54 protein-coding genes (2 of these 54 only partly in view) are annotated in these 55,001 nt (G+C 70.8%); 32 read left to right on the plus strand and 22 right to left on the minus strand.

Features of this window, described 5'->3' with window-relative positions:
- From KV106_RS22735 to KV106_RS22745, 3 genes are all read left to right on the plus strand, one after another.
- On the plus strand, positions 1–239 hold the 3' portion of the coding sequence (locus tag KV106_RS22735; protein WP_261212520.1) for a helix-turn-helix domain-containing protein. It extends 1,786 nt beyond the left edge of the window; only the last 239 of its 2,025 coding nucleotides appear in the window; the start codon falls outside the window, past its left edge; the stop codon is at positions 237–239.
- Between the two features lie 100 nt (positions 240–339).
- On the plus strand, positions 340–1,077 hold the full coding sequence (locus KV106_RS22740) for a type IV toxin-antitoxin system AbiEi family antitoxin (RefSeq protein ID WP_261212521.1): 738 nt from the start codon (positions 340–342) through the stop codon (positions 1,075–1,077).
- A complete protein-coding gene (locus KV106_RS22745) occupies positions 1,074–1,985 on the plus strand; it encodes a nucleotidyl transferase AbiEii/AbiGii toxin family protein (RefSeq protein WP_261212522.1) in 912 nt (303 codons plus the stop codon). Before KV106_RS22740 ends, KV106_RS22745 begins: the two co-directional genes overlap by 4 nt.
- Positions 1,986–2,011: 26 nt before the next feature.
- Here the strand turns inward: KV106_RS22745 and KV106_RS22750 are convergent, their stop codons facing one another.
- From KV106_RS22750 to KV106_RS22760, 3 genes are read right to left on the minus strand one after another with little or no spacing between them, the layout of a single operon-like run.
- On the minus strand, positions 2,012–3,340 hold the full coding sequence (locus tag KV106_RS22750) for a sulfatase family protein (RefSeq protein ID WP_057594869.1): 1,329 nt from the start codon (positions 3,338–3,340) through the stop codon (positions 2,012–2,014).
- Positions 3,341–3,371: 31 nt separating this feature from the next.
- On the minus strand, positions 3,372–4,358 hold the full coding sequence (locus KV106_RS22755; protein ID WP_057594868.1) for a Bug family tripartite tricarboxylate transporter substrate binding protein: 987 nt from the start codon (positions 4,356–4,358) through the stop codon (positions 3,372–3,374).
- Positions 4,359–4,395: 37 nt separating this feature from the next.
- Entirely contained in the window at positions 4,396–5,403 is a 1,008-nt protein-coding gene (locus KV106_RS22760) for a Bug family tripartite tricarboxylate transporter substrate binding protein (protein ID WP_261212524.1), read from the minus strand.
- Between the two features lie 143 nt (positions 5,404–5,546).
- Between KV106_RS22760 and KV106_RS22765 the strand changes: the two genes are divergently transcribed.
- From KV106_RS22765 to KV106_RS22780, 4 genes are all read left to right on the plus strand, one after another.
- The gene (locus KV106_RS22765; protein ID WP_409976549.1) at positions 5,547–6,098 is read left to right on the plus strand and encodes a MarR family winged helix-turn-helix transcriptional regulator; all 552 of its coding nucleotides are present in this window, start codon (positions 5,547–5,549) and stop codon (positions 6,096–6,098) included.
- 45 nt (positions 6,099–6,143) lie between these two features.
- Positions 6,144–6,872: a hypothetical protein gene (locus KV106_RS22770; protein ID WP_261212525.1), complete on the plus strand. Its 729-nt coding sequence runs from the start codon at positions 6,144–6,146 to the stop codon at positions 6,870–6,872.
- A gap of 76 nt (positions 6,873–6,948) precedes the next feature.
- A complete protein-coding gene (locus KV106_RS22775) occupies positions 6,949–7,611 on the plus strand; it encodes a suppressor of fused domain protein (RefSeq protein ID WP_261212527.1) in 663 nt (220 codons plus the stop codon).
- A gap of 7 nt (positions 7,612–7,618) precedes the next feature.
- A complete protein-coding gene (locus tag KV106_RS22780) occupies positions 7,619–8,821 on the plus strand; it encodes a DUF418 domain-containing protein (protein WP_261212529.1) in 1,203 nt (400 codons plus the stop codon).
- Here the strand turns inward: KV106_RS22780 and KV106_RS22785 are convergent.
- The 5 genes from KV106_RS22785 to KV106_RS22805 all read right to left on the minus strand — a co-directional run bounded on the left by KV106_RS22785 (position 8,818) and on the right by KV106_RS22805 (position 14,602).
- Positions 8,818–9,690 carry a class I SAM-dependent methyltransferase gene (locus KV106_RS22785; RefSeq protein ID WP_261212531.1) on the minus strand — a complete coding sequence of 291 codons (873 nt, stop codon included), beginning with the start codon at positions 9,688–9,690 and terminating at the stop codon, positions 8,818–8,820. The genes KV106_RS22780 and KV106_RS22785 overlap by 4 nt on opposite strands.
- Positions 9,691–9,769: 79 nt before the next feature.
- A complete protein-coding gene (locus tag KV106_RS22790; RefSeq protein WP_261212533.1) occupies positions 9,770–10,162 on the minus strand; it encodes a YbaN family protein in 393 nt (130 codons plus the stop codon).
- A gap of 29 nt (positions 10,163–10,191) precedes the next feature.
- Positions 10,192–11,274 carry a mechanosensitive ion channel family protein gene (locus KV106_RS22795; RefSeq protein WP_409976550.1) on the minus strand — a complete coding sequence of 361 codons (1,083 nt, stop codon included), beginning with the start codon at positions 11,272–11,274 and terminating at the stop codon, positions 10,192–10,194.
- 5 nt (positions 11,275–11,279) lie between these two features.
- The gene (locus KV106_RS22800) at positions 11,280–13,556 is read right to left on the minus strand and encodes an FUSC family protein (RefSeq protein ID WP_261212534.1); all 2,277 of its coding nucleotides are present in this window, start codon (positions 13,554–13,556) and stop codon (positions 11,280–11,282) included.
- Positions 13,556–14,602: an inositol monophosphatase family protein gene (locus KV106_RS22805; protein WP_261212536.1), complete on the minus strand. Its 1,047-nt coding sequence runs from the start codon at positions 14,600–14,602 to the stop codon at positions 13,556–13,558. The genes KV106_RS22800 and KV106_RS22805 overlap by 1 nt, the downstream gene beginning before the upstream one ends.
- Before the next feature lie 194 nt (positions 14,603–14,796).
- On the opposite strand from KV106_RS22805, the gene KV106_RS22810 reads away from it, so the two are divergent.
- The 3 genes from KV106_RS22810 to KV106_RS22820 all read left to right on the plus strand — a co-directional run bounded on the left by KV106_RS22810 (position 14,797) and on the right by KV106_RS22820 (position 17,141).
- Positions 14,797–15,528: an RNA methyltransferase gene (locus KV106_RS22810; protein WP_057594859.1), complete on the plus strand. Its 732-nt coding sequence runs from the start codon at positions 14,797–14,799 to the stop codon at positions 15,526–15,528.
- 82 nt (positions 15,529–15,610) lie between these two features.
- Positions 15,611–16,381 carry a serine O-acetyltransferase gene (gene cysE / locus KV106_RS22815; protein ID WP_057594858.1) on the plus strand — a complete coding sequence of 257 codons (771 nt, stop codon included), beginning with the start codon at positions 15,611–15,613 and terminating at the stop codon, positions 16,379–16,381.
- Position 16,382: 1 nt separating this feature from the next.
- Positions 16,383–17,141, plus strand: coding sequence for a DUF4303 domain-containing protein (locus KV106_RS22820; protein ID WP_261212539.1), 759 nt, complete (start codon positions 16,383–16,385; stop codon positions 17,139–17,141).
- Positions 17,142–17,157: 16 nt separating this feature from the next.
- On the opposite strand, the gene cadR is transcribed toward KV106_RS22820, so the two are convergent.
- Complete coding sequence (gene cadR, locus KV106_RS22825; protein ID WP_057594856.1) at positions 17,158–17,622, minus strand: Cd(II)/Pb(II)-responsive transcriptional regulator; 465 nt, start codon at positions 17,620–17,622, stop codon at positions 17,158–17,160.
- Positions 17,623–17,740: 118 nt separating this feature from the next.
- Between cadR and KV106_RS22830 the strand changes: the two genes are divergently transcribed.
- Positions 17,741–20,077 carry a heavy metal translocating P-type ATPase gene (locus KV106_RS22830; RefSeq protein ID WP_261212540.1) on the plus strand — a complete coding sequence of 779 codons (2,337 nt, stop codon included), beginning with the start codon at positions 17,741–17,743 and terminating at the stop codon, positions 20,075–20,077.
- A 1-nt stretch (position 20,078) separates the two neighbouring features.
- Here the strand turns inward: KV106_RS22830 and KV106_RS22835 are convergent, their stop codons facing one another.
- Positions 20,079–20,642: a carboxymuconolactone decarboxylase family protein gene (locus KV106_RS22835; RefSeq protein ID WP_261212542.1), complete on the minus strand. Its 564-nt coding sequence runs from the start codon at positions 20,640–20,642 to the stop codon at positions 20,079–20,081.
- A gap of 110 nt (positions 20,643–20,752) precedes the next feature.
- Between KV106_RS22835 and KV106_RS22840 the strand changes: the two genes are divergently transcribed.
- Genes KV106_RS22840 through KV106_RS22850 form a run of 3 tightly spaced genes read left to right on the plus strand, consistent with a single transcriptional unit; the run spans position 20,753 to position 24,224 of the window.
- Positions 20,753–21,070 carry a winged helix-turn-helix transcriptional regulator gene (locus KV106_RS22840; protein ID WP_057594853.1) on the plus strand — a complete coding sequence of 106 codons (318 nt, stop codon included), beginning with the start codon at positions 20,753–20,755 and terminating at the stop codon, positions 21,068–21,070.
- 46 nt (positions 21,071–21,116) lie between these two features.
- On the plus strand, positions 21,117–22,964 hold the full coding sequence (locus KV106_RS22845; RefSeq protein WP_261212544.1) for an ATP-binding response regulator: 1,848 nt from the start codon (positions 21,117–21,119) through the stop codon (positions 22,962–22,964).
- Between the two features lie 45 nt (positions 22,965–23,009).
- A complete protein-coding gene (locus tag KV106_RS22850; protein WP_261212654.1) occupies positions 23,010–24,224 on the plus strand; it encodes a cation:proton antiporter in 1,215 nt (404 codons plus the stop codon).
- Here KV106_RS22850 and KV106_RS22855 read toward each other — a convergent pair.
- From KV106_RS22855 to KV106_RS22870, 4 genes are all read right to left on the minus strand, one after another.
- A complete protein-coding gene (locus KV106_RS22855) occupies positions 24,221–25,162 on the minus strand; it encodes a lipase secretion chaperone (protein ID WP_261212545.1) in 942 nt (313 codons plus the stop codon). The genes KV106_RS22850 and KV106_RS22855 overlap by 4 nt on opposite strands.
- Positions 25,159–26,115, minus strand: coding sequence for an esterase/lipase family protein (locus KV106_RS22860; RefSeq protein WP_261212547.1), 957 nt, complete (start codon positions 26,113–26,115; stop codon positions 25,159–25,161). Before KV106_RS22860 ends, KV106_RS22855 begins: the two co-directional genes overlap by 4 nt.
- Positions 26,116–26,333: 218 nt before the next feature.
- The gene (locus tag KV106_RS22865; protein ID WP_261212549.1) at positions 26,334–27,674 is read right to left on the minus strand and encodes a heavy metal sensor histidine kinase; all 1,341 of its coding nucleotides are present in this window, start codon (positions 27,672–27,674) and stop codon (positions 26,334–26,336) included.
- A gap of 32 nt (positions 27,675–27,706) precedes the next feature.
- Complete coding sequence (locus KV106_RS22870) at positions 27,707–28,384, minus strand: heavy metal response regulator transcription factor (protein ID WP_057594849.1); 678 nt, start codon at positions 28,382–28,384, stop codon at positions 27,707–27,709.
- Between the two features lie 162 nt (positions 28,385–28,546).
- On the opposite strand from KV106_RS22870, the gene czcI reads away from it, so the two are divergent.
- The 6 genes from czcI to KV106_RS22900 all read left to right on the plus strand — a co-directional run bounded on the left by czcI (position 28,547) and on the right by KV106_RS22900 (position 36,469).
- On the plus strand, positions 28,547–28,924 hold the full coding sequence (gene czcI / locus KV106_RS22875) for a cation efflux protein, CzcI family (RefSeq protein WP_057594848.1): 378 nt from the start codon (positions 28,547–28,549) through the stop codon (positions 28,922–28,924).
- 104 nt (positions 28,925–29,028) lie between these two features.
- Entirely contained in the window at positions 29,029–30,423 is a 1,395-nt protein-coding gene (locus tag KV106_RS22880; RefSeq protein ID WP_261212551.1) for a TolC family protein, read from the plus strand.
- An 8-nt stretch (positions 30,424–30,431) separates the two neighbouring features.
- Complete coding sequence (locus tag KV106_RS22885; protein WP_261212552.1) at positions 30,432–31,877, plus strand: efflux RND transporter periplasmic adaptor subunit; 1,446 nt, start codon at positions 30,432–30,434, stop codon at positions 31,875–31,877.
- A 9-nt stretch (positions 31,878–31,886) separates the two neighbouring features.
- Complete coding sequence (locus tag KV106_RS22890; RefSeq protein ID WP_261212555.1) at positions 31,887–35,147, plus strand: CusA/CzcA family heavy metal efflux RND transporter; 3,261 nt, start codon at positions 31,887–31,889, stop codon at positions 35,145–35,147.
- Positions 35,137–36,039 (plus strand): cation diffusion facilitator family transporter, encoded by a 903-nt coding sequence (locus KV106_RS22895; RefSeq protein WP_057592124.1) that lies wholly within the window; start codon positions 35,137–35,139, stop codon positions 36,037–36,039. Before KV106_RS22890 ends, KV106_RS22895 begins: the two co-directional genes overlap by 11 nt.
- Positions 36,040–36,097: 58 nt before the next feature.
- The gene (locus KV106_RS22900) at positions 36,098–36,469 is read left to right on the plus strand and encodes a hypothetical protein (RefSeq protein ID WP_172705412.1); all 372 of its coding nucleotides are present in this window, start codon (positions 36,098–36,100) and stop codon (positions 36,467–36,469) included.
- Between the two features lie 4 nt (positions 36,470–36,473).
- On the opposite strand, the gene mog is transcribed toward KV106_RS22900, so the two are convergent.
- Together mog and yjgA are read right to left on the minus strand one after the other, a co-directional pair.
- On the minus strand, positions 36,474–37,064 hold the full coding sequence (mog, locus tag KV106_RS22905; protein WP_261212556.1) for a molybdopterin adenylyltransferase: 591 nt from the start codon (positions 37,062–37,064) through the stop codon (positions 36,474–36,476).
- Positions 37,061–37,717, minus strand: coding sequence for a ribosome biogenesis factor YjgA (yjgA, locus tag KV106_RS22910; RefSeq protein WP_057592127.1), 657 nt, complete (start codon positions 37,715–37,717; stop codon positions 37,061–37,063). Before yjgA ends, mog begins: the two co-directional genes overlap by 4 nt.
- Before the next feature lie 105 nt (positions 37,718–37,822).
- Here yjgA and pmbA point away from each other — a divergent pair, with 105 nt between their 5' ends.
- The 11 genes from pmbA (at position 37,823) to KV106_RS22965 (ending at position 49,931) form a co-directional block, all read left to right on the plus strand.
- Entirely contained in the window at positions 37,823–39,193 is a 1,371-nt protein-coding gene (pmbA, locus tag KV106_RS22915; RefSeq protein WP_261212557.1) for a metalloprotease PmbA, read from the plus strand.
- 70 nt (positions 39,194–39,263) lie between these two features.
- Positions 39,264–40,235: a helix-turn-helix domain-containing protein gene (locus KV106_RS22920; RefSeq protein WP_057592129.1), complete on the plus strand. Its 972-nt coding sequence runs from the start codon at positions 39,264–39,266 to the stop codon at positions 40,233–40,235.
- A gap of 166 nt (positions 40,236–40,401) precedes the next feature.
- Positions 40,402–41,694, plus strand: coding sequence for an ABC transporter substrate-binding protein (locus KV106_RS22925; protein ID WP_261212558.1), 1,293 nt, complete (start codon positions 40,402–40,404; stop codon positions 41,692–41,694).
- A gap of 34 nt (positions 41,695–41,728) precedes the next feature.
- Positions 41,729–42,598, plus strand: coding sequence for a carbohydrate ABC transporter permease (locus tag KV106_RS22930; RefSeq protein WP_261212560.1), 870 nt, complete (start codon positions 41,729–41,731; stop codon positions 42,596–42,598).
- Positions 42,595–43,494, plus strand: coding sequence for a carbohydrate ABC transporter permease (locus KV106_RS22935; protein WP_261212561.1), 900 nt, complete (start codon positions 42,595–42,597; stop codon positions 43,492–43,494). Before KV106_RS22930 ends, KV106_RS22935 begins: the two co-directional genes overlap by 4 nt.
- Before the next feature lie 35 nt (positions 43,495–43,529).
- Positions 43,530–44,633 carry an ABC transporter ATP-binding protein gene (locus KV106_RS22940; RefSeq protein ID WP_261212562.1) on the plus strand — a complete coding sequence of 368 codons (1,104 nt, stop codon included), beginning with the start codon at positions 43,530–43,532 and terminating at the stop codon, positions 44,631–44,633.
- 31 nt (positions 44,634–44,664) lie between these two features.
- The gene (locus KV106_RS22945) at positions 44,665–45,711 is read left to right on the plus strand and encodes an NAD(P)-dependent alcohol dehydrogenase (RefSeq protein ID WP_261212564.1); all 1,047 of its coding nucleotides are present in this window, start codon (positions 44,665–44,667) and stop codon (positions 45,709–45,711) included.
- Between the two features lie 106 nt (positions 45,712–45,817).
- Positions 45,818–46,666: an SDR family oxidoreductase gene (locus KV106_RS22950; protein ID WP_261212565.1), complete on the plus strand. Its 849-nt coding sequence runs from the start codon at positions 45,818–45,820 to the stop codon at positions 46,664–46,666.
- A gap of 8 nt (positions 46,667–46,674) precedes the next feature.
- Positions 46,675–48,003: a flavin-containing monooxygenase gene (locus KV106_RS22955; RefSeq protein WP_261212567.1), complete on the plus strand. Its 1,329-nt coding sequence runs from the start codon at positions 46,675–46,677 to the stop codon at positions 48,001–48,003.
- A gap of 27 nt (positions 48,004–48,030) precedes the next feature.
- Positions 48,031–48,933: a bile acid:sodium symporter family protein gene (locus KV106_RS22960; RefSeq protein WP_261212568.1), complete on the plus strand. Its 903-nt coding sequence runs from the start codon at positions 48,031–48,033 to the stop codon at positions 48,931–48,933.
- The gene (locus tag KV106_RS22965; protein ID WP_261212569.1) at positions 48,930–49,931 is read left to right on the plus strand and encodes an NAD-dependent epimerase/dehydratase family protein; all 1,002 of its coding nucleotides are present in this window, start codon (positions 48,930–48,932) and stop codon (positions 49,929–49,931) included. Before KV106_RS22960 ends, KV106_RS22965 begins: the two co-directional genes overlap by 4 nt.
- Here the strand turns inward: KV106_RS22965 and KV106_RS22970 are convergent.
- Positions 49,928–50,824 carry a LysR family transcriptional regulator gene (locus KV106_RS22970; RefSeq protein ID WP_057592136.1) on the minus strand — a complete coding sequence of 299 codons (897 nt, stop codon included), beginning with the start codon at positions 50,822–50,824 and terminating at the stop codon, positions 49,928–49,930. The genes KV106_RS22965 and KV106_RS22970 overlap by 4 nt on opposite strands.
- A gap of 102 nt (positions 50,825–50,926) precedes the next feature.
- Here KV106_RS22970 and KV106_RS22975 point away from each other — a divergent pair, with 102 nt between their 5' ends.
- Positions 50,927–51,700, plus strand: a complete 774-nt coding sequence (locus tag KV106_RS22975; RefSeq protein WP_261212570.1) for a sulfite exporter TauE/SafE family protein — start codon at positions 50,927–50,929, stop codon at positions 51,698–51,700.
- A 13-nt stretch (positions 51,701–51,713) separates the two neighbouring features.
- Here the strand turns inward: KV106_RS22975 and KV106_RS22980 are convergent, their stop codons facing one another.
- The 5 genes from KV106_RS22980 to KV106_RS23000 form a co-directional block, all read right to left on the minus strand.
- Entirely contained in the window at positions 51,714–52,199 is a 486-nt protein-coding gene (locus tag KV106_RS22980; protein WP_057592138.1) for an NUDIX domain-containing protein, read from the minus strand.
- A gap of 5 nt (positions 52,200–52,204) precedes the next feature.
- On the minus strand, positions 52,205–52,654 hold the full coding sequence (locus KV106_RS22985; RefSeq protein ID WP_057592139.1) for a GatB/YqeY domain-containing protein: 450 nt from the start codon (positions 52,652–52,654) through the stop codon (positions 52,205–52,207).
- Between the two features lie 128 nt (positions 52,655–52,782).
- Positions 52,783–52,995, minus strand: a complete 213-nt coding sequence (gene rpsU / locus KV106_RS22990) for a 30S ribosomal protein S21 (RefSeq protein ID WP_007833691.1) — start codon at positions 52,993–52,995, stop codon at positions 52,783–52,785.
- Positions 52,996–53,107: 112 nt separating this feature from the next.
- Complete coding sequence (locus tag KV106_RS22995) at positions 53,108–54,340, minus strand: BaiN/RdsA family NAD(P)/FAD-dependent oxidoreductase (RefSeq protein ID WP_261212577.1); 1,233 nt, start codon at positions 54,338–54,340, stop codon at positions 53,108–53,110.
- Positions 54,337–55,001, minus strand: partial view of a YaeF family permuted papain-like enzyme gene (locus KV106_RS23000; RefSeq protein WP_057592141.1) — the 3' portion only. Its footprint extends 124 nt past the window's final position; 665 of the gene's 789 nt are visible here — the last part of the coding sequence; its start codon lies beyond the right edge, outside the window; it ends in the stop codon at positions 54,337–54,339. Before KV106_RS23000 ends, KV106_RS22995 begins: the two co-directional genes overlap by 4 nt.

Raw genomic sequence — 55,001 nt, forward strand, 5'->3', positions numbered from 1 at the left:
GGAAGCGCGGCGCGGAGCTCACGTCGACCCTGCTGGCCTACTTCGACTGCAACCAGAACGCCAAGACCACCGCGGCGCGCATGGGCATCCATGTGAACACCGTGCGGCAGCGGCTCGCGAGCGTCGAGGAACTGCTGGGGCATTGGGGCAGCGCGAGCCGGGCGCTGGAGATCCATGTGGCGCTGAGGTTGTGGAGCCTGGGGATGTCCAGGACGACCGTGGGGTCCGAGGCGACGTGAGCGGATGATTTCGATTTTTCCGTGAAATCGTAGTCAAACTACGATAAATGGGATAATTCGAAGTCTTGCCGGTGCTTCGAATTGTCTGAATAATCGTAGTGTGACTACGATAAATCGGTCAAAACTAAATGCTCTCTTGAGCCAGCTGCCAGGCGGAACCCCCGTCACGACGGAGGACCTGGCGCGCGAGGGTATCTCCGGCGACCTCGCCGTCCACTATGTGCGCGCGGGATGGCTGGTACGGCTGGCGCGCGGCGTGTACTGCCGTCCCGACACGCCCTTGCAGCGCGACCCGAGCCTGCTGCTGCTCCAGCGCCAGATTCCCGGCCTGCATGTGGGCGGCAAATCGGCGCTCGACTGGCACGGGGTGCGCCACCATGTTTCGCAGGCGCCGATGCTGCATCTCTACGGCCTCGAGTCGGCCAGCCTGCCGGACTGGTTCACCCGGGTCTTCGCCGCTGACTACCACCGCAAGCACCTCTTCAGCAGCGATGTCACCGGCATGCGGCACGCGGGCCCTTTCGAGGGCCGTGCCGAGGCGCCGAACGTGTCGGCGCCCGAGCGCGCGTTTCTCGAATTGCTGAGCGAGGTGGGCGTGCGCCAGCCGCTGGCGGAGGCGCGCGAGCTGGCGGAGGGCGCCTACGGCCTGCGCCCCTCGGTGCTCGCGGAACTGCTGCGCCAGTGCACCAGCGTGAAGACGGTGCGCCTGTGCCTTCAGCTCGGACGCGAGCTGTCGCTGCCGTGGGTGAAGAAGCTCGACCCAGCCAAGCTGCCGACCGGTGGCGACCGGCCCTGGGTCGGCCAGACCCGCGAGGGCCTGCTGGTCCTGAAGTCGTGAACGAGATCTACCTGCGGACCGCACGCCTGCTGACGCAGGTCGCGCCCCTGGTCTTCGAGGACGACACCTTCGCGCTCAAGGGCGGCACGGCCATCAATCTCTTCGTGCGCGACATGCCGCGGCTGTCGGTCGACCTGGACCTCGTCCTGCCCGACCACACGCTGTCGCGCGAAGCGGCGCTCGACACGATCAAGACGCGTCTCGGCAAGGCCGCCGCCACGCTCGGGCGCAGAGGTTTCCAGACCCGTCTCGCGGGCGCGCCCGATGCGGGCGAGAGCAAGCTCCTGGTGAAGCGCGACGGCATCGAGGTCAAGGTCGAGGTCAACTACGTGATGCGCGGAACCGTGCGACCAGTCGCCCTCACGGGGCTGGGTGTCAAGGCGCAGGAAGTGCTGCAGGCCGAGCTGGAAATCCCGGTGGTATCGCTCGAAGACGTCTATGGCGGCAAGCTGGTCGCCGCCATGGACCGCCAGCATCCGCGTGATCTCTTCGACGTGATGCAACTGCTGGCGCACGGCGGTATCACCGATGGCATCCGTCGTGCTTTCGTGGTCTATCTGGCGAGCCACAACAGGCCGATCGACGAGGTCCTGTTTCCGCCGTTGCGCGACGTGCGCCAGGCGTTCGAAAGCAACTTCGTGGGCATGACCACCGAGCCCGTGGAACTGGATGCGCTGCTGGCCGCGCGCGACCGGATGATCGCCACGCTCCAGCAGGGCCTCGATGCGGACGAGCGGGCCTTCCTCCTGAGCCTGGCCAATGCCGCCCCCGACTGGGAGCGGCTCGATGTGCCGCATCTTTCCGGGATGCCGGCCATCCAGTGGAAGCTGCAGAACCTCGTGAAGCTGAAGGCCTCGAACCCGGCCAAGTTCGAGGCGCAGTCGAAGGCGCTGGCCGAGAAGCTCTAGTCCCGCCAGGCTCAGCGCGCCGCAACTCAGCGCTGCGGCATGTCTTTCACCGAATACCCCAGGCTCACCGTCGCATCCTCCGGAATCGGCGGCATGGTCGCGTTCCAGGCGAGCCAGTCCTCGCGCATCGCCGCGAGCCGTTCGGGCTCCTGCTTCGCGCGGTTGGCGCGCTCGCGCTCGTCCGCGGGGATGTTGAACAGGTACTCGTTGCCGTCGACCTTCAGGTACTTCCAGTCGCCGTCGCGCAGCGCCTGCTGGCCGCGGTGGTTCATGCGCCAGTGCAGCGGGCGGCGGAAGCCGTGCTTCGCGTCTTTCAGCACGGGCATCAGCGAGACGCCATCGAGCGGATAGGCCGGGTCGGCCTGCACGCCGGCCGCGTCGAGCATGGTGGCCGACCAGTCCATGGTCAGGCAGTGCTGGGCGCTCTCGCCGCCGGGCGCGATGACGGCGGGCCAGTGGGCGATCCAAGGCACGCGGATGCCGCCTTCGGTCAGGTCCATCTTGCCGCCGACCAGCGGCCAGTTGTCGGAGAAGCGTTCGCCGCCGTTGTCGCTGGTGAAGACCACCAGCGTGTTGTCGGCCATGCCGTGCTTCTCGAGCGCGGCCATGATCCAGCCGATGCCCTCGTCCATGTGATGGATCATGCGGCGGTAGACGTGGATGTTGCCGCCCGCGAGGTCGAACAGGTTGTCCTTCACCAGCGGCGCCTTGTCTGCATCGTCGCGTGTTTCCCACGGCCAGTGCGGCGCGGTGTAGTGCAGGCTCAGGAAGAAGGGCTTGGCCTCTTGCGCAGGCTGCTGCGCCATGCGCTCGACGAAGTCGACGGCGCGCTTCGAGAGGATGTCGGTGAGGTAGCCCTCTTCCTGCTTGTCTTCCTCGCCGTACCAGAGGTCGTGGCGGCCGCTGGAGTCGCAGTGGGTGAAGTAGTCGACGCCGCCCGACATCGGGCCGAAGAACTCCTCGTAGCCCGAGCGCAGCGGGCCGAAGCTCGGCGGGTAGCCGAGGTGCCACTTGCCGATCAGCGCGGTGCGGTAGCCGCTGGCCTTGAGCAGCGAGGGCAGGGTGGGATGGTCGACCGGCAGGCCCAGCGTGCTGCTGCCGCGGCTCTTGCTGTTGATCGGCTCCTCGGCCGCGCCGCGCAGCCGGTACTGGTAGCGCGCCGTGATCATCGCGAAGCGCGTGGGCGAGCACACGGGCGAGTTCGCGTAGCCCTGCGTGAGCTTGAGGCCGTTGGCGGCGAGGCCGTCGAGCACCGGCGAGACGGGGCCGAAGACGGCGTCGCGGCCGCCGTAGCAGCCGAGGTCGGCATAGCCGAGGTCGTCGGCGACGATGAAGATGATGTTGGGTCTTGTCATGGTGTCGAGGGCCCGATGGGCCGGGAAAGGGTCAGGGCTGGTAGCCCGATTTCTGCACCACCGGGCCCCATTGCAGCCGGTAGGCCTTGAGCATCGCGGCGGTCTGCGCCTGGGTGCTGACCACCGGCGTCATCTTCGAGTCGGTGAATTTGCGCACCGTGTCGGGGTCCTGCATCACCTCGCGGATCGCGGTGGCGAGGCGCTCGACCTTCTCGCGCGGCATGGTGACGGGCGCGAAGAAGGTGTTCCAGCCGCTGGCCGCGAGGTCGAGGCCGGCTTCCTTGAAGGTGGGCACCGAGGGCGCGAAGGGCGAGCGCTTGGCGCCCGAGATCGCGAGGATGCGCAGCTTGCCGCCGTCGTGCTGCGGGATCACCACGTCCTCGGTGTCGACCGCGATCGGCACCTGGCCGCCGATCAGGTCGTTGAGCAGCGGCGCCGAGCCGCGGTAGCCGATGACCTGGGTCTGGACCTTGGCCTTCTCGCCGACCATGAGGCCGAAGAAGTGCGGCAGGCTGCCGGTGGCCGGCACGCCCACGTTGGCCTGCTGCGGGTTGGCGCGCATCCACGCCAGCAGGTGGTTGAGTTCGCGCACCGGCAGCGTGGGCGACACGGCGAGCGCGAAGTCGTAGTCGTTGACGTGCGACACCGGCACGAAGTCGCGTTCGGCGTCGTAGCCGTTGTCCTTGAAGACGAGCGGCGCCACCACCATCACGGCGGGGTTCGCGAGCATCAGCACGTTCTGGTTCGCGGGCGTGACCTTGACCTGCTGCGCCGCGAGACGGCCGCCCGCGCCGGGCTTGTTGTCGACGATGACCGGCACGCCGAGCTTGGACGCGAGCTTGTCGCCGACGATGCGCGCGACGCGGTCGGTGGCGCCGCCGGGCGCATAGCCGACGACGATGCGCAGCGGGCCGTCGAGCGGCTGTGCCGCGGCGCCGGTGGCGGCGAGCGCCGTCGCGAGGCCGGCGATGGCCATCAGGCCGGCGAGGCGGCGGGTGATCTTGTGTTTCGGGTGCATGGGTTCTTCCTCCTTTGCGTTTGATGGATGTAGGGGGTCAGTCGTTGGCCTGGAAATTCACGGCTTTCATGATGCCGGCCCAGCGTGCCGTGTCCTCGCGCATGGTCTTCACGAGCGCGTCGCCCGTGTCGGCCACCGGGTACATGCCGTTCTGCAGCAGCATCTGGCGCACCTCGCGCTTGTTGACGGCGCGCGCGAACTCGGCGCGCAGTTTCTCGACCACGGGCTGCGGCGTCTTCAGCGGCGCGTAGTAGGCGAACCAGGCGGTGGCGACCACGTCCTTGTAGCCGGCCTCGACGAAGCTCGGCAGGTTGGGCATCAGCGGCGAGCGCTTCTCGCCGCTGGTGGCCAGCACCTTGACGCGGCCCGAGGGCAGCATCTGCTGCGCGCCGCCCACGGTGTCGAAATAGACCGGCACGGTGCCGCCCATCACGTCCTGCCGCGCGGGCGTGGAGCCGCGGTAGGGCACGTGCACCATCTTCAGACCGGCCGCGCGGTTGAGCATCTCGCCGAGGAAGTGCGAGGGCGTGCCGGCGCCGTACGAGGCGAAGCTGACCTTGTCGCCCTGCGCCCTGGCCCAGGCGATGAACTCGGGCAGCGTGTTCGCGGGCACGTCCTTGTTGAGCACCAGCGCGAGCTCGAAGCGTGCCGCGTTGAGGATCGGCACGAAGTCCCTGATCGGGTCGTAGGAGAGGTTGCGGTAGGCGCTCGGGAACATGGTCATCATGCCGGCCGTGCCCAGCAGCAGCGTGTGGCCGTCGGGCGGCGCGGTCTTGACCGTGTCCACCGCGATGCGGCCGGCCGCGCCCGAGCGGTTGTCGACGATCAGCGGGCCGAGGCTGTCACGCACCTCGTGCGCGATGGCGCGCGTGAGCACGTCCTGCGTGCCGCCCGCGGGCACGCCGATCAGCACCTTGATCGGCTGGCCCGGCGCGAAGCCCTGGGCGCGCGACAGCGCGGGCGCGAGCGCGAGGCCGCCGAGCGCGGCGACCAGCCGGCGGCGGCCGGGAGCGGGCAGGTGGGAAGCGTGCGTGGGGGAAGGCATGGGGCGAAGTCTCCGAATGGCGCCGTTCTGGCGGGTCGTGTGCCCGCGGCTGCGGACGATTCTGGAGACGCTACAGTCGATTGATCAAATCAACCATTCCCCGGATTTACCCGCGCGAGATGCCCATGCCCGCCGAAGTGCCCGTGAAAGCGACCGCCCGCAAGCCGGCCAAGGCCACCGCGAGGACGGCCGTGGACGCCGGCGCGGCGCCGCGCCGCCCGCTCGACGACCTGCTGCTCTACCGCCTCTCGCGCCTGCTCGCGGTGGCCGGCAGCATGGTGATCCGCCTGTGCGAGGGCCGCTTCGGCATCACGCGCCGCGAATGGCGGCTGATCGCCACGCTCGCGAGCCGCGGCGAAGTGGGCTCCTCGCAACTGGCCGAGCATGCGCAGCTCGACCGCGCGCGCACCTCGAAGGCCGTGGGTTCGCTGGTGGCCAAGAAGCTGGTCTCGCGCGTGGCGCGCGCGGGCGATCGGCGGCAGGTGCGGCTGCGGCTCACCGACAGCGGGCAGGCGCTCTACGACGAGCTCTTTCCGCTCGTGACGGCGATCAACGGCGAGCTGATGGGCGCGCTCGATGCCGGCGAGGCCGAGCGCTTCGACGCGGCGCTGCACCGGATGCAGGAGCGGGCCGAGCGCATGGTGGCGCAGGCGGTGTTGCCGAAGGCGGACCGGGGCAGGCACGCGGTGCGTTGAGACCGGGTGACCGGGCACGGCGATCCAACGAGAGAAGAGGACATCATGTTCGAGAAGATCAAGGCGCTGTTCGGCGCGCGACCGGCGGCAGTAACCACGCAGGCGCCAACCCCAACTCCAACGCCGGCAGCGGCGGCGCCCCACGCCCCCGCCCCGCCCGACGAGTCGGTGCGGCTGCTGTCCGCCGACGATCCGGCGAATCCGTTCGTCTTCGAGGGCTACGACTGCGCGGCCTTCGCGCGGTCGATGATCTCCACCACCAAGGACCCGGGCATCGCGGCCCAGTTCTCGGCCGGCCGGACGGACCCGGGTTCGGCCCACATCGGCCAGCTTCCCGCGCAGGCCGTGGCGCTGGAATGCAGCCTGGCCTACGACTCGAAGGAGTCCCCGACCGAAGGCGTGCTGTTCAAGGCCTCGGCGATGGAGGAGAAGTGGGACATCTATCTCTACGGCGGCCGCCTCTATTTCGCGCGCAGCTGGACGGCCGCGCTGGCTTTCGTGGCCGAGTTCGAGATGGGCGAGGGACGGCTGAGGATCCCGCGCGTGTGGGCATCGGCCGGCAACGAGGCGCTCGCGGTTCGGCAAGTGGACTACCTGATCAAGAGCCACCTGCAACGGCGCGTCGTGCCGCATCCGCTGCCGGCCGGCTTCGAGCGCGATCCCCACACGGTGGGGCTCTATTCGTTCAGCCAGTACGGGCGCGTCTGCTGGTTCGGCACCTTCGCCGACACGCTGGTCGACCGGCCCCTGAAGGCCACCGGCGCGACAGCCTGAGCCACTTTCCGTCTTGGACGCGGGGCAGAATGGCCCGAGACCGAGACCCGGTCGGCAAACCACGAGGAGCAGCCCGATGAGTTCGATGGAAGAAGTCTGGAAATACCGCGAGGAAGTCCTCTATCCGCAGCTCTTCGGCGAGAAGCGCAAGGGCATCTTCGTGCTGGGCCCCGACGATTTCTCGGCGCTGGGCGCGCAGGACATCGATCCGCGCTGGCTGCACCTGGGCGTGTTCGAGTTCGAGCCCACGCCGCTGCGCAACTCCTGGCTCTACGCGACCTCGGGCGGCTCGACGCCCTGGGAGGGCGAGCCCGCCGACTACGACCCCGAGGACTACTCGTGGATCGGCTCCGAGCTCGTGCTCGAGGTGCCGTCGCAGGCCGGCGAGACCTGGCCGGTCAAGCTGCTCCAGAAGCTGCTGGCCTACAACGTGTTGCTCGCGCACGGCCGCTTCGGCGAGGACAAGCCGCCGCTGGACTACGGCGACCGCATCCCGCTGGGCGGGCCGATCGGGCAGAAGGCCGCCTCGGCGCTGCGCCATGTGGTGCTGGCGCAGCCGAAGCACTATCCGGCGACGGCGCAGCTCGACTCGGGCAAGTTCGATTTCCTGCATGTGGTGGGCATCTCCGACACCGAGCGCGACTGGGCCAAGGCGCGCAGTTCCGAGGACCTGCTGCGCCTGCTCGAGGTGCACGGCCATTGCCCGGTGACCGATCCCCGACGCGCGCCGGTGGTTTGAGCGCCGCATGGGAGGAGCCAGCGAGGCCGAAGCGCCGCAGCGCCAGACCACGGTCGATGCGCTGCGCGGCTTCGCGCTGCTGGGCATCCTGGTGGTCAACATCGCGACCTTCGCCTCGACCTACTACGGCACGGGGCTGCCCGATCCGCTCGCGAATCCGCTGCCCGAGCGGCTCGCGGTGTTCGTGCGCACCTTCGTCTTCGAGACCAAGTTCTACCTGCTGTTCTCGTTCCTGTTCGGCTACAGCTTCCTGCTGCAGAAGGAGGCCGCGCAGCGCGCCGGCCGCGCCTTCGCGCCGCGCATGGCGCGAAGGCTGCTGGGGCTGTGGCTGCTGGGCGTGGCGCATGCGGTGCTGCTCTATCAGGGCGACATCCTCACGACCTATGGCGTGATCGGCCTGGTGCTGCTGTTGCTGCACCGGCGCGGCGACCGCTTCCTGCTGGGCGCCGGCATCGCGCTGGTGCTGGGCACCGCGCTGCTGTGGGCCGCCTTCAGCGCGCTGCTGTCGTTCGCGCTGGGCGGCGGATCGATGGACCTGCGCAGTGCCTACGCGGAAGCCGCCTCGGCGCTGGCGGCCTACCGCGGCACGCCGATGACGGTGATCGTGCAGCACCTGCGCGAGCTGTCGCAGATCTGGTGGCTCACGGCGCTGGTGCAGGCACCGACGGCGCTCGCGATGTTCTTCGCGGGCTTCGTCGCGGGGCGGCATGCGCTGCTGGCCGATACCGGCGCGCGGCTGCCGTTGTTCCGGCGCCTGCTGGCCTGGGGGCTGGCGGTGGGACTGCCGGGCGCGGCCTTCTATGCCCAGTCGGCGCTGCGCGTCGATGGCGCGGTGCGCGATTTCCTCGGGCTCTCGGTCACGCTGCTCACGGCACCGTTCCTGAGCGCCGCCTATGCCTGCGCGCTGGTGTTGCTGTTCCGCACGCCGCGCGGCCGCGTGCTCGAAAGCTGGCTCGCGCCCGCGGGGCGCATGGCGCTGTCGAACTACCTGCTGCAGTCGGCGGTCTGCGCCTGGCTGTTCCTGGCCTATGGGCTGCGCTGGATCGGCGCGACGCCGCCGCTCGCGGCGATGGGGATCGCCTTCGCGATCTTCGGCTGCCAGCTGCCGCTGAGCCGATGGTGGATGGGGCGCTTCGCCTACGGGCCGGTCGAGTGGCTGCTGCGGGCGTTCACGAATCTCGCGCTGCCGTCGATGCGCAAGGGCGCCTAGGACCCCTGGACGCTTGCGACCAGCAGGTCTTCCGCGCCATCGGGCGGACGCAGGCCATCGCTTCGATCCGCGAAATAGCGCCCGCTCAGGTCGGCGGCCGAGACATGCGTCGCTTCGGCAAAGCCCGCGTCGCGTGCGAGCGCCACGGCTTCTTGCGGCGCGAAGAAGCTCACGAAGGGCGTGCCGCTGGCGCGCGCGCCCTTGACCGCCATCTCGAGCCCGGGACGCACGGCGGGGTCGGCCATCTCGAGCGGCAGCAGGAAGCTCATCGCGAAGCGCGTGCCCGGCGCGAACGACGCGACCTCGCGCAAGGTGGCCTGGTTGGCCTCGCGGCTCAGGTACATGCTGACGCCGGTCGAGACCACGATGGCGGGCCGCTTGGCATCGAAGCCGGCGGCCGCGAGCCCGTCGCGCCACGAGGCGCCTGCCTCGAAGTCGACCGGCACGAAGCGCAGCCCCTCGGGCAGCCCGAAGCCCAGTTCCCGCAGGCGCCGGTGCTTCCAGGCCTGTGGGCCGGGCCGGTCGATCTCGTAGATGCGCAGGTGCGACGCGAGCTCGGGGCGGCGTTGCGCGAAGCTGTCGAGGCCGGCGCCGAGGATCACGTACTGGTCGGTGCCGAGGGCTGCGTGTTCCGCGACCAGGTCCTCGATGAAGCGGGCGCGCGCCACGATCGACGCGCGGAAGGGGCGGGTGAAGTCCGGGTCCATGTCGCCACGCTCGCGCCAGCCGGGCGGCGGGTCCAGCAAGCGCAGGCCGATCCGATCGTCGAGCACATGCGGCGGCGCGTCGGCCTCCACATGCAGCGCACGCCAGAGCGCGACGCGCGCGGCGGTGCTGTCGGGGGCGGCGTCGATGTCTTCGGTCTTCATGTCGTTCTTCCTTTCTGGCCGACGCTGGCGAGTCGGATGGCGTAGGGCGGGAAAACGGGGAAACGCGGAGGGGCGCGGTTCAGGGCGGTGGCAGCGGCCGCGACCACAGCCAGGCCAGCACCACCGCCATGCAGCCGATCGCGAGCACCGCGGTCCAGGCCCGGTGCGCGGTGTACGAGACGATCACGGCGCACAGCGCCATGGTGACGGTGGCGCTCCACTTGGCGCGCCGGCTCACGGTGCGGCCGTGGGCCCAGTTGTGCAGCAGCGGCCCGAAGATGCGGTGGCCGAGCAGCCAGGCATGCAGCCGCGGCGAGCTGCGCGCCGCGGCCCAGGCGGCCAGCAGGATGAAGACGGTGGTCGGCATCCCCGGCACCACCACGCCGATGAGGCCGAGCGCCAGGCACAGCACCGCGAAGGCATGGAGCAGGGCGCGTACCAGCGGACCTTTGGGTTCGGGGTCGGGCTTCAACGCGGCACGCTCGGAATGGAAGGCGCGGCTCAGGCCACGGCCTGCGGCTGCAGCGGGCCGGGCTCGCGCTCGGCCGGGTGGTCGTTGCCCACGCGCACCTTCGGCAGGTGCTGCGGGTACTCGCGCTGCATGAAATCGATCAGCCCCTCGCGCACGTTGCAGCGCAGGTCGAAGGCCATGCCCGAGGTGGCGGCGGTGCACAGCACGCGGATCTGCATGGTGCGCTCGGTGGCATCGGTCACGCGAAGGTTGAAGAAGCGGCCGTCCCATTCGGGCGAGGCCTTCACGATGCGCTCGACCTCGGCGCGCAGCGGCGCCAGCGGCATGCCGTAGTCGGCATAGACGAACACCGAGCCGAGGATCTGCGAGGAGTGGCGGGTCCAGTTCTGGAACGGCTTCTCGATGAAGTAGGTCAGCGGCAGGATCAGCCGGCGCTCGTCCCAGATCTTGAGCACGACGAAGGTGCCGGTGATCTCCTCGACGCGGCCCCATTCGCCCTCGACCACGAGCACGTCGTCGATGCGGATCGGCTGCGCGAGCGCGAGCTGCAGGCCGGCGATGAGGTTGCTGAACACCGGCTTGGCCGCGAGGCCGGCCACGATGCCGATCACGCCGGCCGAGGCCAGCAGGCTGGCGCCGACCTGGCGCGCGCCCGGGAAGGTCATGAGCATCATGGCGCCGCCGGCGATCACCACCACGGTCATGGCGGTGCGCGCGAGCACGCGGGTCTGGGTGAGCACGCGGCGCGCCTGCAGGTTGTCGGCAATGTCCGACGGATGCTGCGCGAGCACGCCGTCGGCGAAGCCGCCGATGGCCTTGAGCGCGAGCCAGGTGGTGGCCGCGATCAGCAGCAGGCCGTTGAGGTGGCGCACGCTCGCGATGTAGCGCAGGTCCTCGGGCGTGGCCTGCCACACCATCTGCAGCGCGATCAGCGGCAGCACCACGCGCGCGGGGGCATGGCAGGCCACCACCAGGGCGTGGATGGCGGGCGCGGGGCGCGTGATGCGCTTGAGCACCATGCCGCCGATGCGGTGGACGACGAGGGCGACGGGAACGGCGATGACGGCGGCCAGCCAGGTGCCGAACCAGGGATGGGAGAGGATGGATTGCATCAAGGTCATGCCGATGCGAGTCCCGAAGCTTCCTGTTCGTTCAATGCTTGAAGAATTCGGGCCGCATCGTCGCGCACCTGGGTCGCGAGCGCGGTCGCCAGGTCGAGGCGGCGCAGCAGCCAGGGGCTGATGTCGTTGTCGAAGGGATCGGGCAGCGGGATCGGGCCGCCGACGGCGGTGGAGGCCGTGCTTTCGGGCTGCGAGGGGCCCGAGGTGGGCACCGCGCCGATCGCGGCCTCGATGCGCTGCGTGGTGCGCGCGAGCGGCCCCTCGACCTCGCCGGGCGTGAGGCGGTCGCGCCGCAGCACCAGCATCGACTTGACCGCGCTGAGCTGCGCCAGCAGCTGGTAGCTGTGGGCCTGCAGGTGCTCGAGCGGCTCGACCGGCGGCTGCACCGCACGCGGTTCGGACAGCGAACGCTGCGTGGCCTGCACCAGCGCCGAGAGGCTGTCGAAGGCCTCGCGGCGCGCCAGCCGCCATTCGAGCTCTGGGCTGCTGTCGACGGTCTGCAATTGGCCCAGGCCCAGCGCGAGCCGCGCATGGCGCGCCTGCGCGGTCAGCACGCGCGCCACCAGCGCCGGAATCTGGCCGCGCTCCCACGAGGGCAGCACGTAGCAGAAGGCCCAGGCGAGCGCGGCGCCGATCAGCGTGTCGGCGATGCGCTCGAACAGCGCGAACAGCGGCGCCGCGCCGGTGTTGAGCATGTGGGCCTGCAGCAGGCCCAGCACGGTGGCGGCCACCGCGGTGATCAGGTAGCGCCGCACCGCGAAGCTGTGGGCGATGGCCTGCGCGATGGTGAGCACGGCCAGCAGCCCGAGCGCCGAGAGATGGGCAGACAGCAGGCCGACCGCGAGCACGCAGCCCAGCAGGGTGCCGGCCACGCGGTGGTTGCGCCGCTCGAGCGTCTGCGAGAGGCTGCCGCGCAGCACCACCACGATGGTCAGCAGGATCCAGTAGTCGTGCGAGCCCCAGGGCATCGACACCGCGACCGCGTAGCCGGCCGCGATCGCGAGCGCGGCGCGGATCGCGTGGCGCAGCGGTGGCGCGTCCCAGCGCCACAGGGTGAAGAAGGGGCGCCACGACCAGTCGGTGGGGCTCACGAACATCTGCCAGTTGGCGCGCACCACGGCGAGGTTGGGCTCGGCATCGCCGCGCGCCATGGCCGACAGGCGCAGCACCTCGTCGTTGATGTGGCCGATGCGGCTCGCGAGGCCGCGCGCGAGCATGGCGGCGTTGGGGCCGGGCAGCACCGGATGCGGATGGCCGGCCGAATCCTCGCCGTCGACGTGGATCGCGGCGAGGCGCGGCCGGCGGTCGGCCACGAGGTGCGGATGGCGGCCCATGAGCAGCGCGTCGGCCAGCGCGATCGTGTCCTCGGCCAGCTCCTCGAGCACGCAGCGCATCTCGACCAGCGCATCGGCATGGGCGGGATGGGTCTTGAGCGCGTCGAGATCGAGTTCGCTCGCGAGCAACTGGTCGCGCATCTCGAGCACGATCACCAGCATCGCGGCCAGCCGCTGGCGGCGCGGCGTGCGCGGCGACTCGAGCACGATGTCGCGCGTGGCCTGCAGCTGGTCGGCCAGCGCGGCCTGTTCGCGCAGCAGGCGGCCCAGCATCGGCGCGGGGGTCTCGCGCACGTCGCCGGTCTCGTCCTTGGGCGTGAACTGGCTGGCCTCGGTGCGCATCAGCGCGGCCAGCGAATACAGCACGTCGGCTACCGACTGCACGCGAAAGCGCGTGTTGAGGATCAGGTTGGCGAGCACCGACCACAGCACGTACAGCCCGGCGCCGAGGCCGAAGTGCCAGGTGCGCTCGATGGCCTCGGCCATGCCGTGCGGCGTGGGCGTGGCCATCGAGAAGATCATCGAGAACATCACGGCGATCGCGATCGGGATGCCGCGCTTGCCCCAGGCCATGGCCAGGAAGGCGAAAAAGGTGGCCGGCACCAGCAGCAGGCCGAGCCGGATCGGCGCGGCGTGCAGCATCTGCACGGCGAAGAACAGCGGCAGCCCGATCAGCGGCGCCGGCAGCATCTGCCAGAACTTGCCGCGGCGCGGGCCCGGCAGGTCGGGCGGCGCGGTGACGATGACGCCGACCGCGGCCGAGGAGGCCGCGACGGTGCCGAGCCAGAAATGCACGCCGCCCGAGATGAACAGCAGGCCGAGCGCGACCGTGAGGCCGCTGGCGACGTAGTGGCTCAGCGCGATGCGCAGCGCGGCGCGCAGGCGCTGCTGCAGCACCGAGGCCTGGGTCTCGCCGCCGATGGCGCGGGCCCCTGCCATCACTTGGCGGAAGCGTCGCCCTCGAACGGGCCGGTGGCGGCGGGGGCGTCGCGGCGGATGCGGGTGAGCTTGCGCTTGGCCGGGGCGGCGGTGGCGGGCGCCTCGGCGTCTTCCGCGGGGCCCATCTCGGTCACGGTGCTGCGCGCGTAGATGTCGGCCGAGCCCTCGGCCTGCGGCTTGCTCGCGGCGGCGATCGCGCGCACGCGGTCGCTGGCGCGCAGCTTGTCGTCGACGCTCGCGAACTTCGAGTACTTGGCCAGCAGCGGCACGAGCTGGCCGTAGATGCGCGGCGCGCCGGCCAGGCATTCGCGCTGGTCGATGAAGTCGGGCTCGCCCGTGAAGTTGCCGATCAGGCCGCCGGCCTCGGTCACCAGCAGCGAGCCGGCCGCCACGTCCCAGGGGTTGAGGCCGGTCTCGAAGAAGGCATCGGTGTAGCCAGCGGCCACGTAGGCGAGGTCGAGCGCGGCCGCGCCGGGGCGGCGCAGGCCGGCCATGCGCGGCATCAGGTCGGCCATGATGGCCAGGTACTGCTTGAAGTTGTCGCCGGTGCGGAACGGGAAGCCGGTGGCCACCAGCGACTCGGACAGCCGGGTGCGCTTGGAGACGCGGATGCGGCGGTCGTTGACGTAGGCGCCGCGGCCCTTGGTGGCGGTGAACAGGTCGTTGCGCGTGGGGTCGTAGACCACGGCCTGCTCGATCTTGCCGCGCACCGACAGCGCGATCGACACGCAGTAGAACGGGAAGCCGTGGATGAAGTTGGTGGTGCCGTCGAGCGGATCGATGATCCAGACGTAGTCGGAATCCTTGGCACCGTGCTCGGAGCCCGATTCCTCGGCCAGGATGCCGTGCCCCGGATACGCCGTGAGAAGCGTTTCGATGATGGCCTGCTCGCTCGCGTGGTCGATCTCGGTGACGAAATCGTTCACATGCTTCTGGGAGATGCGCACGGCCTCGACGTCGAGCGCGGCGCGGTTGATGATGGCGCCGGCGGCGCGAGCGGCCTTCACGGCCACGTTGAGCATGGGATGCAGGTTGGGGGACGACATTCTGAATTGTGAGCGTGAGCGGAACGCCTGCGCGGGCCCGGCAAAGGCCCGGGCGGCCACGGCTGTCGTTCCTGACTGACTGGAAGAACTGGGGGGTGGGTCCCTGAAGGACCCGGAAACCGGCCCGGCGATGCGGGCGGCGAGAATCGGGGGATTTTACCGGCTCGGCCGCTCCCTGTCTCCCCACCCCCTCCATGCGCACCCGTTTCATCCTGATCCAGACCAGCCACGCCGGCAACGTGGGCGCCGCCGCCCGCGCCATGAAGACCATGGGTTTCGGCGAACTCGTGCTGGTCGCGCCGCGCTGGGCCAACGTGCTGCGGCGCGAGGAAACCATCCAGCGCGCGAGCGGCGCGCTCGACGTGCTGGCCAATGCGCGCATCGTCGAGACGCTCGACGAGGCGCTCGACGGCGTGACCCACCTGTGCGCCACCGCGATGGTGCCGCGCGACTTCGGCCCGCCCACGCGCACCCCGCGCGAGCACCTGGGCCCGCTGGCCGCGCGGGGCGACGAGCACGTGGCCTTCCTGTTCGGCTCCGAGCGCTTCGGCATGCGCAACGAGGACGTCTACCGCTGCCACGTCGCGCTGAGCATTCCCACCGACCCGAACTTCGGCTCGCTCAACCTCGGCGCCGCGATCCAGGTGATCGCCTACGAATGGCGGCTCGCGCTCGGCGGCTTCGCGGCGCGCGACGCGGTCGCGCCGCCGCCGGCGGCCGATGCCCAGGCCGTGGCCGGCATGCTCGAGCATTGGGAGCGCTCGCTGGTGGAGGTGGGCTTCCTCGATCCCGAGGCGCCCAAGAAGCTGATGCCGCGGCTGCAGCAGCTGTTCAACCGGGCCCAGCCCACGGCCGAGGAGATCCACATCCTGCGCGGCATCGCCAAGGCGATGAGCGAGGCCGCGGCCGGCAAGATCCGGCGCTAAAACCCCATCGTCCGTACGCGATGAGGCCCGGCTATAGACTGCGCGGCCCCTATCGTCATAACCAAAACATACGAAGGCAGCGATGTTCTCTCGCCTGCGCGCCGACATCCGGTGCATCCTCGAACGCGACCCCGCCGCGCGCAGCGCCTGGGAGGTGCTCACGGTCTACCCGGGCCTGCATGCCGTGGTGCTGCATCGCTGGGCCCACGCCTGCTGGAACCATGGCTTCAAGTGGCCCGCGCGCTTCATCGCGCACATGGCGCGCTGGCTCACCGGCATCGAGATCCACCCGGCCGCCAAGATCGGCCGCGAGGTCTTCTTCGACCATGCCATGGGCGTGGTGATCGGCGAGACCGCCGAGGTCGGCGACGGCTGCACCATCTACCAGGGCGTGACCCTGGGCGGCACCTCGCTCTACAAGGGCACCAAGCGCCATCCGACGCTGGGCCGCAACGTGGTGGTGAGCGCCGGCGCCAAGGTGCTGGGCGGCTTCGTGGTGGGCGACGGCGCCAAGATCGGCAGCAACGCGGTGGTCATCAAGCCGGTGCCGGCGGGCGCGACCGCGGTCGGCATCCCGGCGCGCATCATTCCCTCGAAGGCCGGCGAGAGCGCCGACGTGACCGTGCCGCAGAAATTCACCGCCTACGGCATCACGCAGGACGACGACCCGCTGAGCCAGGCGCTGCGCGGCCTGATCGACAACGCCTCGAGCCAGGAGCACCAGATCGCGCTGCTGTGGCAGGCGATCGAGAAGCTCTCGGCCCATCCCGGCACCAGGGATTGCGTGCCCGGCGACGCGGCGCGCGACGAGTGCTTCGAGGCGGAGAAGCTCACGCAGCTGGTGGGGAAGTGATGTGAGCTGGGCGCTGTTCCATCGTTTCGAGGACGAGCGGCCCACCGACTTCCACGAGTTGCGGCAGTTCGGCAATTCGCTCTGGGCCGCGAGCGGCAAGGTGCAGACCTGGGGGCGCTCGAGCGTCGCCGAGTTCGCCAGCCCCCAGGCCGCGATGGAGGCCCTGGCGCAGCGCAGCAGCGAGATCGAGGCCCAGGGCTACGTGCGGGTGCGCCAAGGCATCCACGACCCGGCCCGCGTCGACTTCGTGCTGCTCACGACCGAGATCCGCGAGGGCGCCCGCCGCGCCTTCGAGGCCATTCGCGCGGCCGAGCCCGAGCGGACCTTCCGGCTTTTCGCGCTGGGCAGCGACGAGAGCGCGATGACGATCGTGCATGCCGCCAGCGACCTCGCCCTGGGCGAACCGGGCGAACCGGGCGAGATGGAGGACGAGAGCGAGATCTGGAGCTCCGGCGAGTGGTCCCACGACGATGGCGGCGAGTTCCTCGACATCGCCTACCGCATGATCCTGGCCTGCCACCGCGAGGACCTGCCCTGCGGCGTCGATTTCGACGTGCTGCACGACGGCCTCTTCGAGGCCTGCATCGCCGCGATGGCGCAGCTCGATGGCGAGGGATTCTTCGGCACCGGCGCCGCACGCGAGGAGGTGGTGCTGCTGTGCCAGGTCGAGGGCGGCGAGGACATGGAAGGCTCGGTCGCCCGCCTCAACACACCGCGCGTGGCGGGCCGGCTTCGGCGCTGGATCGAGCTCTGCGGATGAAGCCCGGGCCCGGCCGCTAGCGGCGCGCGGGCGCGTGCAGCGCGCCGTGCACGTGCCCCGCGTGCTGGCCGAAGCCCTCGGGCTCGAGCGCGGCCGCGTCGAGCTCCTGGATGATCCCGCAGGGCTGGGCCGCATCGGCGCCGCCGCATTGCCGGCGCAGCGCCTTCAGCTGCTTCTCGAGCGTGCGCAGCTCGGCGATGCGCGCCGCCACATGGCCGATGTGGTCGTCGAGCAGCTGGTTGACCTCGCCGCAGTCCTCCTGCGGCGCATCGCGGAATTTCAGCAGGCTGCGGATCTCGTCGAGCGTCATGTCGAGCGAGCGGCAGCGGCGCACGAAGCCCAGGCGCTGCGCATGGTCCTCGCCGTAGATGCGGTAGTTGCCCTCGGTGCGCGCGGGCGCGGGCAGCAGGCCTTCGCGCTCGTAGTAGCGGATGGTCTCGACGGGCGTGTTCGCGGCCTTGGCCAGGTCACCGATTTTCATGATGCGGCAGATGGAAGGCTGGCGAGGAGGGCGGGCCGGGTGGGCCGGCGAAGCCCCGCCAGCGGGTGGGGGCACTGCGTTTGACTCTACACCTGCTTCAGGGTTTTCAATCGAGCCCATGACGAACCAGAACACGCTCGACAGGGATATCCGGACCGCCGGCGCGCACGGCCACGACCACGGCCATGCGCACGATCACGACCATGCGCCCGCGGCCGCGCCGCCGGCGCACGACGCCTGCTGCAGCCACACGGGCTGCGGCTCGGCCTCGGTGTCGGCCTTCGTGTCGGCGCCGGAGGCGGCCGACCTGCCCAAGGGCGCGACGCTGTTCCGCATTCCCACCATGGACTGCGCGGTCGAGGAATCCGAGATCCGCCGCGCGCTCGAGCCCGTGGCCGGCATCGGCGCGCTGCGCTTCCGGCTCGGCGAACGCACGATGGCGATCACCGCCGACGAAGCCGCGCTGGCCGAGGCCCTGGCGGCGATCCGCAAGGCCGGCTTCAAGCCCGAACCGGTGGCCGCGCCCGCGCCGGGCGCGGCGCGCGCCATCGAGCCCGCGGGCTGGAAGAGCGCCGGCCTCGCGCGCCTGGTCGCGGCGCTGGTGCTCGCCATCGGCGCCGAGTCCATCTCCTTCCTCGCGCTCGAGGGCAAGGGCTTCATGGCCTTCGAGATGGGACTCGCGCTCGCGGCCATCGCGCTCGCGGGGCTCGACACCTACAAGAAGGGCTTCGCGGCGCTGGTGCGCGGCCGGCTCAACATCAATGCGCTGATGGCGGTGGCCGTGACCGGCGCCTTCTTCATCGGCCAGTGGCCCGAGGCCGCGATGGTGATGGCGCTCTATGCGATCGCCGAACTGATCGAGGCACGCGCCGTGGACCGCGCGCGCAACGCGATCCAGAGCCTGCTGGCGCTGGCGCCCGAGCAGGCCGAGGTGCGCCAGCCCGATGGCGGCTGGCGGACGGTGCCCGCGAGCGAGGTGCCGCTGGGCGCGGTGGTGCGCATCCGCCCGGGCGAGCGCGTGGCGCTCGACGGCGTGGTCACGGCCGGCAGCAGCGCGATCGACCAGGCGCCGGTCACGGGCGAGAGCATCCCGGTCGACAAGACCGTGGGCGACACCGTCTTCGCCGGCACCATCAACCAGACCGCGGGGCTCGAGTTCCGCGTCACCGCGGTGGCCGCCAACACCACGCTGGCGCGCATCATCCACGCGGTGGAGGAGGCGCAGGGCACGCGCGCGCCCACGCAGCGCTTCGTCGACCGCTTCGCCGCGATCTACACGCCGGCCGTGTTCGCGCTCGCGCTGGCCATCGCGCTGCTCACGCCCTGGCTCATGGACTGGACCTGGCTGCAGGCGATCTACAAGGCGCTGGTGCTGCTGGTCATCGCCTGCCCCTGCGCGCTGGTGATCTCCACGCCGGTGACGGTGGTGAGCGCGCTGGCCTCGGCCGCGCGGCGCGGCATCCTGATCAAGGGCGGCACCTACCTCGAGGAGGCGCGCAAGCTCAAGGCGGTGGCGCTCGACAAGACCGGCACCATCACCGAGGGCAAGCCCAGGCTGGTCGAGTCCGAGGTGCTCGGCGCCACGGCCGGCGGCGACGCGGCCGTGCTCGCCATCGCGGCCAGCATCGCGGGGCGCTCCGACCACCCGGTGTCCAGGGCCATCGCCGAGGGGCTGAAGTCGGTCGACCATGCGCTCGAGGAAGTGCAGGACTTCGCGGCGCTGCCGGGCCGCGGCGTGGAAGCCGTGCACGGCGGCCAACGCTACGCGCTGGCCAACCTCCGGCTGATCGAGGAACGCGGCCTCTGCACGCCCGCGATCGAGGCCGCGCTGAAGCGCCACGAGGAAGCCGGCCGCACCGTCACCCTGCTGGCCTCGCCGCAGGCGGTGCTCGCGCTGTTCGCCGTGGCCGACACCATCAAGCCCTCGTCGCAGGCGGCCGTGGCCGAACTGCGCGCGCTCGGCGTGGTGCCCGTGATGCTGACCGGCGACAACGCCGCCACCGCCCGGACCATCGGCGCGCATGCCGGCATCGAGGACGTGCGCGGCAACCTGCTGCCCGAGGAGAAGCTCGATGCCGTGAAGGCGATGCAGCAGCGCTACGGCATGGCCGCCATGACCGGCGACGGCATCAACGACGCGCCCGCGCTCGCGCAGGCCGACATCGGCTTCGCGATGGGCGGCGCCGGCACCGACACCGCGATGGAGGCGGCCGACGTGGTCATCATGAACGACGACCTGCGCCGCATTCCCGAGACCATCCGGCTGTCGCGCCGCGCGCACGCCGTGCTGTGGCAGAACATCACGCTGGCGCTCGGCATCAAGGGCGTGTTCTTCGTGCTCGCGGTGTTCGGCAGCGCGACCATGTGGATGGCCGTGTTCGCCGACATGGGCGCGAGCCTGCTGGTGGTGGCGAACGGGCTGCGCCTGATGCGCGCCGAGAGGAACGGCGCCTGAGCTACCAGCGCGCGGCCCAGCGCTCGAGCGGCACGCGCGCCGCGTTGCAGACGTAGCTCACCGCGTGGTACCAGCCCGCGAGCATCATCAGCTCGAGGCACTGCGCGTGGTCCCAGTGCTCGCCGAGGGCATGCCACAGCGCATCGTCGATGTGGCCCGTGTCGTGCAACTGGTCGACCATGCGCAGCAGCAGGGCGTCGCGCGGCTGCAGTGGGGACAGGTCCGCGTCGCGCCCGGCGGTCGCCCGCCGCTCGGCCTCGCCGAGGCCGGCCGCGTCGGCGAAGCCACTCCAGTGCACGCCCCATTCGTACTCGGCACCGCAACGCGCGCACACGCGCAGGATCACGAGCTCGCGCTCGCGCAGCGAGATCGAGGCCTTGCGGCCCAGGAAGTGGCGGCCCAACTCCAGCGTGCGCTCGGCGAGCCGGGGATTCACGGCCAGCACCCGGAACAGCGCCAGCACCTCGGGGGCCTGCGGTGGCGTCATGCGCGCGAGCAGTTCGGCGATGCCTTCGGGGTAGGGCGCCTCGAGCGGCGGGATGCGGGGCGCGGTCTCTGCAGTCATGGGGGCTCCTTGCATAGAATGGCTGAAGTCGCTACGAAATCCGTAGCGATGATCCAGTCTATCGCTACGAAATGCGTAGCGCAGTAACGCACGCGACTCGCCCACCGACCATGCAAGAGAACGATCCCGCCGAAGCCCCCGCGGCGCACCGCCGCCCCGTCATGCGGCTGCTCGAGCAGCTCGGCCGCAAGGGCACCCTGCGCGTGCTGTGGGAGCTGCGCGACGGCCAGCCGCAGAGCTTTCGCGCGCTGCGCACCAGTTGCGGCGAGATGTCGCCCTCGGTGCTCAACGACCGCCTCAAGGAGCTGCGCGCCACCGGGATCGTGGCGCTGGGCGACGCGGGCTATGCGCTGACCGAGTCGGGCGCCGAGCTGGTGCGACGGCTGAAGCCGCTCAACCAGTGGGCCGACCGCTGGTTCGTCCCATGACTTAGGGCACTTCCGAGCACCGGGGGCGGTCCCCAGAATCGTCCCGATGACCAGCGCCGCAGCCCGCGACCCGAACGGCGAGCCCCTCGACCGTACCCTCGCGCAGCGCGTGCTGCGCGAGCACCTGGGTTCGTTCTACGGCTCGCGCAACGTCTCGGTCGCCACCCACATCGGCTTCGCCATCGCGCTCGGCGTCGCCACCTTCGAGCGCAGCTCGGTCGCCGCGCTGTCGTGGCTGGGACTGGTGGTCGCCACCGATCTCGCGGTGCTGCTGGCGCCGCGCTGGCATGCCGGCATCCCCGATGCCATGAGCGCGGCCTGGGCCCGCCGCTATGCCGCGCAGGTCACGCTGCTGAGCCTCGTCGCGGCCCCCGTGCCGGCCTTCTTCATGGCGCCCGACGACCTGGTGACGACCACGCTGCTGGTGGTGGTCATCATGAGCGGCTGGACCCGCTCGATGCAGTCGCTGTGCTCGCTCAAGCCCGCGCTGTACGGCTACGGCATCCCGATGATGGCGGGGCTGGTGCTCGCGCTGGCCTGGCAGGGCGACGGCGTGCACCTGTTCCTCGCGGTGTTCGGCGCGGTGCACCTGGTGCTCACCTTGCGCATCGCGACGCGCCAGCACCGCGTGCTCGACGAGGCGCTGCGGCTGCGCTTCCGCAACGAGGTGCTGGCCGCGCGGCTGGGCGAGCAGGTGGTGGCCACCGAGCGCGCGAGCCAGGAGAAGAGCCGCTTCCTCGGCACCGCGAGCCACGACCTGCGCCAGCCGCTGCATGCGATCGCGCTGTTCGGCGCGGCGCTCGAGAACGAGCTGCGCAACCGCCCCGAAGGCCGCAACGCCGAGCGGCTGATGCGCGCGGTGCATGCGCTGGGCCATTCGCTCGACACCATGCTCGACGTGTCGCGGCTCGATGCCGGCGTGGTCGCGCCGGTGCTCGACGCGGTGCCGCTCGATGCGATGTTCCTCACGCTCAACCACACCTTCTCGGCCCAGGCCGAGCAGCGCCAGCTGCAGCTGCGCGTGCGCGCCAGCGGCCTGTGGGTGCGCAGCGATCCGCAGTTGCTGCACCGCATGCTGTCGAACCTGATGGACAACGCGCTCAAGTACACCGCCAGCGGCGGCGTGACGGTGATCGCGCGCGACCGCGGCGAGAAGGTGTGGATCGAGGTGCGCGACACCGGCATCGGCATCGCGCCGGAGCAGTCGGGCCGGATCTTCGAGGAGTTCTACCAGATCGACAACCCCGGCCGCGACCGCTCGCGCGGGTTGGGCATCGGGCTGGCGATCGTGCAGCGGCTCTCTCGCCTGCTCGGCCATCCGGTGCAGATGCATTCGCGCCTGGGCCGGGGCACGCACGTGCGCGTGGTGGTGCCCGCCGCGCCGGCGCGCGACGAGGCCTGCGCGCCCGCCGTCGCGGCCGCGCCGCCATGGCGCCAGTCCTTCACGCCCGCGCCTTCGTTCGGGCCGCGCGCGCCGATGCCGCGCATCGAACCGATGCCGCGCCGCGTGCTGCTGGTCGACGACGAGGCCGACATCCGCGATGCCATGACCGGCCTGCTGCGCCAGCACGCGATCGACCTGCATGCGGTGGCCGACGAGGCCGCCGCCGCGCAGGCGCTGGCGCGCGCCGGCGCCGAGGGCCGGCCCTACGGCCTGCTGTTGTGCGACTACCGGCTGGCCGACGGCTCCGACGGCCTCGACGCCGGGCTGCGGTTGCGCCGGAGCCAGGGCGGCCGGTTGCCGCTGCTGCTGGTGACCGGCGAGACCGCGCCGCCGCGGCTGCAGCGCGTGCGCGAGTCGGGCGTGCCGGTGCTGTTCAAGCCGGTGGTCGAGGAGTCGCTGCTGCGCGCCATGGCCGCGCTGTGGACCGAGGCCGGACGCGGCGGGACTTAACATCCGCCGATTTCCACCACGACGCTGCTGCTGCAACTCATCGTCATCCTCGGCACGGCCCGCGTCTGCGGCTGGGTGCTGCGCCATCTCGGCCAACCGGGCGTGGTCGGCGAGATGGCCGCCGGCCTGATGCTGGGTCCCGCCGTCATGGGCGCGCTGTTCCCCTCGCTGCATGGCCAGATCTTCGCCAGGGAGTCGCTCGGCGGCCTGTCGGCGCTCGCCACCGTGGGCCTGGTGCTGTTCATGTTCGTGGTCGGCCTCGAGCTGCGCGCCTCGCAGGGCGTGAAGGCGCAGCTCCGGTCGGCCGGCTGGGTCGGCATCGCCAGCGTGATCGCGCCGCTGGGCCTGGGCCTGGCGATCGCGCCCGCGCTGCATCCTTCGCTGGCACCGGCCGGCGTGGGCTTCTGGCCCTTCGCGCTGTTCATCGCGGCGGCGCTGTCGATCACCGCGTTCCCGGTGATGGCGCGCATCCTCAAGGACCGCGGCCTGACGCGCACCCCCTTCGGCCAGCTCTCGCTGGGCGCGGCCGCGGTGGTCGACGTCTTCGCCTGGGTGCTGCTGGCCTTCGTGGTGGCGCTGGCCGGCGCGGGCGAGGGCTACCTCGGGCTGCTGCGCACCGGCGGCGGCGCGGTGGCGCTGTTCGCCTTCCTGTTCCTCGGCCTGAAGCCGGCCTATGCCTGGCTGCTGCGCACCCGCGCGCCCGACGGCGAGCCCTCGACCACGGTGCTGGCCTCGCTGATGATCGGCCTGCTGGTCTCGGCCCTGCTCACCGAATGGCTGCACCTGCACGCGGTGTTCGGCGCCTTCCTGTTCGGTGCCTGCCTGCCGCGCGACGACCGCCTGCTGCGTTCGCTGCAGGAGCGCATCGAGCCGCTGTCGATCGTGCTGCTGATGCCGCTGTTCTTCGCGCTCGCGGGACTGGGCACCACGGCCAGCGCCTTCTCGGGTGCCGGCATCGGCGCGCTGCTGCTGATCGTCGCGGTCGCCAGCGTCGGCAAGCTGGCCGGCGGCGCGATCGGCGCGCGCCTGGCCGGCTACGGCTGGCGCGACAGCCTGGCGACCGGCGCGCTGATGAACGCGCGCGGACTGATGGAACTGATCGTCATCAAGATCGGCCTCGACGTCGGCCTGATCGGCCCCGAGCTCTTCACCATGCTGCTGGTGATGGCGCTGGCGACCACGGCGATGACGGGGCCGCTGATCAACCTCGTGATGGGGCGCGAGGCGCGCGCGGCCGAGGCGGCGCGCGTGGAGTCCTAGCGCGGCGTCATCGACGGCGCCGCGGCCGCCGCCTGCGCGCGCAACTGCAGCGCCGCTTCCAGCCGCATCCGTTCCTCGGGCGTGAAGAGCTGCTGCTTCATCTGTTCGAGCGACTGCGCGTCGGCCTTGGCCGATTGCAATGCCGCGTACTGCGCGAGCCGCCCCTGCCAGTCGCGTTCCTCGCGGTCGAGCTGCGCGAGCTGCTGCGCGGCCGGCGCGCCGTACTGAGCGCTGCGTTCGGCGAAGCGTTCCTGGTCGCTGGCGCCGCGCGCCTCGAGCGCCGCGGTCTGCGAGGCCACCTGGAGCTGGGCCACGGTCTGGGCGCGCTGCGCGCGCTGGGTCTCGCCGAGGCTGCGCTCGTTGTCCTCGAGCGCGGCCTGGCGCTGCGCGGGCGTGAGACCGGTGTTGCGCTCGATCTCGAGCCGCGCGAGGCTGTAGCGGTCGAAGTCGTCGTCGGCACCGAACAGCGCCTGGTATTCGTCGGGCATGAAGTGCTGTTCGCGCACCCGGCGGCGCGCCTCGACCGTGTCGCGCAGCGCGCGCGGATCGCCGAGGTCGGCCGGCAGCTGCAGCGCGCCGAGCGCCACGCGGTAGTCGACGTAGCGGCCCAGCAGCGCCCGGGCGCGCGCCGCCTCGTGCGGCGCGAAGTGCGCGGGCACCAGCGCCTCGACGCGGCGCTTGAGGTCCTCGGGGCTCGCGGCCTCGCCGGCCTCGAGCAAGAGCGCCTCGATGCGGTCGCGCAGGTTCGGCGTGAGGAAGCTGTCGGCGATGGCTGCAGGCGCGGTGACCGCGGGTGCCCGCGGCAAGGGCGCGAGACCGGCCGACGCGGCCTCGCCCGTGCGCGCCTCGCTGTCCGCCGGGCCCGACATGCCGAACCACCAGCCGCCGAGCGCCACCACCGCGGCCGCGGCCAGAACCAGGGGCCAGCGGCGCGTCACAGGCCGATCTGCTTGAGGCGGGTGGCGTGCTGGCGGTACAGCGCGACCGGGTCGGGCGCGAGCCAGTCGCGCACGCCGAGCAGCTGGTTCACCTCGTCGAGGTGGTTCTGGCGGTAGTCGCCCAGGTGCTTGCCCAGCCGCGAGGAGCACACGGCCACCAGCCCGTCGTTGGTCTCGCCGAAGCTCAGGCTCAGCAGGCCGAGCGAAGCGTCGCTGGGGTCGAGCAGGTTGGTCACGGGCTGCTTGCCGGTCCACGAGTAGTAGCGCACGCCGTCGACCACCTCGGCGCCGTCGCCGCAGCCCGTGGGCACGGCCTGCGGGAAGCGGCGCGTGAAGTCGGCCGAGCCGGCCGCGGTCAGCGAGTTCAGCGCGGCCACCGGCATCTGCGGCAGCCCGGTGCCGCCCGAACCGAGGTTGATGAGCGCGACGAAGGCATTCACCGCGCCGTTGAGCACGCTCTCGCCGAGCGAGCCGGCCGGCACGGTGCCGCGCAGGATGTCGGCCACGCGCGAGCCCTTGTTCGGACCGGCCACCGAGGTCACCGAGGCCACCAGCTGCGGCGCCACGCCCGCCACGTAGCGGATGGTCGGGCCGCCGTGCGAATGGCCCACCAGGTTGACCTTGGCGGCGCCCGTGATCGCCAGGATGTTCTTCACCTGGGCGAGCAACTGCTCGCCGCGCACCTCGGTGCTGTTGGCGGCCGACACCTGCGCCACGAACACGCGCGCGCCGCTGCGCTGCAGCGCCGAGGGAATGCCGTACCAGTAGTCGACGCCGAACAGCGAATCGAAACCGAACAGGCCGTGCACGAGCACGATGGGGTACCTGGTCTGGGTGGCGGTGTCCTGCGCCTGCGCGGGCGCCGCGATGCCCAGAAGGCTCAGGGGGCCCAGCAGGGCGAAGACCGTGGAAAGCGCCAGGCGGCGCAGCAGGCCACCGAAAAATCCATTCATGCTCATCTCCTTGGGTGCCGGTTAATAAAACGAACGTCCGTGCTTTTTATTGAGGGCGGATTCTTGGGGGCGCGGCGCCCGCGCCGTATCGGGATAAACCCGGCTTGGCCGACGAAAGGTACGCGCAGTTCCGCGAAAGAAGCCCAAAGTTCTCGGGCGTTGCGTGTGCGATGAAGAAGAAAGGCGTCAGCGGCCGAAAGCGGCCGAGCGCCCGCGCGTCACGGTTGCGTTGGCACCGTGAAGCCGATGCGCGTCGTGCCGTCATGGCTGGCCGCGAACACGCGCCCGCCATGCATGCGCGCGATGGCCTCGACGATCGACAGGCCCAGCCCATGGTGGCGGGCCGAGCCGTCGCGCGCCGGGGCCGCGCGGTAGAAGCGCTCGAACAGCCGCGGCAGCACCTCGGGCGCGATGGCGGCGCCGCGGTTGACGAGCACCAGCGCGATCGCGTCGCGCTGGCTGCCCGGGCCGCTGTCGGGGCCGATCTCGATCGCGACGGTCGATCCCGGCGCCGCGAAGCGGATGGCATTGCCCAGCAGGTTCGACAGCGCGCGGCGCACCAGCGCCGCATCGACGTCGACCCTGGCATCGCCTTCGACGCGCGCCTGCAGCCCGGCCTCCTCGAGCATCGCGTCGTGGAAGTCGATCACGTCCACCGCCTGCGCCGCCAGGCTCACGGTCGCGCGCGAGCGCGTCGCGCCGCCGCGTTCGGCCTGCGAGAGGAACAGCATGTCGGTCACGATGCCCGAGAGGCGGCCGATCTCCTCGAGGTTGGAGGCCAGCACCGCCTGCAGCTCCTCGTTGCCGCGCGGCCGGGTCAGCGCGAGCTCGGTCGAGCCGATCAGGTTGGCCAGCGGCGTGCGCAGCTCATGCGCCACGTCGGCGTTGAAGGACTCGAGCTGCACGTAGGCGCGCTGCACGCGCAACAGCAGTGCGTTGAACTGCGTGATCCAGGGTTGCAGCTCTTCGGCGAAGGCCAGCGCGTCGATGGGCTCGTTGGGCCGGTCGGGCGCCATCGCCGCGGTGCGCTCGGCCAGCGCCTTCAGTGGCCGCAAGCCGCGCCGCACCAGCCAGAAGCCGGTCAGCGAGACCAGCGCCGTGCCCAGCAGCACCGCGCCCAGCAGGGTCCAGGCCAGGCGCTCGAGCAGGCGCGCGTCGTTGGCCACGCTGATGCCGATCGAGACCGTGAGCGGCGCGGCCTGCGCGCCCGGCGCGCGCCACGGCACGCGCAGGTCGCTGCGCACCCAGCGCCCGCCGGCCGGCGGCGCGGAGCGGAAGATGGTGTCGCCCGTGGCCGTGACGATCGAGAGGCTGAACTCGTCCTCCATCGAGAAGAAGTCCTCGAGCTTGTGCCGCAGGGTCGAGAGATCGCCGGCCTTCTCGCTCTCGGCCAGCAGGTGCTGCACCAGCTCGGCCTTGTGCGCGATCTCGGTGTCCTGCTTGGCGCCGAAGTTCCAGGCCGTGACGAGGTAGACCGCGAGGCACACCACGCTCAGGCCGAAGAAGGTCTGGGCCGCGAACCAGAGCGACAGCCGGCGGCGTATGGAGGGGGCGCGCATGCTCGCCGGGAGAGGGACGGGAGACCGGGCCCTCAGGCCCAGGAGCGGTCTTCGAGCACGTAGCCCATGCCGCGCACCGTGTGCAGCAGCTTCACCTCGAAGGGATCGTCGATCTTGCCGCGCAGCCGGCGGATCGCCACCTCGACCACGTTGGTGTCGCTGTCGAAGTTCATATCCCACACCTGCTCGGCCAGCGTGGTGCGCGACAGGATCTGGCCGCGCCGGCGCAGCAGCACGGTCAGCAGCATGAATTCCTTCGAGGTCAGGTCGACGCGCTTGCGCGCGCGCTGGCACTTGCGGCTCGCGAGGTCGAGCTCGAGGTCGGCCAGACGCAACACGGTGGCGTCTTGGGCCTGGCCGCGGCGCAGCAGGGCCTGGATGCGCGCGAGCAGTTCCGAGAACGAGAAGGGCTTGACCAGGTAGTCGTCGGCGCCCTGCTGCAGGCCGTTCACGCGGTCCTCGACCTTGTCGCGCGCGGTCAGCACCAGCACCGGGACGTTCTTGGTGCGGCGTATCGCCTTGAGCACCGCGAATCCATCGATGCCCGGGAGCATCACGTCGAGCAGGATCAGGCCGTAGTCGCCCTCGGTGGCCAGGTAGCGGCCCTCGATGCCGTCGCGCGCGATGTCGACGACGTAACCGTTCTCCTCCAGGCCTTTCTTGAGGTAGTCGCCCAGCTTGGGCTCGTCCTCGATCACAAGAATTCGCATCGCCGGATGGTAATGAAACAGGGGCTCCGCAGGGGGTTACAAATTCGTAATCCGTCTGACGGACAAAGCCCTTTCGAGGCGTCGTACATTGCGCTGCACCCGCGTTCCGTGGGGTCTTGAGAGGCCCGGCAACGCAGGTGCCGTCGATATACTCCCGCTCCCATGCGCCGCTGGCTGTTGATCTTCCTGGTGTTCCTGCTTCCGCTCCAGTACAGCTGGGCGATGTCGGCCGCCTATTGCGCGCACGAACAGGACGCGCAGACGCAGCACTGGGGCCACCACGAGCATCCGGGCAACGCGGCCGAGGATCGCAGCCACGCCGACGCGGGTACGTCGAAGGACGCCGGCAACGTGCCGAATCCCGCGATCGGCGACTGTGCCCTGTGCCACTTCGGTCATGCGCAGCATGCCGTGGCGGCGCCCGCCGAAGTGCCCGGCATCGCCTTCGTTCCGCAGGGCCCGCGCGCCGTGCTCGCCGAGTCCTTCGACTCCCACATCCCCGAAGTGCCCGTGCGCCCCGCATGGACTCTCGCCGCCTGATCCGGCGAGAGCACGCCTTCATTCCCTTTTCGCACTGACACCGTTCATGCACTGAGCTCTCGCCGGATTTTCCCGTTCGTTGTTTCGCAACCCAGGAGAATCCGATGCGCACGCTCTTCGTGCCGCTGGCCGTGTTGGCCTTGGCGGTACCCCCGGTCTTCGCCCAGCCTTCGCTGCCCACGCAGCAGGCCGCGACCGGCACTTCCACTTCTGCTGCCTCATCGCAGGCCTCCGCCAGCCTCGAGCCCGCGGGCTCGCTGACCCTGCGCAGCGCGCTCGCGCTGGCGTTCCAGGCCAACCCGGGCCTGTTCGCGGCCCGGCGCGAGCGCGAGGCCACCGATGGCGCGCTGGTGCAGGCCGGCGCCTGGCCCAATCCCACGCTAGACGTGACGCTCGAGGACACGCGGCGCGACAACCGCACCACCACCGTCCAGCTGAGCCAGCCGATCGAGCTCGGCGGCAAGCGCGCGGCGCGCGTGAGCGCGGCCGAACGCGCGCGCGACCAGGCCGAGTCCGCGCTCGCGGCCAAGCGCGCCGAACTGCGCGCCACCGCGATCACGCTGTTCTTCGAGGTGCTGTCGGCGCAGGAACGGCTGCGGCTGGCGCAGGACTCGGTGGGCCTCGCGCAGGCGGCCACGCGCGCCGCGGCCAACCGCGTGGCGGCCGGCAAGGTCTCGCCGCTCGAAGAAACCCGCTCGCGCGTGGCCGAGGCCGGCATCCGCGTCGAGCTGATGCAGGCCGAGGGCACCCTGCGCACGGCGCGCCAGCAGCTCGCGGCGCTGTGGGGCAATCCGGCGCCGCGCTTCACGCAGGTCGAAGGCGCGGTCGATGGCCTGCCGCAGCCGATGAGCGAGCAGGAGGTGGCGCTGCGCCGTGCCGAGGCACCGGCGCTGCGCCAGGCGCGGCTCGAGGTCGAGCGCCGGCGCGCGCTGTCCGAGCTGGAGCGCGCCAAGCGCATTCCCGACGTGACCGTGTCGCTGGGCGCCAAGCGCGTACCGGCTTCCGAGGGCGAGGGCGGCACCGGCGGTTCGCGCCGTGACCAGGTGGTGCTGGGCCTGTCGGTGCCGCTGCCGATCTTCGACACCAACCGCGGCAACCTCGCCGAGGCCCTGAGCCGCGAGGAGAAGGCGCGCGACGAACTCGCGGCCGCCGAACTGCAGCTCGGCGCCGACCTGGCCCAGGCGGGCGAGCGGCTGCGCTCGGCGCGCGCCACCGCCGAGACCCTGCAGCGCGACGCGCTGCCCGGCGCGGCCGAGGCCTGGCGCGCGGCCACCAAGGGCTTCGAGCTCGGCAAGTTCAGCTTCCTCGAGGCACTCGATGCGCAGCGCACGCTGTTCCAGGTGCGCGCGCAGTACCTGCTGGCGCTGGCCGAGGCGCACCGCGCCGCGGGCGAGCTCGACCGGCTGCTCGGCACCGAGGGCCTGTCCGACGACCTCGCCACCCCGGCCCCCGTGGCCGCCATTCCCGCCGCCACCCCCCATTCCGCTGTCACCCGCTGAGGTTTCCCATGAGCATCGAACAAGAACGCAAGAACGCCGCGCCCGCCGTGGGCCGCAAGCAATGGATCGCGATCGCCGTCGTACTGGCCGCGGGGCTGGCCGTCGGCGCGCTGATCCTGCGCACCGGAGGACCGTCGAAGCCCGCCGGCGGCCACGCCGAGTCGGCCGCGCATGCCGACGAGGAGCACCACGAGAGCGGCAAGGAAGCCGCCGGCCATGGCCATGACCACGAGGAGGCGAAGGGCCATGCCGATGGCGAGCACCACGAGGAGGAGGGCAAGGGCGAGAAGAAGGCCGCGGCCGGCGACGACGGCCACGGGCACGGGGCCAAGGAGGAGGCCAAGGGCGAAGCAAAAGGCGAAGCGAAGGGCGAGACCAAGGCCGAACCCAAGGCCGCCGCCGGCGGGCACGAGGGCGAGGACCGCAGGATCGCCTTCACCGAGGCCCAGATCCAGGCCGCCGGCGTGGCGATCGAGACCACCGGCCCCGCGAACATCCGCACCGCGCTGCAACTGCCGGGCGAGATCCGCTTCAACGAGGACCGCACGGCGCACGTGGTGCCGCGCGTGCCGGGCGTGGTCGACAGCGTGCCCGCCAACCTCGGGCAGGAGGTCCGGCGCGGCCAGGTGCTGGCGGTGATCTCGAGCCCGGCGCTGTCGGAGCAGCGCAGCGAGCTGCAGTCGGCGCAGCGCCGGCTCGAGCTGGCGCGCAGCACCTACGAGCGCGAAAAGAAGCTGTGGGAGGAGAAGATCTCGCCGCAGCAGGACTACCTGCAGGCGCAGCAGGCGATGCAGGAGGCGCAGATCGCGGTCGCCAACGCCAACCAGAAGCTGCTGGCGCTCGGCGCCGTGCCGGGCTCGGGCGGCGGCGCGCTGGGCCGCTACGAACTGCGCGCGCCCTTCGACGGGCTGGTGGTCGAGAAGCACATCTCGCTCGGCGAATCGGTCAAGGAAGACGCCAACGTCTTCACCGTCTCCGACCTGTCCACCGTCTGGGCCGAGATCAGCGTGCCCGCGCAGCACCTGCCGCTGGTGCGCACCGGCGAGACGGTCAACATCCGTTCCACCGCCTTCGACCAGGTGGCGCAGGGCAAGGTCTCGTACGTGGGCGCGCTGCTCGGCGCGCAGACGCGCACCGCGACCGCGCGCGTGACGCTCAACAACCCGCAGCGCGTGTGGCGCCCGGGGCTGTTCGTCAACGTCGAGCTGGTGGCCTCCGAGCTGCAGGCGCCGGTCACGGTGTCGGCCGAGGCGGTGCAGAGCGTGGAGGACAAGCCCACCGTGTTCCTGCGCGTGCCCGGCGGCTTCATGCCGCAGGCCGTGCAGACCGGTCGCAGCGACGGAAAGCGCATCGAGATCACGGGCGGCCTGAAGCCGGGCCAGGCCTATGCCGCCGCGGGCAGCTTCGTCGTCAAGTCGCAGCAGGGCAAGGCCTCTGCGACCCACACCCACTGAGGACGCACGATGTTCGAACGTGTGATCCGATTCGCCATCGAGCAGCGCTGGCTGGTGCTGCTCGCGGTGCTGGGCATGGCCGCGCTCGGCGTGTTCAGCTACCAGAAGCTGCCCATCGACGCGGTGCCCGACATCACCAACGTGCAGGTGCAGATCAACACCGCCGCGCCCGGCTACTCGCCGCTGGAGACCGAGCAGCGCGTGACCTACCCGATCGAGACCGTGATGGCCGGCCTGCCGGGCCTGCAGCAGACGCGCTCGCTGTCGCGCTACGGGCTGTCGCAGGTGACCGTGATCTTCAAGGACGGCACCGACATCTACTTCGCGCGCCAGCTCGTCAACGAGCGCATCCAGTCGGCGCGCGAGAAGATGCCCGAGGGGATCTCGCCGGTGGTGGGGCCGATCTCCACCGGCCTGGGCGAGATCTACCTCTGGACCGTGGAGACGGAAGAGGGCGCGAAGCGGCCCGACGGCCAGCCCTACACGTCGACCGACCTGCGCGAGATCCAGGACTGGATCATCAAGCCGCAGCTGCGCAACGTGCCGGGCGTGACCGAGATCAACTCCATCGGCGGCTACGCCAAGGAGTTCCAGATCGCGCCCGATCCCGCCAAGCTGCTCGCGCACGGCCTCACGATGACCGACATCGTGACCGCGCTCGACCGCAACAACGCCAACGTGGGCGCGGGCTACATCGAGAAGCGCGGCGAGCAGTACCTGATCCGCGCGCCGGGCCAGGTGAAGTCGGCCGAGGACATCGGCAACGTGATCCTCGGCAACGCGCAGGGCGTGCCGTTGCGCGTGTCCGACGTGGCGCAGGTCGGCATCGGCCAGGAGCTGCGCACGGGCGCCGCCACCGACAACGGCCGCGAGGTGGTGCTGGGCACGGTGTTCATGCTGATCGGCGAGAACAGCCGCAGCGTCTCGCAGGCGGTCGACCGCAAGATGCAGGAGATCAACCGCACCCTGCCCGAGGGCGTGAAGGCGGTGACGGTGTACGACCGCACGGTGCTGGTCGACAAGGCCATCGCCACGGTGAAGAAGAACCTGCTCGAGGGCGCGGTGCTGGTGATCGCGATCCTGTTCCTGTTCCTCGGCAACATCCGAGCGGCCGTCATCACCGCGCTGGTGATCCCGCTGTCGATGCTGTTCACCTTCACCGGCATGGTGAACCAGCGCATCAGCGCCAACCTCATGAGCCTGGGCGCGCTGGACTTCGGCATCATCATCGACGGCGCAGTGGTGATCGTGGAGAACTGCGTGCGGCGCCTGGCCCATGCGCAGGCCCACAAGGGCCGGCCGCTCACGCGCAGCGAACGCTTCCACGAGGTCTTCGCGGCCTCGCAGGAGGCGCGCCGGCCGCTGCTGTTCGGCCAGCTCATCATCATGATCGTGTACCTGCCGATCTTCGCGCTCACCGGCGTCGAGGGAAAGCTGTTCCACCCGATGGCCTTCACGGTGGTGATCGCGCTGCTGGGCGCGATGATCCTGTCGATCACCTTCATTCCGGCGGCCGTGGCGCTGTTCATCGGCAGCAAGGTCGGCGAGAAGGAGAACCGGCTGATGACCTGGGCGCGCCGCGCCTACGAGCCGCTGCTGGCGCGCGTGATGAACGCCAAGCCGCTGGTGATCACGCTGGCCTCGGTGGCGGTGGTGCTCTCGGGCCTCTTGGCCACGCGCCTGGGCACCGAGTTCGTGCCCAGCCTCAGCGAGGGCGACTTCGCGATCCAGGCGCTGCGCATCCCGGGCACCAGCCTCACGCAGTCGGTCGAGATGCAGCAGCAGCTCGAGCGCACGCTGAAGGCCAAGTTCCCCGAGATCGAGCGCGTGTTCGCGCGCACCGGCACGGCCGAGATCGCCTCCGACCCGATGCCGCCGAACATCTCCGACGGCTACATCATGCTCAAGCCCGAGAGCGAATGGCCCACGCCCAAGCGCAGCCGCGCCGAGCTGCTGGTGGCGGTGCAGGAGGAGGTCGAGAAGCTGCCGGGCAACAACTACGAGTTCTCGCAGCCGATCCAGCTGCGCTTCAACGAGCTGATCTCGGGCGTGCGCAGCGACGTGGCGGTGAAGATCTTCGGCGACGACATGGCGGTGCTCGAGAAGACCGCCGCGCAGGTGGCCGGTGTGCTCAACGGCATCGCAGGCGCGGCCGAGGTCAAGGTCGAGCAGACCACGGGCCTGCCGATGCTCACGGTGGAGATCGACCGCGGCAAGACCGCGCGCTACGGCCTCAACGTGGGCGACGTGCAGGACGCGATCTCGACCGCGGTCGGCGGCCGCGAGGCCGGCACCCTGTTCGACGGCGACCGGCGCTTCGGCATCGTGGTGCGCCTGCCCGAGAACCTGCGCACCGACCTGGAGGCGATCCAGCGGCTGCCGATCGCGCTGCCGCGCGGCACGGCCGCGCCCACGGGCGTTGCCGGCAGCACGATGCAGGGCGCCACCGGCGCCGCGCCCGAGGGCCAGCGGCTGAGCTTCATCCCGCTCGGCGAGGTCGCCACCTTGTCGGTCGCGCCCGGCCCGAACCAGGTCAGCCGCGAGGACGGCAAGCGCCGCATCGTGGTCAGCGCCAACGTGCGCGGGCGCGACCTCGGATCCTTCGTGGCCGAGGCCGAGCAGGCGATGCAGTCGGTGCGCATCCCCGTGGGCTACTGGACCGACTGGGGCGGCCAGTACGAGAACCTCGAGTCGGCGACGAAGCGGCTGCAGATCGTGGTGCCGGTGTCGCTGATGCTGGTGTTCGTGCTGCTGTTCGCGATGTTCGGCAACCTCAAGGACGGCCTGCTGGTCTTCACCGGCATCCCGTTCGCGCTCACCGGCGGCATCGTGGCGCTGTGGCTGCGCGACATCCCGCTGTCGATCTCGGCCGCGGTGGGCTTCATCGCGCTGTCGGGCGTGGCGGTGCTCAACGGGCTGGTGATGCTGTCCTTCATCCGCAACCTGCGCGAGGGCGGCCTGCCGCTCGATGCCGCGATCCGCGAGGGCGCGCTGACCCGGCTGCGGCCGGTGCTGATGACCGCGCTGGTGGCCTCGCTGGGCTTCGTGCCGATGGCCATCGCCACCGGCACCGGCGCCGAGGTGCAGCGGCCGTTGGCCACGGTGGTGATCGGCGGTATCCTGTCCTCGACCGCGCTCACGCTGCTGGTGCTGCCGCTGCTCTACCGGATCGCGCACCGGCGCGACGACGAGGAGGACGAAGCGGCGCTGCTGGAACGTCGGCAGGGCGCGCCCATCGACCCCGAACCGCAGGCATCCCATGGCCCATGAGCATTCGCACGGCGCCGGCGCCAACGAGAAGGCACTGCGCTGGGCGCTGCTGCTGACCTCGACCTACCTCGTGGCGGAGGTGGTCGGCGGGCTGGTCTCGGGCAGCCTCGCGCTGCTGTCCGATGCCGCCCACATGTTCACCGACACGGTGGCGCTGGCGATCTCGCTGGCCGCCATTCGCATCGGCCGGCGGCCGGCCGACCGGCGCCGCACCTTCGGCTACCACCGCTTCGAGATCCTCGCGGCGGTGCTCAACGCGGTGCTGCTGTTCCTGGTGGCGATCTACGTGCTCTACGAAGCCTGGCGGCGCATCGCGGCGCCGGCCGAGATCCAGTCGACCATGATGCTGCTCGTGGCCGCGGGCGGGCTGGTCGTCAACCTGATCGGCATGCGCCTGCTGGCCAGCGGCAAGGACAGGAGCCTCAACGTCAAGGGCGCCTACCTCGAGGTCTGGGCCGACATGCTGGGCTCGGTGGGCGTGATCGTCGGCGCCCTGGTGATCCGCTTCACCGGCTGGGCCTGGGTCGATTCGCTGATCGCGGTGGCCATCGGCCTGTGGGTGCTGCCGCGCACCTGGCGCCTGCTGCGCGAGAGCCTCAACGTGCTGCTCGAGGGCGTGCCCGACGAGGTCGACCTGCCCGAGGTGGAGCGCGCGCTGCTCGCGAGCGAGGGCGTGGCCAGCCTGCACGACCTGCACGTGTGGGCGCTGTCCAGCGGCAAGGTGAGCCTCAGCGTGCACGTGGTGAGCGCGCCCGGTATCGACGACCTCGCGCCGCTGGTGCAGCGGTTGCGCGCGCTGCTGGCCGAGCGCTTCGACATCCACCATTCGACCGTGCAGGCCGAGCGCGTGCCTTGCGAGCAGGCGGGGGAGACGCACGGCTTCGGCACCTGAGCAGTCCGTGACTCGCGGATGGCGCACAATCCGCCGCGAATCACAGCACACAGGACCGATGAGCCGCAGCCACCGCCAGTCTTATTCGCCTTCCATCGAGGCCGCCGCCCGCGAGCCGCGGCGCCGCAGAAGCGACGCACCCTCGCATTCGCCGATGGCCTTCGACGCGGCATCGGTGCCCGCGGATTCCGCGTCCCCCACGAGGACCTGGCGCTCGACGGTGGTCGGCGCCGCCATCGGCTTCGGCATCGCGCTGGCGCTGGCCATGCAATGGCTCATGACCTGGCAGCTCGACAACGCGCAGCAGCGCCGCGAACAGCAGAAGCAGCTGCGTGCGGCCGCCTCGCGCTGCTACGAGCAGGCGTCGAATGCCGCGGTGCAGGCCTGCCTCAAGGAGGTCGAGGCCCGGGGCGCGGCGGTCCAGCCCTGAAGCTTCAGCGCGCGGGCCGGATCGCCGACTTCGGGCGGAAGGCCTTGCAGACCGTGTCGTCGGTCTCGAGGTAGGGCCCGCCGATCAGGTCGATGCAGTAGGGCACGGCCGCGAAGATGCCGGGCACGAGCTGCGTGCCCTCGGCGTCCTTCAGGCCCTCGAGCGTTTCCGCGATCGACTTGGGCTGTCCCGGCAGGTTGATGATCAGGCTCTGGTCGCGGATCACCGCGACCTGGCGCGAGAGAATCGCGGTCGGCACGAAGCGCAGGCTGATCTGGCGCATCTGCTCGCCGAAGCCCGGCATCTCCTTGTGGGCCACGGCCAGCGTGGCCTCGGGCGTCACGTCGCGCAGCGCGGGGCCGGTACCGCCGGTGGTCAGCACCAGCGAGCAGCCGGCGTCGACCAGCTCGATCAGCGCGGCGCTGATGCCGGGTGCCTCGTCGGGGATCAGCCGGGGCTCGAAGTCGATCGGATTCTTGAGCGCGCGGCGCAGCCAGTCCTGCAGCGCGGGCAGGCCCTTGTCCTCATAGGCGCCGCTCGAGGCGCGGTCGCTGATCGAGACGATGCCGATGCGTACCGGATCGAAACCGCTCATGCGTCCTCCTCCCGGTCCTGCGCCGCCGCGGCTGCCGCATGGTCGTCGCCGCCATGCACCGCGAGCTGCTCGCGCACGAGCTGGAACACCTCGCGGTAGGCCTTGCCCTGGCGCGGCGCCTCGCCGGCCGGGCCGGCCTTGATGTCCTTGCGCGCCTGGCGCACGAGGGCGCGCAGCTGCTGGGCATCGGTGGCCGGGTGGGTCTCGATCCAGCCGCCGAGCGCATCGTCGTCGGCGATCAGGCGATCGCGCCAGCGCTCCGCCTCGTGCAGCAGCGCGGTCTCGGCGGCCGGGCCGCTGGACTGCTCGGCCAGCGCGGCGCGCACGGCCTCGAGCGTGGGCTCGTCGAGCTTGCGCATCAGCTTGCCGATGAACTGCATCTGGCGGCGCTTGCCCTCGAAGTTGGTGATGCGCTTGGCCTCGCGGATCGCCTCGACCAGCTTCTCGTCGAGCGGCAGCGCGTCGAACAGCGCGGCGCGCAGGGTCATGAGCTCTTCGCCGAGCTTCTGCAGTTCGGCGCTCTCGCGCTTGAGGTCGGTGCGGCTGGCGTCGTCGGTGCCCTTGAGCTCGCGCTTGAGCTCCAGGTCGAGTTCGCTGCCTTCGGCGACGAACTGGCCGCGGACGAAGTAGCCTTTTTTGGGTTTGCGGGACATGGGGATGGATTCTGTGCCGCGCCGCGCGGCGGTGCAACGCGGCGGGACCGAGGGGAAAACGGTGCCAAACGGGAAACGGGGGGCGCAAGTATCATAGCCACCCACATGACGACCTCTTCCTCGCGCGCCGACTCCGGCTTCGCCTACAGCCGCTCCTTCTTCGAAAACCTGGTCGATTCGGCCCTGGCCCATGCCAAGAAGCTGGGGGCCACCAACGCGGGGGCCGAAGCTTCCGAGGGCTGCGGCCTCAGCGTCTCGGTGCGCAAGGGCGAACTCGAGAACGTCGAGCGCAACCGCGACAAGTCGCTGGGCGTCACCGTCTACGTCGGCCACCGGCGCGGCAATGCCAGCACCTCCGACTTCTCCGAGGCGGCCATCGCCCAGACCGTGCAGGCGGCCTACGACATCGCGCGCTTCACGGCCGAGGACCCGGTCAGCGGCCTGCCCGACGAGGCCGACATCGCCAAGGAGCATCCCGACCTCGACCTGTTCCACCCCTGGGCGGTGACAAGCGAGCAGGCCGCGAAGCTGGCGCTCGAGTGCGAGGCCGCCGCGCTGTCGACCGACAAGCGCATCACCAACAGCGAAGGCGCGGGTGTCTCGGCCCAGCAGAGCCACTTCTTCAGCGCCCACACCCACGGTTTCCGCGGCGGCTACGCGAGTTCGCGCCATTCGATTTCGGTGGCGCCGATCGCCGGCAAGGGCGACAACATGCAGCGCGACGCCTGGTACAGCTCGATGCGCTCGGCCGACGAGCTCGCGAGCCCGCAGGCCGTGGGCCGCTACGCCGCCGAGCGCGCGCTGAGCCGGCTGAAGTCGCGCAAGATCAAGACCGTGGAATGCCCGGTGCTGTTCGAGTCGCCGCTGGCCGCGGGCCTGCTCGGCGGGCTCGTGCAGGCCACCAGCGGCGGCGCGCTCTACCGCAAGAGCACCTTCCTGCTCGACTCGCTCGGCAAGCCCGTGCTGCCCTCGCACGTCGACGTGAGCGAAGACCCGCACGTGCTGCGCGGCAAGGGCAGCTCGCCCTTCGACGACGAGGGCGTGGTCACCCGCGCGCGCAAGGTGGTCGACGCGGGCCGGCTCGAGGGCTACTTCCTCTCGACCTACTCGGCGCGCAAGCTCGGCATGAAGACCACCGGCAATGCCGGCGGCTCGCACAACCTGGTGCTGAGCTCGCGCCTCACGCAGGCCGGCGACGACCTCGACGCCATGCTGCAGAAGCTGGGCACCGGCCTGTTCGTCATCGAGCTGATGGGGCAGGGCGTGAACTACGTGACCGGCGACTACTCGCGCGGCGCCAGCGGCTTCTGGGTCGAAAAGGGTCGCATCGCGTTCCCGGTGGAGGAGATCACCATCGCCGGCAACCTCAAGGACATGCTGATGGGGATTGAAGCCATCGGGGCCGATGCTTACACTTTCGGCGCCAAGACGACGGGCTCGCTGCTGGTCAACCGCATGAAGGTCGCTGGCGCCTGATCCCCCGGGGAATGGGCACCGCGGTCGCGGCATCCGGTTGGCGGCCCTGATGGCAGGGAGACAACGAACGATGAACCGACCCCAGCGCGCCGCCCGCAAACCCGAACTCGAACACGAACTGCTGCGCGACCCGCGCCTGGGCTTCGAGCCCGCGGGCGGCGGCACCGTGCGCTGCCTGCAGCACGGCGTGCCCTGGCCCTTCGACTGCTGGCACTACCACGACGAGTACGAGCTGCAGATCATCAACCGCACCACCGGCCAGGCCTTCGTGGGCAACCACATCGGCCGCTTCGAGCCCGGCTACGTGGCGCTGGTGGGCTCGCGGCTGCCGCACACCTGGATCTCCGACGACGTGCCGGCCGAGGGCATCGCCGACCGCAGCATGGTGATCCACTTCCGCGAGGAGCCGCTGCGCAAGGGCTCGGCGCTGTTCCCCGAGATCGACGCGGTGCTGCCGATGCTCGACCGCGCGCGCCGCGGCATCGAGTTCTTCGGCATCGGAGAAGTGGCGCGCGAGCGCTTCCAGCGCGTGCAGGCGCACGAGGGCATGGCGCGGCTGGCGGAGTTCATCGGCCTGCTGCACGAGCTCGCGCGCTGGGAGGACTGGCGCCTGATCTCGAGCGAGGACGAGCCCTCCGACGGCGACCCCGCCACCAGCACGCGCATGCGCCGCGTGCTCGACCACCTCGACGAGCACCTGGCCGAGGAGATCTCGCTGGCCTCGGTCAGCGCCATCGCGAACATGGCCGAGAGCAGCTTCTCGCGCTACTTCCACCGCCAGATGGGCAGCACCTTCACCGAGTTCGTGACCCGGCTGCGCATCGCCAAGGCCTGCCAGATGCTGCAGACCTCGGACCGACTGGTCAGCGACATCTGCTACGAGGTCGGCTTCTTCAACATCGCGAACTTCAACCGCCGCTTCCTGCAGCACAAGGGCATGACACCCAGCGCCTACCGCCAGCAGGCGCAGGAGCGCTTCGGGCTGCGCACCGTCCACTACCCGCCCACGACCCCGGTAAAACCCCAGTCGGCCTGGTCATGAAAGTACCAGTACCCCGTTTGGGGGGTACGCGGCGCCGCTGAGCCGCTGCATACGCTTCACCCCGTCCCGCCACCGTCGCGCTGTCCCCGAAAAAGGGCGCCCGGCACGGCGGGCTTGTTCCCCGGCTTCGGCCGGCGATCCGCAACAAGTTCAACGGAGACAAGCGATGTTCAAGGAATCCGCAGGGAGGCGCGCCCGCGTCCGCACGCTGCTCGTGGCGCTGCTGGCGACCGGTGCCGCTGGTGCCGCGCTGGCGCAGGGCGCGATGTGCAAGGAGGACGTGCGGGTGCTGGCGCAGCCGCGTGACGGCCTGACCTTGCTCGAAAAGTACAAGGACGAGTTCAAGGCCCTGGCCGGCGCCTCGTTCAGCATCGACAACCTCAACGAGAACGACCGCCGCACCAAGACGCGCGCCGATGCCTCGACCGTGGGCAAGTACCACGTCTACTACGTGGACGAGGCCAACGTGCCGCTGTTCGCGCAGTCGAAGTGGATCGTGCCGCTCGCGAAGTACTACCCGGCCGACTACGACTACGCCGACTTCGACCCGGGCCGCCAGAAGGTCGCCACCTATGCGGGCGAGGCCTGGTTCGCGCCGCTGACCGGCGGCGGCGACCTGATGGTCTACCGCAAGGACCTGCTCGAGAAGGCCGGCATCAAGCCACCGGCCACGCTCGAGGAATTCGTGGCCGCCGCGAAGAAGCTCAACGACCCGGCCAACGGCGTCTACGGCGTGGCGCTGCGCGGCCAGCGCGGCTCGGGCGCCAACGTGTGGCGCTGGATGCCGTACTTCCGCGGCTATGGCGGCCAGTGGTTCGACGGCGACAAGCCGGTGTTCGACTCGCCCGCCGCGCTCAAGGCCACGCAGACCTACCTCGAGCTCTTCAAGTACTCGGCGCCCGGCACCAAGACCGGCGGCTGGGACGAGGCCACCGGCGCCTTCCTCGCGGGCAAGGTGGCGCTGCTGGTCGAGTCGACGCCGCTCGCGGGCAATGCGCTCGATCCCAAGATGTCGACCGTGATCGGCAAGATCGCCTATGCCACGCCGCCAGCGCCGCTGACCGGCGGCGGCTACGGCCACGGCCTGGCGATCGGCGCCAAGGCCAACAAGAGCGAGGAGGCGAAGAAGTGCGCCGGCCTCTTCATCGCCTGGGCCACCTCGAAGAAGAACGAGCAGCGCCGCCTCGCCGAGGGCCAGTTCGGCGAACTGAACCGCACCAGCGTGCTGGGCAGTCCCGAGTTCGCGAAGCGCTACGGCGCCGACCTCGGCAAGGCGCTGGCCGACACCGGCAAGCTCACCGCGGTCAACTTCTGGCAGGACCCGGCCTGGCCCGACCTCGGCGATCGCTGGGGGATCATCCTCGAGGAGCTGATCACCGGCTCGCGCACCGACATCCAGGCCGGCCTCGACGAGCTCGACGGCTATGCCAAACAGCTGATCGCGCGGCGCCGCAAGTGAGCCGCCCGGCCCCGCGTTCCTTGCGAGTCCCGCGATGACCCTTCACAAGACCCGACTGCCGCTCGTCTTCATCGGCCCCGGCCTGCTCGTGCTCGCGGTGCTGGCGCTGGTGCCCACCGTGTTCGCCATCGCCGTGTCGCTGCAGGACCGCGAGCTCGGCCAGTCCGACATCGGCTGGGTGTGGTTCTCCAACTACCTGCAGCTGTTCTCGGACCGGCGCTTCCTCAACTCGGTCGGCGTCTCGCTGACCTGGGAGCTGCTGACCGTGAGCGCCACCATGGGGCTCGCGGTGCTGCTCGGCGTGCTGCTGTTCCAGAGCGCCACCCCGCGCTGGCGCAATGTGCTGTGCATGCTGTTCATCGTGCCGGTGCTGCTGCCGCGCGTGTCGGCCGCCTTCGTCTGGAAGTTCGCCTTCCATCCGCTGTTCGGCCTCTTGACCTGGCCCTACAAGGCGATCACCGGCGAGCCGCTGGACCTGCTCGCGCAGCCGCTCACGGCGCTGCTCACGGTGGCCTTCGTCGACGTCTGGCAGTGGGGCCTGTTCTTCGCGGTGATCGTGCTCAAGCTGCTCGAGACCCTGCCGCCGCAGCCCTTCGAGGCGGCGCGCATGGACCATGCGAAGCCCTGGGAGGTCTACGCCTTCGTCGCGCTGCCGATGCTGCGCGCGCCGCTGATCAGCCTCGCTTTCGTGAAGATGATCGAGTCGCTGCGCGCCTTCGACCTGATCTACGTGATGACGCGCGGCGGCCCCGGCATCTCGACCGAGACCCTCGACATGTACGCCTTCTCGCAGGGCTTCATCGAGTCGGGCCGCATCTCCTACGCCTCGAGCATGGCCGTGCTGATGATGGTGGCCTCGACCGTGGCCTTCACCTACCTCTGGAAATGGACCCGGCCCGCATGACCCCCGCCACGACTTCCGCCGCGCCCGTGCTGCGCGCCGGCGATGCGCCCGCCATCCGCCCGGCCGCGCGCCGGCGTCTGGGCCTCGGCACCCTGGTGGCGCGGCTGGTGCTCGCCGCCGCCGCGCTCTCGGCGCTGGTGCCGGTGCTCTGGACCTTCCTCAACTCGTTCAAGAACCGGGTCGACATCGTCTCGGCGACGCCGAAGTTCCTCTTCACGCCCACGCTCGAGAACTACGCCTACGTGCTGGGCCGCGAGGCGGTGGCGCAGGGGCTCGTCAACTCGCTCGTGGTGGTGGGCTCGGCCGTGCTGATCGGCGCGCTGCTGGGCCTGCCCGCGGCGTATGCGCTGGCGCGCTACCCGGTGCGGCGCGCCGACGACATCCAGTTCTTCGTGCTGTCGATGCGCTTCCTGCCGCCGGTGGCGGTGGCGATCCCGCTGATGGTGATCTGGCTGCAGCTCGAGCTCTACGACACGCGCATTGCGCTGATCGTGACCTACACGCTGCTCACGCTGTCGACCGTGATCTGGCTCGCGATCCCGGCCTTCAAGGCGGTGCCCCGGGAGGTGGAGGAGGCCGGCCGCGTCGACGGCTACGGCCCCTACGCGATCTTCTTCAAGGTGGCGCTGCCGATCGCCGCGCGCTCGCTGGTCGGCGCCATCGCCTTCGGCTTCGTGCTGGTGTGGAACGAGTTCCTGATCGCGCTGATGCTGACCACCTCGGACGCCAAGACGCTGCCCATCGTGGCCTCGGAGCTGAGCCAGCTCGGGCGCGACGTGCCCTGGGGCATCCTGAATGCCTCCGTGATCCTGCTGTCGCTGCCGCCGCTCCTGATGATCGGCGTGCTCAGCGGCTTCCTCAACGCGGCCTTCAAGCGCAAGCGCGACGCGGCATGAAGACCGCGCACCCCCTTTCCGAGAGACGCAACAACATGTCCGCCATCAGCTGTCACAAGATCATCAAGCGCTACGGCGACACGCAAGTGGTGCACCAGTTCGACCTCGACGTCTGCGACAACGAGTTCGTCGTCTTCCTCGGCCCCTCGGGCTGCGGCAAGTCGACCATCCTGCGCATGCTCGCGGGCCTGGAGGACATCAGCGGCGGCGAGCTGCTGATCGGCGGCACGCGCGTCAACGACCTGCCGCCGCAGGAGCGCGGCATCGCGATGGTGTTCCAGAACTACGCGCTCTATCCGCACATGAGCGTGCGCGACAACATCGCCTTCGGGCTCAAGCGCCTGAAGGTGCCGAAGAGCGAGATCGCGCGCCGCGTCAAGGAGGTGTCGGACACGCTGGGCCTGGAGCGCTACCTCGAGCGCCGGCCGACCGAGCTCTCGGGCGGCCAGCAGCAGCGCGTGGCGATCGCGCGCGCGATGATCAAGACGCCCAAGGTGTTCCTGTTCGACGAGCCGCTGTCGAACCTCGACGCCAAGCTGCGCAACCACATGCGCGTGGAGATCGCGCGGCTGCACCAGACGCTGCGCACCACCACGGTCTATGTCACGCACGACCAGCACGAGGCCATGACCCTGGCCGACCGCATCGTGCTGCTGCGCGACGGCCGCATCGAGCAGGTGGGCTCGCCGCGCGAGATCTACGAGAACCCGCGCTCGGCCTTCGTGGCCGGCTTCATCGGCACGCCGCCGATGAACCTGCTCGAGATGACGGTGGCGCACGGCGACGGCGGCGCCGTGCTGCGCGGGCACGGCGGCACGGTGCGCGTGGATGCGCGCCGCTTCGCGCTCGAGGGGCGCGAGCGCGTCACACTCGGCATCCGGCCGGCCCACCTGCTCGCGCGGCCCGACGACGCGGGCGCCTTCGTGGGCCAGGTGCAGCTGGTGGAGTACCTCGGCAACGAGGTGCTCGTGAGCATCGGCGACGGCCCGGGCAGCGAGATCGCCGCGCTGGTGCATTCGGCGCAGGCGCCGCGGCTCGGCGAGCGCGTGCGCTTCGGCATCGACGCGACCCAGCTCCACCTGTTCGATGCGCAGACCGGTGCTTCGCTGCGGCACGCCGCGGCCGAAGCGCTGCACTGAATACCCGATCGACCCTTTGCAAGAACCTTCCATGAAAGCCCTTGTCCTCGAGAAAGCCCACGAACTCGCGCTGCGCGAGATCGCGCTGCCGCCGCAGCCGGTCGGCCCGCGCGACGTGAAGATCCGCATGCACACCGTCGGTGTCTGCGGTAGCGACGTCCACTACTACCAGCACGGCGGCATCGGGCCCTACGTGGTCGACCAGCCGATGATCCTCGGCCACGAGGCCTCGGGCACGGTGGCCGAGGTCGGCAGCGAGGTCACGCACCTGCGGCCCGGCGACCGGGTCTGCATGGAGCCCGGCATTCCGCAGCTCGACTCGCGCGCCGTGCGCGAAGGCATCTACAACCTCGACCCGGCCGTGCGCTTCTGGGCCACGCCGCCGATCCACGGCTGCCTCACGCCCTACGTGGTGCATCCGGCGGCCTTCACCTTCCGCCTGCCCGACAACGTGAGCTTCGCCGAGGGCGCGATCGTCGAGCCGCTGGCGATCGGCCTGCAGGCCGCGAAGAAGGCCGCGCTCAAGCCCGGCGACGTGGCGGTGGTGGTGGGCGCCGGCACCATCGGCGCGATGACCGTGCTGGCCGCGCTCGCGGGCGGCGCGGCGCGCGTGATCCTGGCCGACCTGGTGCCCGAGAAGCTCGCGCTGTTCGCGAACAACCCGGCCGTGAGCACGGTGAACATCCGCGAGCGCCAACTGGCCGACGCGGTGCGCGAGCTGACCGACGGCTGGGGCGCCAACGCCGTGTTCGAGGCCAGCGGCAGCGTGCGCGCCTTCGAGGGCATCTTCGAGCTGGCCTGCCCCGGCGGCTGCGTGGTGCTGGTGGGCATTCCACCGGCGCCGGTGGCCTTCGACATCGTCGCGATCCAGGCGAAGGAGCTGCGCATCGAGTCGGTGTTCCGCTACGCCAACATCTTCCCGCGCGCGCTCGCGCTGATCGCTTCGGGCCAGGTCGACGTCAAGCCCTTCATCTCACGCACCTTCGCGTTCGAGGACGGCATCCGCGCCTTCGAGGAGGCCGCGGCAGGGCGGGCGACGGACGTGAAGATCCAGATCGAGTTTCCGGCCGAGGCCTGAGCGGCGCCGGCCCCCGCGGCCCGGCGTGCAAGGGAAAACGCCGGGGCGGCGCGGTAAAACGCGCCGCTACATTGGGGCGCATCTTTTTTCGAGCCGCGCTTCCCCGATGCTCCCTCGCTTTCGCAATGCCGTGCTGACGGGCGCCTGTGGCGGCCTGGGCCAGGCCTTGGCGCGCGGGCTGATCGCCGACGGCACGCAGGTGGCACTGGTGGGGCTCGATCGCGAACGGCTGCGCGCGCTCGAGGCGCTGGCGCCCGAGCGCTGCGCGGTCTACACGCCCGACGTGGCCGACACGGTGGCGATGCAGGCCATGGCTGCCGACTGGATGGCCCGGGCCGGCACGCCCGACCTGGTGATCGCCAACGCGGGCGTGGCCGGCGGCTTCGACACCGCGCAGGCCGAGGACCTCGCGGTGCTGCGCCGCATGCTCGAGATCAACCTGCTGGGCGCCGCCACCACCTTCCAGCCTTTCGTGGCCGCGATGCGCGGCGAGGCGCGCGGCGCGCTGGTCGGCATGGCCAGCATCGCGGGCTGGCGCGGCATGCCGGGCAACGGCGCCTACTGCGCGAGCAAGGCCGGGCTGATCCGCTACCTCGAGAGCCTGCGTGCCGAGCTGCGCGGCAGCGGCGTCGGGGTGCACACGGTGAGCCCGGGCTACATCCGCACCGCGCTGACCGCGGGCAACCGCTTCGCGATGCCGGGGCTGCTCGAGCCCGAGGAGGCCGCGCGCCGCACGCTCGCGGCGGTGGCCGCGGGCCGCGAGCGCATCGTGCTGCCGCGGCGCATCGGCTGGCTCTCGAAGGCGCTCGACTGCCTGCCCGAGGCGCTGCATGACCGGCTCTTGAGCGGCCAGCCGCGCAAGCCGCGCGCGGGCGAGGCCGGCGCCACGCCGATCCCCGGGCTGCCACCCTTTTCATCACCGCCAACGCCGAAGGAAGGCTCGCCGCCAACGTGACAGCGACAGTGCCCACCCACGAACAGATCGCGCTGATCGGCGCCGGCCCCTCGGGCCTCGCCGGTGCCCGCAACCTGCAGAAGCACGGCATTCCCTTCCAGGGTTTCGAGGCGCACGGCGACGTGGGCGGGCTGTGGGACATCGCGAACCCGCGCTCCACGGTCTACCACTCGGCGCACCTGATCTCGAGCAAGAGGACCACCGAGTTCAGCGAATTCCCGATGCCCGACACGGTGGCCGACTACCCGAGCCACCGCGAGCTGCGCCGCTACTTCAGCGACTTCGCCACCCGCTTCGGGCTGCGCAAGCACTACCGCTTCGGCACGCGCGTGCTGCGCGTGGAGCCCACCTCCAACGCGCCCGACACCACCTGGCAGGTCAGCGTGGGCCCGGCCGACGGCGATGGCGAGGAGGGCGTGGAGACCTTCGAATTCAAGGGCGTGGTGATCGCCAACGGCACGCTGTCCGAGCCCAAGCATCCGCGCTTCGACGGCCACTTCGAGGGCGAGCTGCTGCACACCAGCGACTACAAGCATGCCGAGATCTTCAAGGGCAAGCGGGTGCTGATCGTGGGCGCGGGCAACTCGGGCTGCGACATCGCGGTCGACGCGGTGCACTACGCGAAGTGCGTGGACATCTCGGTGCGGCGCGGCTACTACTTCGTGCCCAAGTACGTGTTCGGCAAGCCGGCCGACACGCTCGGCGGCAGCAAGCCGCTGCCGCCATGGCTCAAGCAGCGGCTGGACGCCATGGTGCTGCAGTGGTTCACCGGCGACCCCACGCGCTTCGGCTTTCCGAAGCCCGACTACCGCATGTACGAGTCGCATCCGATCGTCAATTCGCTGATCCTGCACCACATCGGCCATGGCGACATCGCGGTGCGCGCCGACGTCGAGCGGCTGGCCGGCCACACCGTGTACTTCAAGGACGGCGGCACGCGCGACTACGACCTGATCCTCACCGCCACCGGCTATGCGCTGCACTACCCGTTCATCGACCGCGCGCTGCTCGACTGGCAGGGCATGGCGCCGCGGCTGTACCTCAACATCTTCTCGCCGCGCTTCGAGAACCTCGCCGTGCTCGGCATGATCGAGGCCAGCGGCATCGGCTGGCAGGGGCGCTACGAGCAGGCCGAACTGGTGGCGCGCTATCTGCGCGCGCAGGCGGCGGGCTCGCCCAAGGCCGCGGCGCTGCGCGCGGCCGCCAAGGGGCCGCCGCCCGACCTGTCGGGCGGCTACAGGTACCTGCAGCTCGAGCGCATGGCCTACTACGTGCACAAGGACACCTACCGCGCCGCGGTGCGCGCTGCCTCGGCGGCGCTGGCCGATCCGGGCTGAGCCGACGAAGAAAAGGACACGCGCCCCATGCTGCCCGTCGACGAGATCCGCCTGCACTTCAACCCGGCCTCGCTGGTGCTGCTCAACGTGGTGCTGGGCTTCCTGATGTTCGGCATCGCGCTCGATACGCGCATCGAGGACTTCAAGCGCGTGGCGCGCATGCCCGGCGCGATGGCGGTGGGCATCGGCGCGCAGTTCATCGTGCTGCCGGCCGTGACCTTCGCGCTCACGCTGCTGCTGAAGCCGGCCCCGAGCATCGCGCTCGGCATGATCCTGGTGGCCTGCTGCCCGCCCGGCAACATCTCGCAGATCCTCACGCACCGCGCGGGCGGCAACGTGGCGCTGTCGGTGTCGATGACCGCGATCTCGAACGCGCTGTCGATCGTGCTGATGCCGCTGAACTTCGCCTTCTGGGGCGGGCTGCATCCGACCGCCGAGCCGCTGCTCCAGACCATCGCGCTCGATCCGCTCGACATGCTGGGCCACATCGTGATGATCATCGGCATTCCCTTCGTGCTCGGCGTGGCATGCGCGCACCGGCTGCCGGGGCTCACGGCGCGCATCAAGAAGCCGGCGCGGATCCTGAGCTTCCTCGCGCTGATCGCCTTCATCGTCGGCGCGATCGCGGGCAACTGGCGCTACTTCCTCGACTACGTGGGGCTGGTGCTGCTGGCCGTGGTGCTGCACGACGCGCTGGCCTTCGGCACCGGCTATCTCTGCGCGCGGCTGTCGGGGCTGGCCGACTACGACCGGCGCGCGGTGGCGATCGAGGTCGGCATCCGCAACGCGGGGCTCGGGCTGGTGCTGATCTTCAGCTTCTTCGGCGGGCTCGGCGGCATGGCCGTGGTGGCCGGCGTCTGGGGCTTCTGGGACATCATCGCGGGCCTCGCGCTCGCGAGCTGGTGGGGTCGCCGGCCCGCGACGCCATGACGGCCGCCGCGCGCCGCGTGCTGGTGACGGGCGCCGACGGCTTCCTGGGCCGCGGCGTGCTGGCCGCGCTCGCGCCCAGGCTCGGCCATGGGCAGCTCGAGGGCCTGGTGGCGCTCGACGTGCGCGAGGTGCCGCGCGAGCGCCGGCTGCCGGGCGTGGCCTACCTGGCGCAGGACGTGCGCGAGGCCGGCATCGGCAAGGCCTTCGCCGACCATGCCATCGACACCGTGGTGCACCTGGCCTCGATCGTCACGCCGGGCAGGGACTCGAACCGCGACTTCGAGCATTCGGTCGACGTGGGCGGCACGCGCAACGTGCTCAAGGCCTGCACCATGTACCGGGTCGCGCACATCGTGGTGTCGTCGAGCGGCGCGGCCTACGGCTACCACGCCGACAACCCGGCCTGGATCGACGAGCGCCAGCCGCTGCGCGGCAATGCCGTGTTCGCCTATGCCGACCACAAACGCCAGGTCGAGGAGCTGCTGGCCGACTGGCGCGCGCGCCATCCCTCGCTGGCGCAGACGGTGCTGCGCATCGGCACCATCCTCGGCGAGCGCGTCGACAACCAGATCACGGCGCTGTTCGAGAAGCGGCGGCTGATCGCGATCCGCGGCAGCGCGAGTCCCTTCGTCTTCGTCTGGGACGAGGACGTGACCGGCGCCATCGCCCATGCGCTCGAGGGCGGCGCGCCGTCCGGCTGCTACAACCTCGCGGGCGATGGCGCGCTGCCGATCCACGAGATCGCGGCGCGGCTGGGCAAGCGCACCGTCGACTTTCCCGCGGGCGTGCTGAAGACGGCGCTGGCGGTGGGCTCGGCGCTCGGCGTGAGCCGCTACGGGCCCGAGCAGCTCGACTTCCTGCGCTACCGGCCGGTGCTGTCGAACACCGCGCTGAAGGAGCGCTTCGGCTACCGCCCGCGCAAGACCAGCGCCGAGGCTTTCGAGGCCTTCGTGGCGGCGCGCGCGGCGCAGGGGCGGCCGGTCACGCGCGGGGCCTAGGCTTTCTCGACGGGTTCGAGCAGGTAGGCGAGCATGCGCCGCGCGTTCAGCGGCAGCTCCTCCGAATTGCGCACGCAGGCCATCAAGGTGCGCTCGGCCCAGGCGTCGGCCAGCGAGGCGCGCGCGATCTTCATCGAACGCGCGCAGCGCGCGGCCGCGGTCTGCGGCAGGATGCCCACGCCGATGCCCTGCTCGACCATGCGGCACACGGCCTCGAAGTTGCGCACCCGCACGCGGTAGGACAGGTGGCGCCCGAGCGCGCGCGCATGCATGGTCACGAGCTGCTGCAGCGCGCTGTCGGCGGGCAGGCCGACGAACTCGCTGTCGACCACCTCGGCCAGCTTCACGCGCCGGCGCCCGGCCAGCGCATGGCCGCGCGGCATCACCAGCACCAGGTCGTCGCGCCGGAACGGATGGCATTCGAGGCCCTCGGTGTCGATGGCGTCGGAGACGATGCCGATGTCGCACAGCCCGGCGCGCAGCGCCTCCACGGTGTCGGGGCTGGGCCGTTCCTCGAGGTCGATCGACACCCGCGGATGCTGCGCCAGGAAGCGCGCCAGCACCTCGGGCAGGTGCTCGGTCAGCGCGGAGGTGCCGCAGAGGAAGCGCACATGGCCCTTGAGGCCCTGGCCGTATTCGCCGAGCTCGCCGCGCAGCCTCTCCATCTGCTGCAGCACCACGCGCGCATGGTGCAGCAGGGTGCGGCCGGCCTCGGTGGGGCGCACGCCCTGGGCGTGACGCGTGAGCAGCGGGGTGCCGAGCGCGTCCTCCATGCCGCGCACGCGCTGGCTGGCCGAGGCCAGCGTCATGTGCGAGCGCTGCGCGCCGGCGGTCAGGCTGCCGGCCTCGACGACGTGGAGGAAGAGCCGCAGGTCGGTGAGATCGAATCGCATGGTGAGCCCGCAAGGTAGCACGCCGGCCTCAGTCTGTGCCTGAGGCTCGCTGCGCGAATGCCGGATTCCCGGCCGGCGCCGCGGCCGGCAGACTGCGCGCCGATGACGTCTTCCTCCTTCTCGAACGAACTGGCCGGCCTCGCGGGGCACGGCATCGCCGCCGCGGCGGTCTTCCTGCTGGCCGGCGTGATCAAGGGCGTGATCGGCCTCGGGCTGCCGACGGTGTCGATGGGCCTGCTCGCGCTGTGGATGCGCCCGGTGCAGGCGGCGGCGCTGCTGATCGTGCCCTCGCTGGTCACCAACGTCTGGCAGACCGGGCCGCGCGCGAGCTTCCTGCCGGTGCTGCGGCGCATCGGCGGCATGCAGGCCGGCATCGTGGCGGGCACGCTGGGCGGCGCCTGGTGGCTGGGCGTGCCGGCCGGCGCCTGGGCCTCGGTGGCGCTCGGCGTGGCGCTGGTGGCCTATGCGCTGTGGGGGCTGACCGGGCGGCAGCTGAAGGTGGCGCCCGCGCACGAACGCTGGCTCGGGCCGCTGGTCGGCATCGCGACCGGGCTGGTGACGGCCGTGACCGGGGTGTTCGTGGTGCCGGCCGTGCCCTACCTGCAGGCACTGGGCTTCCAGCGCGACGCGCTGATCCAGGCGATGGGGATTTCGTTCACCACCTCGACCGTGGTGCTGGCGATCGGGCTCGCGGGTAATGGCGGCTATCCGCTGGCGGTGCTCGGCGGTTCGGCGCTGATGCTGGTGCCGGCGATCGCGGGCATGGTGCTGGGCACCTGGCTGCGCCAGCGGCTGCCGGTGCCGGTGTTCAGGCGCTGCTTCCTGGTCGGGCTGGGGCTGCTGGGCGCCTACATGGCCGTGCGGGCCATGGGATGAGCGGGAGCCTTCCTCAGCCGGCCGCGACGGGCTGCGTCGACGCCAGCGCGGCGCGCACCCGCTCGATGGTCTGGCGGTAGGGCAGTGCGTAGCCGTCGATCGGTGCCTCGGGCGCCAGCCAGCTGAACGAGAACACCAGGCCGTCCTCCTCGGGACTGCCCATGGCCACATGGTCGAAGTGCTCGGGCAGCGGCCCTTCGGCGTGCATCAGGAACAGGTGCCACAGCTGCGGATGGCGGTGGGTGTTGCCCTCGACGCCGGCCTCGCAGTCGCGCTGCAGGGTGCCCAGCGAGACCAGCGCGCCGGCATGGTCGATGCCCGATTCCTCGAGCAGTTCGCGCCGCACCGCGAACTCGGGCGACTCGCCCGGTTCGATGGTGCCCTTGGGCAGCTGCATGTTGCCGTCCTCGGGATGGCGGAACACCAGCAGCCGGCCGCGCGCGTCGACCAGGCAGGCGCAGGCCTTCGGGATCGCGGCGGCCTCGGTGCCGGCGGTCATGGCGATCAGGCGCCGGTCAGCGCGGCCTTGACCGCGGCGCTCACCAGGCCCATGTCGGCCTTGCCGGCCAGGCGCGTCTTGACCGCGCCCATCACCTTGCCCATGTCGCCCGGGCCCGCGGCGCCGAGCTCGGCCACGATGGCCTTGACCTCGGCGGCGATCTCGTCGGCGCCCATGCGCTGCGGCAGGTAGACCTCGAGCACCTTGATCTCGGCCGCTTCCTTGTCGGCCAGGTCGGCGCGGCCGCCCTGGGTGAAGGCGGTGACCGAGTCCTTGCGCTGCTTCACCAGCTTGTCGACGATGGCCACGACCATGGCGTCGTCGAGCTCGACGCGCTCGTCGACTTCCTTCTGCTTGAGCGCGGCCAGCAGCAGCCGGATCGTGCCCAGGCGCTCGGAGTCCTTGGCGCGCATCGCGGTCTTCATGTCTTCGGTGATCTGTTCTTTGAGGCTCATGGGGTCTCCTGCGGGAAAAAACAAAGCCGCGGCAGGTTTCCCTGGCGCGGCTGGAAGGCAGTTGGCGGGGCGGAGGGCGGCGGGTTCGGTGTTGTCGAATCGGCCGCTGCCTCCGGTGCCAGGGTGCGTCAGTACAGCTTCTTGGGCAGCTGCATGCTGCGAACGCGCTTGTAGTGGCGCTTCACGGCGGCTGCCTTCTTGCGCTTGCGCTCGGCGGTCGGCTTTTCGTAGAACTCGCGGGCGCGCAGGTCGGTCAGCAGGCCGAGCTTTTCGATGGTGCGCTTGAAACGGCGCAGGGCGACGTCGAAGGGCTCGTTTTCTTTAACGCGGATGGTGGTCATCAGGAATCGTTGATTTGAAATTTGGCCGGGGGAGGATCGAGAGCCCCAGGCCGGGGTTCCTCAACAAGAAAAAGTGTGTGGCCGTTGAGGGAAGGCCAAAGTTAGCCGGCGATTATAGCGCGTTTGCGCAGGCGTGGGCACTCGCCCAGGCCCATTGGAAGTTGTAGCCGCCGAGCCAGCCGGTGACATCGACCACTTCGCCGATGAAATACAGGCCCGGCTGCTTCGATTCCATCGTCTGGGACGACAGGTCGCGCGTGTCGACGCCGCCGGCCGTGACCTCGGCCTTCTTGTAGCCCTCGGTGCCCGAAGGCACGATCTGCCAGCGCGCGATGCGCTCGGCCAGCGCGGCCAGCGCGCGGTCGGCGGCCTCGTTGATCGGCCGCTGCAGCGCGCCGTCCTGGCCGACCCAGGCATCGGCCAGCCGCGAGGGCACCAGGGCGGCGAGCTCGTTGGCGATGCGCTTCCTCGAGCGCAGCTTGGCCTCGGCGAAGGCCGCGGCCACGTCCACGCCGGGCGCGAAATCGAGCGTGAGCGGCGCGCCGGGCTTCCAGTAGCTCGAGATCTGCAGCACGGCCGGGCCCGAGAGGCCGCGGTGGGTGAACAGCAGGTCCTCCAGGAAGGCCATCTTCTCCTTCCTGGCCCCGGTCTCGATGCGCACCGGCAGCGCCAGCCCGGCCAGTTCGGCATAGGGCGCCCAGGCCTCGCCGCCGAAGGTCAGCGGCACCAGCGCCGGGCGCGGCGCCACCATGCGCAGGCCGAACTGCTCGGCGATGCGGTAGCCGAAGTCGCTGGCGCCGATCTGGGGGATCGACAGGCCGCCCGTGGCGACCACGATCTTCGGCGTCTCGATCGGGCCGCGGCTGCTCTCGATTCGATAGCTGCCGACGCTCGCCCCATCTGCGTTTTCGGCCGAGAACGTGATCTGGCCGATGCGGCAGGGCTGCCAGCGCTCGACCCCGCCGGCCGCGCATTCGGCCAGCAGCATGTCCACGATCTGCTGCGAGGAGCCGTCGCAGAACAGCTGCCCCTTGTGCTTCTCGTGGAAGGCGATGCCGTGCTTCTGCACGAGTTCGATGAACTGCTGCGGCGCATAGCGCGACAGCGCCGAGCGACAGAAATTCGGGTTCTCGCCGATGAAGTGGCGCTGCGGCGCGCGCACGTCGAGGTCGCGGTTGGTGAAATTGGCGCGGCCGCCGCCGGAGATGCGGATCTTCTCGCCCACCTTCTCGCTGTGGTCGAGCAGCAGCACCTTGAGCCCGCGCTGGCCGGCCACGCCCGCGCAGAACAGGCCGGCGGCGCCGGCGCCGATCACCACGGCGTCGAAATGCTTGGCCTCGCTCATGGCCCGTCGGCCGCCAGCACCGGCGGCGGGTTGTACTTGAGGTGGCCCACGTAGCGCAGCGGCTGGGTGGCGGCGATCGAGGGCACGTCGCCCTCGCGCATGTGCAGCAGGTCGGCCGGGCTGACCCAGCGCGGGTCGGCGCTGGTGATCGGCAGGCCGGCCCGGTTGTAGGCCTCGAGCACGAACTGCGAGCAGAAGAACTGGTCGTCGCGGCTCGCGCCCAGCTGCACCATGGCCATGCCGCTCATGCAATAGTGGCTGACCGCGCCCGGCATCAGCGGCAGCTCGCACAGCCGGCGATTCAGCACGAAGGGGGCGTTGAGCAGCACGCCCACGGTGTTGTAGCGCACGCCGACCTGCGACAGCGCCCAGGCACGCATGCGCTCGGCACCGGCCGCGTCCACGCCGGGCACGCGGAAGGCCACCACCATCTGTTCCTCGTCGACCACCTCGGCCAGCGCCCGCGCGCGCACGCCGCTGCCCACGGCCTCGGCGATCTGGCCGTCGCCGAGGTAGAGCACCGCATGGCTCACGGGCGAGAAGGTGCCCAGCCGGATACCGAAGGAGTTAACCGTGGCGATCGAGGTCAGCAGGATGTCGCCGGGCTCCAGCGCGTCGGCCGCGATCAGCTCGCCGCCGTTGCCCGGCGCGATCACCGAGC

The organism is Variovorax endophyticus (assembly GCF_025376855.1).
Lineage (GTDB): Bacteria > Pseudomonadota > Gammaproteobacteria > Burkholderiales > Burkholderiaceae_C > Variovorax.

What these genes read in the sequence shown, in the direction of transcription:
- KV106_RS22750 (WP_057594869.1), bottom strand. Translation starts at nt 3,340, where the DNA reads ATGACAAGACCCAACATCATCTTCATCGTCGCCGACGACCTCGGCTAT.
- KV106_RS22755 (WP_057594868.1), bottom strand. Translation starts at nt 4,358, where the DNA reads ATGCACCCGAAACACAAGATCACCCGCCGCCTCGCCGGCCTGATGGCC.
- KV106_RS22760 (WP_261212524.1), bottom strand. Translation starts at nt 5,403, where the DNA reads ATGCCTTCCCCCACGCACGCTTCCCACCTGCCCGCTCCCGGCCGCCGC.
- KV106_RS22770 (WP_261212525.1), top strand. Translation starts at nt 6,144, where the DNA reads ATGTTCGAGAAGATCAAGGCGCTGTTCGGCGCGCGACCGGCGGCAGTA.
- KV106_RS22775 (WP_261212527.1), top strand. Translation starts at nt 6,949, where the DNA reads ATGAGTTCGATGGAAGAAGTCTGGAAATACCGCGAGGAAGTCCTCTAT.
- KV106_RS22780 (WP_261212529.1), top strand. Translation starts at nt 7,619, where the DNA reads ATGGGAGGAGCCAGCGAGGCCGAAGCGCCGCAGCGCCAGACCACGGTC.
- KV106_RS22785 (WP_261212531.1), bottom strand. Translation starts at nt 9,690, where the DNA reads ATGAAGACCGAAGACATCGACGCCGCCCCCGACAGCACCGCCGCGCGC.
- KV106_RS22795 (WP_409976550.1), bottom strand. Translation starts at nt 11,274, where the DNA reads ATGCAATCCATCCTCTCCCATCCCTGGTTCGGCACCTGGCTGGCCGCC.
- KV106_RS22800 (WP_261212534.1), bottom strand. Translation starts at nt 13,556, where the DNA reads ATGGCAGGGGCCCGCGCCATCGGCGGCGAGACCCAGGCCTCGGTGCTG.
- KV106_RS22805 (WP_261212536.1), bottom strand. Translation starts at nt 14,602, where the DNA reads ATGTCGTCCCCCAACCTGCATCCCATGCTCAACGTGGCCGTGAAGGCC.
- KV106_RS22810 (WP_057594859.1), top strand. Translation starts at nt 14,797, where the DNA reads ATGCGCACCCGTTTCATCCTGATCCAGACCAGCCACGCCGGCAACGTG.
- cysE (WP_057594858.1), top strand. Translation starts at nt 15,611, where the DNA reads ATGTTCTCTCGCCTGCGCGCCGACATCCGGTGCATCCTCGAACGCGAC.
- cadR (WP_057594856.1), bottom strand. Translation starts at nt 17,622, where the DNA reads ATGAAAATCGGTGACCTGGCCAAGGCCGCGAACACGCCCGTCGAGACC.
- KV106_RS22830 (WP_261212540.1), top strand. Translation starts at nt 17,741, where the DNA reads ATGACGAACCAGAACACGCTCGACAGGGATATCCGGACCGCCGGCGCG.
- KV106_RS22835 (WP_261212542.1), bottom strand. Translation starts at nt 20,642, where the DNA reads ATGACTGCAGAGACCGCGCCCCGCATCCCGCCGCTCGAGGCGCCCTAC.
- KV106_RS22840 (WP_057594853.1), top strand. Translation starts at nt 20,753, where the DNA reads ATGCAAGAGAACGATCCCGCCGAAGCCCCCGCGGCGCACCGCCGCCCC.
- KV106_RS22845 (WP_261212544.1), top strand. Translation starts at nt 21,117, where the DNA reads ATGACCAGCGCCGCAGCCCGCGACCCGAACGGCGAGCCCCTCGACCGT.
- KV106_RS22860 (WP_261212547.1), bottom strand. Translation starts at nt 26,115, where the DNA reads ATGAATGGATTTTTCGGTGGCCTGCTGCGCCGCCTGGCGCTTTCCACG.
- KV106_RS22865 (WP_261212549.1), bottom strand. Translation starts at nt 27,674, where the DNA reads ATGCGCGCCCCCTCCATACGCCGCCGGCTGTCGCTCTGGTTCGCGGCC.
- KV106_RS22870 (WP_057594849.1), bottom strand. Translation starts at nt 28,384, where the DNA reads ATGCGAATTCTTGTGATCGAGGACGAGCCCAAGCTGGGCGACTACCTC.
- czcI (WP_057594848.1), top strand. Translation starts at nt 28,547, where the DNA reads ATGCGCCGCTGGCTGTTGATCTTCCTGGTGTTCCTGCTTCCGCTCCAG.
- KV106_RS22880 (WP_261212551.1), top strand. Translation starts at nt 29,029, where the DNA reads ATGCGCACGCTCTTCGTGCCGCTGGCCGTGTTGGCCTTGGCGGTACCC.
- KV106_RS22885 (WP_261212552.1), top strand. Translation starts at nt 30,432, where the DNA reads ATGAGCATCGAACAAGAACGCAAGAACGCCGCGCCCGCCGTGGGCCGC.
- KV106_RS22890 (WP_261212555.1), top strand. Translation starts at nt 31,887, where the DNA reads ATGTTCGAACGTGTGATCCGATTCGCCATCGAGCAGCGCTGGCTGGTG.
- KV106_RS22895 (WP_057592124.1), top strand. Translation starts at nt 35,137, where the DNA reads ATGGCCCATGAGCATTCGCACGGCGCCGGCGCCAACGAGAAGGCACTG.
- KV106_RS22900 (WP_172705412.1), top strand. Translation starts at nt 36,098, where the DNA reads ATGAGCCGCAGCCACCGCCAGTCTTATTCGCCTTCCATCGAGGCCGCC.
- mog (WP_261212556.1), bottom strand. Translation starts at nt 37,064, where the DNA reads ATGAGCGGTTTCGATCCGGTACGCATCGGCATCGTCTCGATCAGCGAC.
- yjgA (WP_057592127.1), bottom strand. Translation starts at nt 37,717, where the DNA reads ATGTCCCGCAAACCCAAAAAAGGCTACTTCGTCCGCGGCCAGTTCGTC.
- pmbA (WP_261212557.1), top strand. Translation starts at nt 37,823, where the DNA reads ATGACGACCTCTTCCTCGCGCGCCGACTCCGGCTTCGCCTACAGCCGC.
- KV106_RS22920 (WP_057592129.1), top strand. Translation starts at nt 39,264, where the DNA reads ATGAACCGACCCCAGCGCGCCGCCCGCAAACCCGAACTCGAACACGAA.
- KV106_RS22925 (WP_261212558.1), top strand. Translation starts at nt 40,402, where the DNA reads ATGTTCAAGGAATCCGCAGGGAGGCGCGCCCGCGTCCGCACGCTGCTC.
- KV106_RS22930 (WP_261212560.1), top strand. Translation starts at nt 41,729, where the DNA reads ATGACCCTTCACAAGACCCGACTGCCGCTCGTCTTCATCGGCCCCGGC.
- KV106_RS22935 (WP_261212561.1), top strand. Translation starts at nt 42,595, where the DNA reads ATGACCCCCGCCACGACTTCCGCCGCGCCCGTGCTGCGCGCCGGCGAT.
- KV106_RS22940 (WP_261212562.1), top strand. Translation starts at nt 43,530, where the DNA reads ATGTCCGCCATCAGCTGTCACAAGATCATCAAGCGCTACGGCGACACG.
- KV106_RS22945 (WP_261212564.1), top strand. Translation starts at nt 44,665, where the DNA reads ATGAAAGCCCTTGTCCTCGAGAAAGCCCACGAACTCGCGCTGCGCGAG.
- KV106_RS22950 (WP_261212565.1), top strand. Translation starts at nt 45,818, where the DNA reads ATGCTCCCTCGCTTTCGCAATGCCGTGCTGACGGGCGCCTGTGGCGGC.
- KV106_RS22960 (WP_261212568.1), top strand. Translation starts at nt 48,031, where the DNA reads ATGCTGCCCGTCGACGAGATCCGCCTGCACTTCAACCCGGCCTCGCTG.
- KV106_RS22965 (WP_261212569.1), top strand. Translation starts at nt 48,930, where the DNA reads ATGACGGCCGCCGCGCGCCGCGTGCTGGTGACGGGCGCCGACGGCTTC.
- KV106_RS22970 (WP_057592136.1), bottom strand. Translation starts at nt 50,824, where the DNA reads ATGCGATTCGATCTCACCGACCTGCGGCTCTTCCTCCACGTCGTCGAG.
- KV106_RS22975 (WP_261212570.1), top strand. Translation starts at nt 50,927, where the DNA reads ATGACGTCTTCCTCCTTCTCGAACGAACTGGCCGGCCTCGCGGGGCAC.
- KV106_RS22980 (WP_057592138.1), bottom strand. Translation starts at nt 52,199, where the DNA reads ATGACCGCCGGCACCGAGGCCGCCGCGATCCCGAAGGCCTGCGCCTGC.
- KV106_RS22985 (WP_057592139.1), bottom strand. Translation starts at nt 52,654, where the DNA reads ATGAGCCTCAAAGAACAGATCACCGAAGACATGAAGACCGCGATGCGC.
- rpsU (WP_007833691.1), bottom strand. Translation starts at nt 52,995, where the DNA reads ATGACCACCATCCGCGTTAAAGAAAACGAGCCCTTCGACGTCGCCCTG.
- KV106_RS22995 (WP_261212577.1), bottom strand. Translation starts at nt 54,340, where the DNA reads ATGAGCGAGGCCAAGCATTTCGACGCCGTGGTGATCGGCGCCGGCGCC.